The organism is Comamonas piscis (genome assembly GCF_014109725.1).
Classification (GTDB): Bacteria; Pseudomonadota; Gammaproteobacteria; order Burkholderiales; family Burkholderiaceae_C; genus Comamonas; species Comamonas piscis.
Genome location: NZ_CP058554.1, coordinates 1,757,771 through 1,814,497 on the forward strand (window position 1 = coordinate 1,757,771; position 56,727 = coordinate 1,814,497).

Genomic DNA, 56,727 nt, shown 5'->3' on the forward strand with positions numbered 1-56,727 from the left:
CAGCATGCCGGTGTAGAGCAGGTCGCCATCTTCCAGCGTCTTGTCGTTCTGGTAGTCCTCGGCTTCCAAGCCCAGTGCACGCGCCTTGACGCGCATGTTGATGTCCTTGGACACCAGCACCACGGGGCGATCGGGATGGCGTTGGCGCAGGGCCTCGACCACGCCCAGGATCTGGTTGTCGGCCTTGCCCTGGGGCAGGCTTTCGGGCAGTTGGTAGGTCAGCGGCTCGGTTTGGAAGAACAAGCAGCCGCTGGCGCCTTTTTGGCCGGTGGCATCCAGGCGAATGCCCTGGGCCAGATGGGCCTCTTGGCTGGCGACCAGCGCATCGAGCGTGCGGCTGGCCTGGCGGCCATTGCGGGCCACTTCGGTCATGCCCTTCTTGTGGCCGTCCAGCTCTTCGAGCACGATCATCGGCAGGTAGATGTCGTGTTCTTCAAAGCGGAACAGGCTGCTGGGGTCATGCAGCAGCACGTTGGTGTCCAGCACAAACAGCTTGGCTTTGCCACTGCGTGGCTTGGCCGCCTTGGCAGGCTTGTTGTCGGTGGTGGGGATGGCATCGGCAACCACCGGGCTGCGCGCAGGCTGGGCGGGCTGTACAGGTGCCGCTGGCGGCTTGGCGCTGACGGTTGCGGGCGCTGTAGGCTTTTTGCTGCGCGCGGCCTTTGGGGCGGGCGCAGCGGCTTGGGGACGGCGTGGCGCAGGGGCGCTCGCCACTACCGGCTCGAAATCCATGTCGGGGAGGTCGTCGGCTTGTTCATCGCGCGCGTTGCCCGCAGATGCACGGGATTTGGCGCTGGTCTTGGCGGAAAAGTCGCCAGTCGAAAGCTGGCTGCCACGGCGGCTGGGTGCGGGAGGCAAGGGCATGGAGCTCGGGGCCTTTATCTAAACACTCGCCAAGTGGGCGAACGCACTCTGGTGGCCCGCCAGCCCCATGCAAAAAAGGCCATCTCGCAAGCAAGACAGCCTTTTTGGATGGAAGAGGGCGGAACAGTCCAGACTCAAATTCATGGGCCCATTATGCACACTCTAGGCAGCACGAAATCAGCAATCGCCGTCACAGAGCGCTGTGGCGGTTGCGAAAGGTGGAAACGGCAACGGCGCGCATCCGCAGACAGCGCGCCGCCACCAAAAACTGCCGGTCTGGGATCAGGCAGCCTTCTTTTGCGCAGCCTTCATCGACTTGACAGCCTTGAGCACTTCTTCCACATGGCCCAGCACCTTCAGGCCGCGCCATTCCTGGACCAGCATGCCATCGGGGCCCACCAGGAAGGTCGAGCGCTCGATGCCCTTGACCTTCTTGCCGTACATGATCTTGTTCTTGACCACGCCGAACATGTGGCAGAGTTTTTCTTCGGTGTCAGCGATCAGCTCGAACGGGAGTTCGAGCTTTTCCTTGAAGTCGTCGTGCGACTTCATGTTGTCGCGCGACACGCCGAAGACGGCAGCACCAGCCTTAACAAAATCCGCGTACTTGTCGCGGAATTGCATGGCTTCGGTGGTACAACCGGGGGTGTTATCCTTGGGGTAGAAGTACAGCACCAGAATTTGCCCCTGATGCGACGTGTTGGAAACCTTGAGGCCTCCCGTCGCTTGTGCATCAAATTCTGGCAGGGGTTTGTTGACAACAACAGCCATAGCTCTCTATTTTCTCCGGAGTAATCGCAAAAAGGCCGCAGGAATCAAAGTATTCATCTAGTTGTTATTCAGGCCCGCAGCCACAAGCGAGTATTTTAACCCGAATCGAAATATTTATCGAGCCCCTCTGATAAACACAGGCTATCGATTGTGGTTATAGCTCTGCGGGTTCCACTAAAGCGGCAAGTAACACTTTGCGTCCTTCCCCGGCCAAGACGTTGTAGGTACGGCATGCGGCGGGGGTATCCATCGTCTCGAATCCTATGCGTTTGGCGATCAATGGGGCCAACCAGGCTGGCGAAGGAAAACGTAACCGATTGCCACTGCCGAAAATTATCGTTTCCACCTCAGCCTCGGCCAATTGGGCAAAATGGGCAGGTCCCAGGTCTTCGAAACGTGTGCAATCCCACACCTGAAGGCTGCCATTGGAGCCGACCACCAGGCTGGTGCTGTGGCGCTGTTGGTCTACCGCCAACCAGCCCGGTCCGTAGCCGGTGATGGTCAAGGTGTCGGATTTGTCGGGCTGGAACTTCATGGGGCAGGCTTTCAGCAAACGGGGCAAGGGGTGGCGGTGGCAGGCTGCGGCAGCCGCAAGGAGCCACTACAGGGCGATCAACGCGAAGATCTGTGGTCAAATTATAGTTTTCACCTAGTTGGATTGTGGGTTCGAGGTGTTGGCATGGTTGCCTGCCGGCTGCAATTCCCTGTTTTCAGAGGTAGTGGTATCTGTCATGAAGACGATTCAAAAATCCGCCAAGCTGGCCAATGTGTGTTACGACATTCGAGGGCCGATCATGGACGCGGCGAAGCGGATGGAGGACGAAGGACAGAAGATCACCAAGCTCAACATCGGCAACTTGGCGGTGTTTGGCTTTGATGCCCCTGAAGAGGTGCAGCAGGACATGATCCGCAACCTGCCCAACTCGGCAGGCTACTCCGACAGCAAGGGCATTTTTGCGGCGCGCAAAGCGGTGATGCATGAGACCCAGCGCCTGGGCGTCAAGGGCGTGGGCCTCGATGACATCTACCTGGGCAATGGCGCGTCCGAGCTGATCAGCCTGGCTACCAATGCCTTGCTGGACACCGGCGACGAGATGCTGCTGCCCGCACCCGATTACCCGCTGTGGACCGCTGCCACTAGCCTGTCGGGCGGCACGCCAGTGCATTACCTCTGCGACGAGGAAAACGGTTGGATGCCCAATCTGGCCGACATCCGCGCCAAGATCACGCCCCGCACCAAGGCCATTGTGGTCATCAACCCCAACAACCCCACCGGCGCGCTGTACTCCGACGCACTGCTGCACGATATTGTGCAGATCGCCCGGGAGCACGGCCTGGTCATCTTTGCTGACGAGGTCTATGACAAGGTGCTGTATGACGACGCCAAGCACACACCCCTAGCGGCGCTGTCGCAGGATGTGCTGACCATCACCTTCAACTCGCTCTCCAAGGCCTACCGCAGCTGCGGCTACCGCGCCGGCTGGATGGTGATCTCGGGCGACAAGAGCGGTGCGGGCGACTATATCGAAGGCTTGAACATGCTCTCCAACATGCGCCTGTGTGCCAATGTGCCGGGCCAATGGGCCGTGCAGACGGCGCTGGGCGGTCACCAGAGCATCGACGAGTTGGTGCAAGAGGGCGGGCGCCTGCGCAAGCAGCGCGATCTGGCCTGGGAGCTGATCAATGCCATCCCCGGTGTCAGCTGTGTCAAGCCCCAAGGCGCGCTGTACATGTTCCCCAAGCTCGATCCCCAGATCTACCCGATCAAGGACGACCAGGATTTCTTCCTGCAGGTGCTCAAAGAGACCCGCGTGATGCTGGTCCAGGGCACCGGCTTCAACTGGCCCCGTCCAGACCATTTCCGCATTGTGTTCCTGCCCCATGAGGCCGACCTGCGGGACGCCATCAACCGCCTGGCCGCCTTCCTGGCCAGGTACCGCCTTCGCCACGGCACCGACCAGCTTGCACATGCCCACAAGGCGGACATCAAGCTGGTGAAGCCCAAGGCAGAAAAATCTGCTGCCTGAATCGGCACTTTTCCGATCTGACAACACAGGCGTCCGGCTGGACGCCTTGTTAGTTATTAAACGCATTCAAGAGAATTTATGAAACCGATCCAAGTAGGCTTGTTGGGCATCGGCACCGTCGGTAGCGGTGTCTTCAACGTGTTGCAACGTAACCATGACGAAATTCGCCGCCGCGCTGGCCGTGGTATTGCGGTGACCATGGTGGCCGACCTGGACGAAGCCCGAGCCCGTGCCGTGGTGGGCGACCAGGCTAAGGTCGTCAAAGACGCCCGTGAGGTGATTGCCAATCCCGATATCGATGTGGTCATCGAGCTGATCGGCGGTTACGGCATTGCCAAGGCCCTGGTGCTGGAGGCGATTGCCGCCGGCAAGCATGTGGTGACCGCCAACAAGGCGCTGCTCGCCGTGCATGGCTCGGAGATTTTCAAGGCTGCTGCCGACAAGGGCGTGATGGTGGCCTACGAAGCGGCCGTGGCCGGTGGCATCCCCATCATCAAGGCACTGCGCGAAGGCCTGACCGCCAACCAGATCCAGTGGATCGCTGGCATCATCAACGGCACGACCAATTTCATCCTGTCCGAGATGCGTGACAAGGGCCTGGACTTTGACCTGGTGCTGAAAGAGGCACAACGCCTGGGCTATGCCGAAGCCGACCCGACCTTCGACATCGAGGGCGTGGACGCCGCCCATAAGGTCACCTTGATGAGCGCCATCGCCTTTGGCGTGCCGGTGCAGTTCGACAAGGCCTATGTCGAGGGCATCACCAAGCTGTCGTCGGTCGATATTCGCTACGCCGAGCAACTGGGCTACCGCATCAAGCTGCTGGGCATCACCAAGCGCACCGACAAGGGCATTGAGCTGCGGGTACACCCCTCGCTGGTGCCCACCAAGCGCCTGATCGCCAATGTGGAAGGCGCGATGAATGCCGTGGTCGTGCATGGCGATGCCGTGGGCACCACCTTGTACTACGGCAAGGGTGCCGGCTCCGAGCCCACCGCCTCGGCCGTGATTGCCGACCTGGTCGACATTGCCCGCCTGGAGGGCGCTGATGTGGCGCACCGTGTGCCGCCGCTGGCCTTCCAGAGCAGCACCTTGCGCGAAGCCGGCCAGGAACTGCCGGTGCTGCCCATGGCCGACATCACCACCAGCTACTACCTGCGCATGCGCGTGGCCGACGAGGCCGGCGTGCTGGCCAAGGTCACCGGCCTGCTGGCGGGCGCTGGCATCAGCATTGATGCGGTGCTGCAGCGCGAAGCGGACGAAGTCGGTGGCGAAGGCTCGACCCAGACCGATTTGATCATCCTGACCCACGACACGCGTGAAGGTGACATGGACAAGGCGCTGGCCGAAATCCAGGGCCTGCCCACCGTGCTGGCGCCTATCACCCGCATCCGCAAGGAAGAGCTGAACTGAGCATCAGCCACAGCAACGCCAACATCTACCGCCAGCGGCCCAACCGGCCCTGGCGGTTTTTTCATGGCTGCAGAACTCTGTTACTTTTTCGTAATGGCATAGCCAATTATTTTTACCAATAATGGCGCCTGACAAAGGCAGCCCTGCGGACTTCGGTCCGCAGCGTGCTGTCTATCCATAACAAAGTCAGGGAGTTGCACTATGTCGGAAACCGACAAGAAATGGTTGGCGCTGGCCAAGCGCTGGGGGGTGTTGTTTGGTATTCCATTGCTGATGCTGGCCATCGGCATCTGGCAATGGTCGCGGGCGGATACGCCGATCAGCGATGTGGGCGCCAAGATTGCCGAGTACCAGCAGGTGGTGCGCGAGCTCGATGCCATCGAGGCACAAAAGCCCGGGCGCGCCACCGTCAAGGACAGTGAGGGCAAGGAATACCCCGTCCGACTGGTGAAACAAGAATACCTGCTGGCCATCCAGGACCTGCAGACCCAGGGCCTGAACGTCACCACCCGCAACCTGCAGCCGCTGCTGGCGGGCATCACCATGGCCTTCAGCGTGCTGGCGCTGCTCTGGTCGGCGCTGGGCGTGGTCTACCAACGCGGCATGGGTGCCAAGGCCCTGCAGTCGCGAGAGCAGTTGCTGGCCACCTTCCAAAAAGGCCGTAAGCTGCTGCCGACCTATATGGTCGTCATGGTGTTGCTGCTGTTTGGTGCGGCGATACCGCTGCTGGTCTACGAGATGATGCCCATTCTGCGCCACCGCAACTACAGCAAGGGCGACATGAAGCTCATGTTCATCCTCGGCGGCCTGGCGCTGTTTTTGCTGTACTCGGGCTGCAAGGTGCTGATCGATGTCTGGAAGGCGGCGCGCAAGCCGCTGGAGAACGAGCCGATCGAGGTCATGGGCCAGACCGTCAGCCGCCAGCAGGCGCCTGAGCTCTGGGCCTTTGTGGACCGCGTGGCTACCAAGACCGGCGCGGGCATGCCCGACCACCTGGTAGTCGGTCTGAACGAGGGCTTTTTTGTCACCGAACACCCGGTGCAGCTGGCCAATGGCAGCCTGCTGCCGCAAGGCCGGGTGCTCTACCTGCCCTTGCCCTACATGGCCTTTCTCAATGCGGGCGAGGTGGCAGCGGTCATCGGCCACGAGCTGGGCCACTTCATTGGTGAGGACACGCTGTACAGCCAGCGCTTCTCGCCGATCTACAGCGCCACCATCCACCACCTGGTGGCCATCAGCGGCGGCGAGCGGCATGAGGGCTCATGGATGGACATCCTGCGCCGGCCGGCCACCTTGTTTGGCGAGATGTTTCTGGACAGCTTTCACGAGGCGGTGCGCTACTGGAGCCGCAAACGCGAGCTGGCCGCCGACGCGGTGGGCGCCCAGGTGGTGAGCCCGCAGGCCGTCGCGTCGTCGCTGCTGCGCATCAGCGCGCTGGCGCCGCATGTGGATGCAGCGCTGCAGTCCAACTGGGACCGGGGTGAGACGGTGGAGGGCGGTGTGCTGGGCCATGTGCGCCAGCTCGTTGCTACCCAGGGCATGACCGACCCGAGCGAGCACCTGGACCAGCGCCAGGCCCACCCCACCGACACCCACCCAGAGCTGGCCGAGCGCCTGGCGGCGCTGGGCGTCCCGATCAGCCCCGAGCTGCTGGCCCGCGCGATGGACGCGCAGGGCAGCCAATTGCTGCAGGAGTTTGGGCTGGAGCAACGCAGCGCTGCCACGCCTGACCACAACGCAGCCAGCCAGGCCCTGCCCGCTGCCGGGCTGGATATGAATGCCTCCTTGCAGGATGAGCTGAGCAGCGCCGCCGCCGCCAACCGCAGTGCCAAACTGGCAGAGCTGCGCCGCATTGCCGCCCTAGCCAAGGACGAGGTGGTGATTTACGAGCGCTCCGCCTTCATGGTGGGCCTGTTTGTGTTTCTGGCCTTGGCCTGCGCGGTCGGGGGATTCTTTGTGTTCCAGGCTCAGCTGCACCTGGGGGTGGTCGCAGGGTTGTTGGCGGGCGCGGCCGGCTGCGCCTGGTTCGCCAAAGTGTTCTGGCAGGACAGCCAGAGCCCGGCCATGCTGCTGCAATCGGGCGGTGTGCGTTTGTTTAAGGCGCAAGAGCCGCTGCCCTGGTCGGCGATTGACGACTTCCAGTTCAGCCAAAGCAACCATATGCTGACGGTGACCATGGTGCTGGAGGAGGGGGTACAGCCACCGGCGATGGGCGTGGGCAAGCGCCGGGCCCAGTTCCGCAAGAAAAAGCAGCGCCTGGCTGTCAGTTTCAAGGGCATCAAAAAGATGAAGAACCAGGCTTTTGTGGAGCTGCTGGTAGACCATTGGCGCGCCTACCATGCGCGCCAGGAGCTGCAGCGCATGGGCGAGCAGGTCTGATCTGGCCGTCCATCGCTGAGCCCCGGACGGTGTCCGGGGCTTTTTTGTGCCTGGGGCGGTGGGATGTGCGCAATCCTGCGCAAGCTGTGCCAGTACTGGCGGCTGCTGGATAATAGGCAGTTGCCCTTTGCCCCTGCGCGGGCCTTGTCCACTTATTTCGCACCCTCCATGCTGTACCTTTCCACGCGCGGCCATGCCGAACAAAAACGTTTTTGCGACATTTTGCTGGAGGGCCTGGCGCCTGATGGCGGCCTGTACATGCCCGTGCAGTACCCGCAGATCGATGATGCCAAGCTGACCGCGCTGCGCGAAACGCTCAGCAACAAGGGCTATGCAGCGCTGGCGTTCGAGATTCTGTCGCTGTACATCGACGACATTCCCGCCGATGACCTGCGCGCGCTCTGCGACAAGACCTATACCGAAGCCGTGTTCGGCTCGGCCGCCATTGTTCCGCTGCGCCAGCTTGAAGGCCAGCTGATGATCGAGGCGCTGTCCAATGGCCCGACCCTGGCCTTCAAGGACATGGCGATGCAGCTGCTGGGCAACCTGTTCGAGTACGAACTGGCCCGCCGTGGCGAAGAGCTCAACATTCTGGGCGCCACCAGCGGCGACACCGGCAGCGCTGCCGAATACGCCATGCGCGGCAAAAAGGGTGTGCGCGTGTTCATGACCAGCCCGCATGGCCGCATGAGCCCCTTCCAGCAGGCACAGATGTTCAGCCTGCAGGACGAAAACATCCACAACATCGCCATCGAAGGCGTGTTTGACGACTGCCAGGACATCGTCAAGGCGGTCAGCAACGACCATGCCTTCAAGGCGCAGTACAAGATCGGCACGGTCAACTCCATCAACTGGGCACGCTTGCTGGCCCAGGTGGTCTACTACTTTGCCGGCTACCTGCAGGCCACCACGCAGAACAGCGAAAAGGTGAGCTTCACGGTGCCCAGCGGCAACTTTGGCAATGTCTGCGCCGGCCATGTGGCCCGCCAGATGGGCCTGCCGATTGCCAAGCTGGTGGTGGCCACCAATGAGAACGATGTGCTGGACGAATTCTTCCGCACCGGTGTCTACCAGGTGCGCGGCGCGGCCCACACCTTCGAGACCTCCAGCCCCTCGATGGACATCTCCAAGGCCAGCAACTTCGAGCGCTTTGTGTTCGACCTGGTGGGCCGCGATGGCGCCCGCCTGCAGCAGCTGTTCTCGCAAGGTGTGGCCAAAGAGGGCCGCTTTGACCTGCAGGCTGACCCGGCTTTCAAAGATGCTGCCGGACGCTACGGCTTTGTCAGCGGCAAGAGCACCCATGCCGACCGCCTGGCCACCATCCAGGACACCTACCAGCGCTTTGGCCAGATGATCGACACCCACACCGCCGACGGCGTGAAGGTGGCGCGCGAGCACCTGGGTGCCGAGCCGATGATCGTGCTGGAAACCGCCTTGCCGATCAAGTTTGCTGCCACCATCGAAGAGGCGCTGGGCCGCCTGCCCGAGCGCCCCGCCAAGTTTGAAGGCATCGAAGACCTGCCCAAGCGCGTGGTGGTCATGCCGGCTGATGTGGACCAAGTGAAGACCTATATCAAAGACAACTGCCGCTGAGCAGCGTCATCTGCGCCTGCAGCCCATGGGGGCGCAGGTGCGGGCAGGTGGATTATTCAGAAGGGCGGCTTATGCAGGTGGTGTGTTTTGCAGGCTATTCCGGCAGTGGCAAGACGACACTGATCGAGCAGCTCATCCCCGTGCTGATCGCGCAGGGCCAGCGGGTGTCGGTCATCAAGCATGCCCACCACCGCTTTGACATTGACACCCCCGGCAAGGACACCTGGCGCCACCGCCAGGCCGGCGCCTATGAGGTGTTGGCGGCATCCGACCAGCGCGTGGTGCTGATGCGCGAGCTGCAAGAGGTGCAGGAGCCCGATGTGCATGCGCTGATTGCCCAGCTCGACAGTGCGGCCGACTGGGTGCTGGTAGAAGGCTTCAAGGACTGCGATCTGCCCAAGCTGGAAGTGCTGGCGAACGCGCCCGAAGCCAACGGCAAAGCCCCGCTGTACCCACAAGATGCCGCCGTGCAGGCGGTGGTGCTGTCAGCGGCCCGGCAGCTGCTGCCCGCGACGGCCCTGCCGCAGTTGCCCCGCGATGAGCCCGCCGCCGTGGCCCAGTGGCTGCTGGCGCACAGCGCCCGCTTTGCCTACACCCCGCCCTGTGTTTTTGAAAGCGCTACCGCCGGCTGAGGCTGCGGCAGCGATGATCGGCCCGCTTGCATGCGGCCGGCAACCGAAGGAATGATTGCGATGAACAGCCAGCCCCGTCCCCCCCTGAAATCACTCGATGACGCGCTGGCCGAGCTGCTGGCCCATGCCCAGCCGCTGCCGGGCAGCCAGGTGGTGGATACCTTTGAGGCCGATGGCCGCGTGCTGGCCGAGGCCTTGGTGGCCCCGCTGCAGGTGCCTCCTTTTGACAACAGCGCGATGGACGGCTATGCGCTGCGCGCCGCGGATCTGAGCGGGCCCGAGCTGGCCCTGCCGGTGAGCCAGCGCATTGCAGCGGGCAGCATCGGTGCGCCGCTGGTCGCTGGCACTGCCGCGCGCATCTTTACCGGCGCAGCGGTGCCTGCGGGTGCCGATGCGGTGGTGATGCAAGAGGAATGCAGTGTGCTGGAAGATGGCCGGGTGCAAATCAACGCCGCCGTCAAACCGGGGCAAAACATCCGCAAAAGCGGAGAAGACATGCAGCTGGGCAGCACGGTACTGACGGCGGGCACCAGGCTGGGCCCGGCCGAGCTGGGCCTGGCCGCCAGCATTGGCTGCGCCAGCCTGGCGGTGGCCCGCCGCCCGCGCGTGGCCTTGTTCTCTACCGGTGATGAGCTGGTCATGCCCGGCGATGTTGCGCCCCAGGATTTGCCCGCTGGCAGCATCTACAACAGCAACCGCTTCTTTTTGCGCGCCATGCTGCAGCGCCTGGGCTGCGAGGTGCAGGACCTGGGCATCGTGCCCGACAGCTACGAGGCCACCGTGGCCGCGCTGCAGAAGGCGGCGCAGCAGAGCGACCTGGTGCTCACCAGCGGCGGCGTGTCGGTGGGCGAGGAAGACCATATCAAGCCGGCCGTGCAGGCCTTGGGCAGCCTCGATCTGTGGGCGATTGCAGTCAAGCCCGGCAAGCCTTTTGCGTATGGGCGCCTGGGCCAGGCGCATTTCATCGGTCTGCCGGGCAACCCGGTCTCCAGCTTTGTCACCTTTGCGCTGCTGGTGCGGCCCTTTTTGCTGCGTTTGCAAGGCGTGCAAGCGCCCGCTCCCCAGGCCGTCGACATGCGTGCCGATTTTGACTGGCCGCGTGCCGACAAGCGCCGCGAGTTTTTGCGGGTGCGTATCAATGCGCAAGGGGGGCTGGACCGCTTTGCCAACCAGGGATCGGGTGTGCTGACCTCGGCCGTCTGGGCCGATGGCCTCGTGGACAACCCAGAGGGCCAGACCATTGCGCGGGGCGACACGGTGCGCTTTGTGCCATTTGCCCAGTTGCTGGGCTGAGGAGGACGAGGCCATGACGATGAAGACTCTGCAACTGCGCTATTTTGCAAGTATCCGCGAGGCCATTGGCAGCGGCAGCGAAGCCTATGGGACCGATGCCGCCACCGTCGCAGAGCTGCGCGATGCGCTGCTGGCGCGGGGCGAGCCCTATGCCAGCTGCCTGGCCCGGGGGCGGGCGGTACGCACTGCCGTCAACCAGGTGCTGCGTGAAGAGGGCGCCGAGCTGGCGACTGGCGATGAAGTGGCCTTTTTTCCGCCAGTGACGGGCGGTTGAGCGTTTAGAACTTGTTCAAAGTCTCTACGCAGCCGCGTTGGAGTGCAATCGGGATGAGTTCGAAGCGCTGGTCCGCAGCTTGCACCGGGGTGCAAGCAAGGGCCAGCGCGCAGAAATCGCCCGATTTCACTCCAACCCTTCGGGACAGTGGCTTTGCGGCCGCCCGGGCAGGGGCGGTCTGCGTCGTTGCAAATCCTCGCAATAGCATGGCTATTGCTGCGGTATTGCGCGGCTGGGCGCCCCCCTCGCATCCCATCCCGCAAAGACACTGTCGCGGCGCGAGGAGACATTGAACAGGTTCTTAGGCTGCGTCGTCTTCTGCCGGGCTGGGCAGCAAAAGCTCAGGTGCTCGCCATTCCAGCAGCTCCGCCAGGCGCAGCACCACCCAGCGCGCTTCTTCCGGGCTCACGCCCGCGCCTTCGGCCTGCAGGCCGGCATACATGGTCTGCAAAATCGCGCTCTCGGAGGGCGCGCTTTGGTGGTACAGGATCTGCGCCTGCTCGACCAGCATCTGCGCCAAGTCTTCGCAGAGCTCATAGCGTTGGGCAATCTCCGCCAGCGGCAGGCGCAGGCGCTGTTGGCGGCCCTGGAACAGGGCGATGAACGAATCGGGGATAAAAATCTGGCTGCCGTCTTGCATGGGGAATTTTGTAGTGTGATGCGCGTTCAGCGGCAGGCGCTCAAGGCGTGAAGCGCTTCTCAAAGCGGGCCACATCCTCCAGCAGTTCAAAAGTCACCACCTGGCCCATTTTGCGGTCGGTCTCGCGGCAGGCGGCATAGACGCTGGTCTTGCCCACCAGGTCCATCGCGGGGATGTCGATGATCGCGTAAGGGTAGGGCACGAACACATGGTGCTCGAACACAATCCGGTGCAGATTGCGCGGATTGGGGTAGAGCAGGAAGCCGTGGGCATTCAGGGTCTGACTGGGCATGGAAAGCATCCAAAGAGAAAACAGGTCTTGCAAGCGGGTGGGCTGCCGGTGGAATGTGGACATCCCAGTAGCCCGAAGCTTGCAGAGGGCCACCAGTGTGCCGCAATCGCGAAGCTGGGGTGGCCCACCATGGTTTGCGGCGAGGCCCGGCGGGCATGCTAGGCTTGGGTTTTGCTGCCTTTTTTGCCGAGCCCTGCCCATGCTGCACACCCATATCGCCGTACAGACCGCTGACTTTGATGTGAGCGAGGAGCTGCGCCTGCTACGCGCCGCCGATGGCCGCATCGGCGCGGTCTGCAGCTTTGTCGGCACGGTGCGCGACCGCAATGCGGGCAGCGAGGTGGCGACGATGGAGCTGGAGCACTACCCGGGCATGACGGAAAAGTCGATCGCCCTGATGGTCGATGCGGCGAGCCAGCGCTTTGACATCTTTGGCGCCCGCATCATCCACCGCGTGGGTGTCCTGGCGCCGGGCGACCAGATTGTGCTGGTCGCCGTCTCCTCGGCCCACCGGGGCGAGAGTTTTCAGGCCTGCGAGTTCTTGATGGACTACCTCAAGATCGAGGCACCGTTCTGGAAGAAGGAAGAGACACCCGAGGGCGCGCGCTGGGTGGATGCCCGCGTCAGCGATGAGGCGGCGATGGCGCGCTGGGGTCTGCCCAAACGCTGAGCTGACAGCGCCGGGTTTGTTTGGTGCAAGCTTGACCAGGCGCAAGCTTTTTTCGGGCCATTGCTGCTGCAATGAGTCCGAGGAGGAGTGCCTTGGGGCCCTATGTCACCGACCGTAGGAGACGGCGCACAGCGTTTGGCGAAATGGGCTGACAGAGCCTATATGTACGCCCAGGTTCTTGAAAATTCGGCAGCCAGCGCAAAATAATCCTCAGTAACACTTGTTAAGTGGGAGCATTCATGCGAATAGACAAACTGACAACCAAATTTCAAGAAGCCCTGGCCGACGCCCAATCGCTGGCCCTGGGCAATGACAACGCCTACATCGAACCGGTCCATGTGCTGGCGGCCATGCTGCGCCAGCCCGATGGCCCCAAGTCGCTGCTGGCGCGGGCAGGGGCCAATGCTACGGCCATGAGCACCGCGGCAGAGAACGCCATCAAGCGCCTGCCCCAGGTGCAAGGCCAGGACCAGGTGACGGTCGGCCCCGATCTGCAGCGCATGCTGCAGGCCACCGAAAAGGAAGCCATCAAGCGGGGCGACCAGTTCTATGCCGCCGAGCTGTTTTTGCTGGCGCTGACCGATGACAAGGGTGAGGCGGGCCGCATCGTCAAGGAAGGCGGCCTGAGCCGCAAGGCGCTGGAGTCTGCCATCGACGCGGTGCGCGGCGGTCAATCGATGGACAGCGCCGATGGCGAGAGCCAGCGCGAGGCCCTGAAGAAATACACCTTAGACCTGACCGAGCGCGCCAAGCTGGGCAAGCTCGACCCGGTGATCGGCCGCGATGACGAGATCCGCCGCACCATCCAGGTGCTGCAGCGCCGCAGCAAGAACAACCCCGTGCTGATCGGCGAGCCAGGCGTGGGCAAGACAGCCATTGTTGAAGGCCTGGCCCAGCGCATTGTGGCTGGCGAAGTGCCGGACACCTTGCGCGACAAGAAAGTGTTGGTGCTCGATATGGCGGGCCTGCTGGCTGGCGCCAAGTACCGGGGCGATTTTGAGGAGCGCCTCAAATCCGTGCTGAAGGAAGTCGCGCAAGAAGAAGGCCGGGTGATTCTCTTTATCGACGAGATCCACACCATGGTCGGCGCGGGCAAGGCCGAGGGCGCCATGGATGCGGGCAATATGCTAAAGCCTGCGCTGTCGCGCGGCGAGCTGCACTGCATTGGCGCGACGACCCTGGACGAGTACCGCAAGTACATCGAAAAGGATGCGGCGCTGGAGCGGCGCTTCCAGAAGGTGCTCGTCAATGAGCCTTCGGTGGAAGACACCATCGCCATCCTGCGCGGTCTGCAAGAAAAGTACGAGGCCCACCATGGCGTGGACATCACCGACCCGGCCATCGTGGCTGCGGCCGAGCTGTCTGCACGCTATATCACCGACCGCTTCCTGCCCGACAAGGCGATCGACCTGATCGACGAGGCAGCGGCCAAGATCAAGATCGAGATTGACTCCAAGCCCGAGGTCATGGACAAGCTCGAACGCCGCATGATCCAGCTCAAGATCGAGCGTGAGGCGATGAAGAAGGAAAAGGACGAGGCTTCGCAAAAGCGTTTGTCCTTGATCGAAGAGGATCTCGCCAAGATCGAGCGCGAATACGCCGATATGGAAGAGATCTGGAAGGCCGAGAAGGCCGATGCAATGGGCTCGGAGCAGCTGCGCAAGGACCTGGACCAGGTGCGCTTCCAGATTCAGGAAGCGACGCGCAGCGGTGACTTCAACAAAGTGGCTGAGTTGCAGTACGGCAAGCTGCCGGCGCTGGAAAAGCAACTGGCTGAAGTGCAGGCCGACGAGAACAGCGAAGGCGCCAAGACCAAGGGCCACAAGCTGCTGCGCACCCATGTGGGCGCCGAAGAGATTGCCGAGGTGGTCAGCCGTGCCACGGGCATCCCCGTGTCCAAGATGATGCAGGGCGAGCGCGACAAGCTCTTGCGCATGGAGCAGAAGCTGCACGAACGTGTGGTCGGCCAGGACGAGGCCATTGCGGCGGTGTCCAATGCCATACGCCGCTCGCGCTCGGGCCTGTCTGATCCAAACCGGCCCACCGGCTCCTTCCTGTTCCTGGGCCCTACCGGCGTGGGCAAGACCGAGCTGTGCAAGGCGCTGGCAGGCTTTTTGTTTGACAGCGAAGACCACCTGATTCGCATCGACATGAGCGAGTTCATGGAGAAGCATTCGGTGTCGCGCTTGGTGGGTGCGCCCCCAGGCTATGTGGGCTATGACGAAGGCGGTTACCTGACCGAAGCCGTGCGTCGCAAGCCTTACAGCGTGATCTTGTTGGACGAGGTGGAAAAAGCCCACCCCGATGTGTTCAACATCCTGCTGCAGGTGTTGGACGATGGCCGCCTGACCGATGGCCAGGGCCGCACCGTGGACTTCAAGAACACGGTGATCGTGATGACCAGCAATATCGGCTCGCAGCTGATCCAGGCGATGGTCGGTCAATCGTATGAGGATGTAAAAGACGCGGTCTGGGGGGAACTCAAAAACTACTTCCGGCCCGAATTCCTCAACCGCATCGATGAAACCGTGGTCTTCCATGGCCTGGATGCCCAGCACATCGAGTTGATTGCACGCATCCAGCTGCAGCAGTTGGAGGCCCGTCTGGCCAAGATGGATCTGCACCTGCAGGTCTCCGATGCGGCGATGGCCGAGCTGGCCAAGGTGGGCTTCGATCCGGTGTTTGGTGCGCGGCCGCTGAAGCGGGCCATCCAGCAACGTATCGAAAACCCGCTGTCCAGGTTGCTGCTGGAGGGGCAATATCCCCCTAAGAGCCTTATCCCGGTGACGGTGGATCCGGTGCAAGCGCCCGGCGAATTCCACTTCGGGCGGCCGGACATAGCCGCGCAGTAAGGCGCTGCCAGCCATGCATAACCATGCATGGCTGGCCATCTTTACGCTGCGATATGCTTGTTGACACGGCCAGGGCTTGAAAAACCCTGGCATCGGCCTAATATGGCTAGTAAGCGCTGCCCTGCAGCGATGAAAGGAAATGCGTTGAACGAGTTGTTGGCAACCGTAGTGAGCTGGACTTTGCGAATCGCCATGGTGCTGGCGGGTCTGGTGTTTTTTGTCAGTCTGATGGTCGTGGCCGCGATTGCTGCCATGCTGTGGACCGTGCGCCTGCTCTGGGCCAAAGTCACTGGCAAGCCTGTCGCTCCCTTTGCATTCAAGATGAATCCAGCCTCGGGATGGACCACCGTTTACCGCAGCACCGCCCGCTGGTCGGCCAACAAGGGCGCTCGCAGCGCTGAGACGGCTGGCAACCCATCTGGCATGCGCTCGGCCGTGATCGACGTGACCGATGTGGAGCCGCGTGAGATCCGCTCGCAACACTGACTGACCTGACGCAGGCTGCGGCCTGTGGTTCGTGCAAAGCCCGGTTGTGCCTGATGCAGACCGGGTTTTTTTATGGGATCGCGTTTATGGATGTGAGCGAGTTGCACAGCCGGTTTGCAGCCATGCGTGCCGCCACCCGCGCGCAGACAGACACCCCGCTGCTGTTGCGGCGCGAGCGCTTGCTGCGCCTGCAAAAGCTGCTGCAGGACAATGAAGAGCGCCTCTGCGCCAGCGTGCAGGCCGATTTTGGCCAGCGCTCGGCGCGGGTCACCACCTTTACCGAGTTGATGCCCTTGCACAGCCAGCTGCGCCAAGCGCTGCGGCACATGCGGCGCTGGGCGGCCCCACAGCGGGTGGCCACCCCCTTGCAGCTCTGGCCTGCGCGGGCCTGGCTGCAGGCCATGCCGCTGGGCGTAGTTGGGGTGATTGCGCCCTGGAACTATCCCTTGCTGCTGGCCTTGGGGCCCGCCATCAGTGCGCTGGCTGCCGGCAACCGCGTCATCATCAAACCCAGCGAATACACGCCCGAAACCATGGCCTTGCTGGCCGAGCTGGTGCCCAGCTATTTTGCCGATGATGAAGTTGCGGTGCTCGCTGGCGATGCAGGCGCCTCTGCCGAGCTGGCAGCACTACCGTTGGACCACCTGCTGTTTACCGGCTCCACGGCGACGGGGCGCAAGGTTGCCTTGGCCGCTGCCAACCACCTGGTGCCGACCACCCTGGAGCTGGGTGGTAAATCCCCCTGCCTGCTGGAGCAAAGCTGCGACATCCCGGATGCGGCGCGCAAAATTGCCCATGCCAAGCTGTTGAATGCCGGCCAGACCTGTATTGCGCCTGATTATGTGTTGCTGCCGCGGAGCAGCGCGTCGGCCTTTGTTGAGGCCTACAGCCAAGCGGTGCAGGCCATGTACCCGCAGCAGCAAGGCAACCCCGATTACACCTCGGTCATCCATGCGGCCCACGCCAGCCGGGTGCTGGGCATGCTGGCCCAGGCCGAGCAAGCGGGGGCGCAGGTGATTCGCCTGGAAGGCGCTGGGGATGCAGTGTCGCAAAGCCGCATTGGCGACGGCATCAGCCGCCAGTTGGCGCCCGCGCTGGTGCTGGGGGTGACGGCGCAGATGCAGCTGATGCAGGAAGAGATCTTTGGCCCGGTGCTGCCGGTGCTGCAGTATGACGACCGCGAGGAGGCGATTGCGGCGATCAACCAGGGCGACATACCGTTGGCGTTTTACTGGTTTGGCCAAGACCGCCGGCAGGGCCTGGATGCGGCGCAGCGGGTGCGGGCCGCCGGCATGTGCATGAATGACTGCCTGCTGCAGTTCGCTCATGCCGAGCTGCCTTTCGGCGGTTGGGGGCACAGCGGCTGGGGCGCCATGCATGGCCAGTACGGTTTTATGCGCTTCTCGCACGCCAAGCCAGTGCTGCGCCAAGGGGGCTGGTCGGCAGCGGCATGGCTGTATCCGCCTTATGGCCGGCGCTTTGATCTGCTGATGCGGCTAATTTACCGCCGAACCAAGCGCTAACTACTTGATCTTTATGGGGAGGTGGCGCTAGGGTAAACGCCTAGCGCAAATGTCTGCATTTGCAAACCCCTGCACAAATTGACCTACAACGCCATTGTGGGGCTACCCAAATGATGTCAAGAGTGAGACAATGGCCGGCTTTCGCGCACCATATCTCTGCAGCGCGCTGTTCCCGCGCTGACTCTTCCATATGCCCTTAAAAAAGCCATCAGCAATGCACGGTTGCTTGCTGATGCTGCGTGAGCCATGGTGTGTTGCAAGTGGATGGATGTTGAGCCTCAGGGTGCTCCATCAAAAACACTTGACACCCGGCCGGGCGTGATGGTCGCAGTGTACGACGAGATATACGTGCTTTTTGGTTAATTCATTGAATTTTGTTTTCGGTTATCCATGTCTGAAACTATCCAGGTTCGTCCCGCAACTCTCCGTGATGCCAAAGCCATTGCCCAAATCCATGCAGCCGCTTCTGTTGAAAGCTATCGCGGCGTTTTGCCCGATGACCAGTTGAAATCCATCTCTTCTGTTGAGAAGCGCCAGGCTTACTGGCGCGAAGCCATCGAGTACTGCGAGCCCCAGGTTCAGGTCGCCGTTGAGAACGACAAGATTGTCGGTTTCATCGGTTTTGACCGCTCACGCGATGCCAAGACCCGCCCCACCACGGGTGAAATCTGGGCCATCTATGCTGCCCCTACGCACTGGGACCAGGGCGTCGGTGTGGCACTGTGGGATGCGGCGCGTGATGGCCTGTCCGAAGAAGGCTGTACCTCGGTAACGGCATGGGTGCCGCTGCGCAATGAGCGCGCTCTGCGTTTCCATGAATCCGCTGGTTTCAAGCGCGAAATGTCGACGGCCAAGACCGCCACCGTGGGCGCGATCAAGATCGAAGAAGTGCGCATGCAGCGCTCGTTGATGAACCGCTGATCCTTGCAGGCGGGATGCGCTTGGCGTCTGCTGCGGCAGCGCGAGCGGCGTCTTGCTCTCAAGAGGCCGTCTTGGACGGCCTCTTTGTTTTTCCCCCTTTGGCAGCGGCCTGGTGCTGGTCTGCCCCCGAAAGCATTTTTATGACCACTGCCCAGCCAGAGAGTTTCGCCACCATCCAATGGGAAGAGGGCGGCGAGCCGCAAAGCGCACGCTGGCGTTGCGAGCGCGGCACTGCGCCTTCTGCGCGTGTTGTGCTGGCCGATGACACCATGCCGGCCGATGTGGCCTACCGCCTGGCTTGCCAAGGCACGGCGCTGCTGTGGCGCGGCGATTTCCAGAACGCCCGCATGCTGCTCCAGTCGCTGGCACGCCGTCTGGACAAGACGGGCGAGCGCAAGGCCAAGAAAAAGCCGGCGGCCCCTTCCGCCTCCGGCATGCCTACGCCGCAGGTGGCCTTGCCTTTTCACCAGCAACGCCACTTGCAGGCGCAGCGCGCCCGTGTGCTGTCGATGGTGCTGATTGGCATGGATGCGCAGTACGCGATTGCCTTGCGCCGCGCGCCTGAGGTGCAAGCCGCCTGCGCGGATGCCTGGGGTGCGCCCGAGGGCGATCTGGGCCAGGTGGTGTCCCTGCGCGAACTGCAAGCCCTGGTGGGCGCCCATGAGTGGCGCAAGAAGGGTGTGGAGATCCCTGCGCTGGCCAAGCTGGCGCCCAAGGGCTATGACCGCATCCATCCGCACTACGGCGTGTTCTCGCCGGTGCGGGGCGAGTATGTCGACCTGATCGCGCAAGCGCCGCTGCCTACCGCGCTCGCCAAGAAGTCGCTGGCCTACGACATTGGCACGGGTACCGGCGTCATCGCTGCCGTGCTGGCCCGCCGTGGCATCCAGAAGATTGTGGCCACCGATACCGATCCGCGTGCGCTGGCTTGCGCGCGTGAGAACCTGGAGCGCCTGGGCGTGGACCAGAAGGTGGAGCTGGCGCAAACCGATCTGTTCCCCGAGGGCAAGGCCGCGCTGGTGGTGTGCAACCCACCCTGGGTGCCTGCCAAGCCCAGCGCGCCGGTTGAACGTGCCGTGTATGACGAAGGCAGCCGCATGCTGCGTGGTTTTCTGGCCGGCGTCTCTGCCCACCTGGCACCCGGTGGCGAGGCCTGGTTGATCCTGTCCGATTTTGCCGAGCACCTGGGTCTGCGCAGCCGTGAGGAGCTGCTCAGCTGGATCGCCGAGGCCGGCTTGCAGGTGGTGGGCAAGAACCAGATCCGCCCGCGCCATGCCAAGGCGCAAGACTCCGCCAACCCGCTCCACCAGGCCCGCGCGGCCGAGATGACCACCTTGTGGCGTCTGCAGGTGGGTTGGTAATGTCCATCAAGAAGGCCGTGCCGCCGGCTTTGCTGCCGTCCATGATGGGCTGCTGAACGAGGCTAGAGATGCGTTTGCTGCTGGCGCCCATGGAGGGCTTGCTTGATTTTGTGCTGCGTGATGTGCTCACCAGCCTGGGCGGTGCGGACCGCTGCGTGTCGGAGTTCATCCGCATCACCGGCAGCCTGCTGCCCGACAAGGTCTACCTGCGCACCATGCCCGAGTTGCGCAATGGCAGCTGCACCGCTGCAGGCACCCCTGTGCGTGCGCAGCTGCTGGGCAGCGATGCAGCCAGCATGGCGGCCAATGCCGCGCAACTGGCGGCCTTGTCGCCCGAGGGCATCGATCTGAACTTTGGCTGCCCTGCCAAAGTGGTCAACCGCCACGGCGGCGGTGCGGCGCTGCTGCAAGACCCCAGCGCCATCCATGCGGTGGTGGCAGCCGTGCGCGGTGCGGTGCCTGCAGCGATGCCGGTCTCCGCCAAGATGCGTTTGGGCTTTAACGACCGGGCTTTGATGCTGGACTGCGCGTTGGCCATGCAAGAGGCCGGTGCCTGCGAGCTGGTGGTGCATGGGCGCACCAAGCTCGATGGCTACCGCCCACCGGCTTACTGGGACCAGATTGCGCGCATCCGCGAAGCGGTCAGCATCCCCGTGGTTGCCAATGGCGAAATCTGGACCGTGGACGATGCCCTGCGCTGCCAGGCCGAATCGGGCTGCCAGGACCTGATGCTTGGGCGCGGCATTGTCGCCGACCCGGGCCTGGCCTGGCGCATCCGCAAAGCCGTGGCCGAGCGCGATGGCCTGCCGATGCCCGCAGGCATGCGCGATGTGCAATGGCCGGACCTGCTGCCCGCGCTGCTGCGGTTTTGGCAGCTGGTCTGCGCGGACCTGGAGCCACGCCAGCGCGCTGGGCGTTTAAAGCAGTGGCTAAATCTGATGCGCCGGGCCTTCCCCGAGGCCGAGGCCGCTTACCAGCATGTGCGGGTGATGACGGACCAGGCAGCGATCAGCCTGTGGCTGGAAGAGCTGCAGCAGCAGTGCTTGGCTGCCAGTCCGGCCACACTCCCATCACAGCAGTGAATCAGGGGTAAAGGGGCTGATGATCTTGAGCATCAGCCGCAGCGGCAGGCTGGCATCGGGCTCGGTGGTCTGGTCTTTCAAGCGGGTGTTTTGCGGTGCCTGCCAAAGCAGGTCGCCATCCTTCAGCACCACGCGCCAGGCGGCACTCTCCAGCCCTTTTTCAATCATGCCGCCCGCTTGGCCAGAGAGCTTGCGGCTGCGCACCAGCACTGCAATCTCGGTGTTCTGCAGCTTGGAGCGCTGGTCCAGGTTCATCGATCCCACCACCAGCAGCTGGCCATCAAGCACCAGCACCTTGCTGTGCAGCATCACACGGCGCCCTTCGCGAAAACTGTTCTGGCCACTGCCCAGGCCAAAGGCGGCGCGCAAGTCGCTCTCGTCACTGACCAGCTCATACAGCTCAACCCCATCACGCAGTAGTTCTTCGCGGTAGCGCGCATAGCCGATATGGGCAATCGGCGCATCGTTGGACGACAGCGAGTTGGTAAGGACGCGCACACGCACCCCGCGTTGCACAGCCTCTTTGAAAGCCTGGCGCATCGATTCGCCGGGCACGAAGTAGGGCGAGACAATCAGCAAATCCTTTTTGGCGTAGCTGAGCAGCTGCACCAGGCCATCGACCACCGAATCGGCACTGGGGATGTGGCCGGGGTTGCGGGTTTCGGCTAGCGCGCGCAGCTGGCTCAGGCGCTTGTTCTCCAGCATGCCAGGCGCTGCGCTCATCGGAATGGTCTGGCCATCGGAATCCACCGCCGGTATCTTGCTGGGCGAATCCGCCAGCACGACCGAATGGGCCCAGACCAGTGGCACCGAGCGCAAATCCACCGGTTTCATGTCCCAGGCGCGTTCACGCTGCTCGGGCGTGATGTCGCCATCGGGGCGGGGCTCACCATCGGGCGGAGAAGGCCGTGCGCCGCCTGATGCGGCCTGTGCGGTTTGCGCCGCAGGCGCCGCCGAGGTCTCTGACGTGTCTTCGTCATTGCTGCGCAGCGCGCGTTCCCGGAAGGACTTTTGCATGTCCTCCAGCGCCTGCTTGCTGATCAGCGATTGCACCGGGTAGGCGCGCTCGTTGTTCCAGTAGCTGTCAAAGCTGCTGGACAGGTCCTGCACCGAGGGGCCCATGATGAGCACATCGGTGTCCAGAAAGTTGGAGCTTTCGTCGTTGTCGAAATAGGCATCGCCCAGGTTGCGGCCACCCATGATGCCCATCACGTTGTCGGCCAAGAACAGCTTGTTGTGCATGCGCTGCTGCGCGCGCTGAAAGTCGGTGGCCGCATTCCACATGCGGCTGATGGTCGAATCGCGGTCACCCGGCAGCGGGTTGAACATCCGCATCTCTATATTGGGCTCAAACGCCAGGCGCATCACCTGCGCATTGCGGCCGGTGCCGTGGAAATCATCGAGCAGTACACGCACGCGCACCCCTCGGCGCGCGGCATTCACCACCCCTTCCAGCAAACGCGCGGTGCTGGCATCGGCATGGATGGCGTAATACTGCACATCCAGGGTGTGCTTGGCGCCTTGCACCAGCGCCAGGCGAGCGCCATAGGCCGCTTGCGCGCCTGCCAGTATCTCGAAGCCCGAAACACCCGATCCCGCCTTGTTTTCGGCCTTTTGGCGCTGTTGGCTGATCTGCACCAACGGGCTGCTGGCCGCAGGTGGCTGGGCGGATGAGACGGGCCTGTCGACTTGGGCGGGCAGCTTGCTGGCGCAGCCTGCGAGCACGCAGGTTGCCACTACCAGCGCCAGTTGGTGGCGCAGTCGCTTTAGCGGTGAGGCCGCAGGGGCAGCGAACGGGGACGAGGCGGGTTTTAGCGGGGCAGTCGGCATGGCAGCGGGGCAGTCAGGGGGCTGCCGCTATTGTGCGGGAGTGCGGGCCGTCACGGTGGATGCGCGCCTGCTTTAGCGGCGCTGTCGTACAAATGCGGGCACGGCATACGTCGTGGTTTCGCAACGCCATCACAGCTGGGCTGCGGCTGCTGTGCGGCAAGCCCCGGGTTTGTGCGCGCAGCGGTTGGCGAACTGCCTCTGTACGATAGAAATAACCATTGGATAGTCATTCATTGATAGAGAGGAAAAGCAGCCATGCACCGATCACTGGGTTTTTATATGCTGGCCTTGGCGCTGCTAGCCATCGCGTTGCCACCGGGCGACGCCTGGGCCGCACGCAAAAAGAAGAAGACCGAGGCCAGCCAGACGACGAGCAAGCCCGCCAAGGTCAAGATCAAACGCCAGCGCAGCAGCAGTGCGGAAACCAAGGCCGAACGCGATCGGCGTCTGCTGCGGGAATGCAAGGGCCTGCCCAATGCCGGTGCTTGCCTGGGCTACGCCAGCTAGCCATCCAACAGTCAAAACGATCCATGTCCTTGCACGCGTGCGAGGATGCGCAGGTCAGCGCCCAGCGGTTCAATGGAGCGGATGTCCAGCGCGGTGGCCTCGTCGAGCCCTTGCAGTGCCATGCCACCAAAGGCGCCCAGCCCCTGGCCCAACAGCTTGGGCGCCAGGTACAGCAGGCATTCGTCAACCAGGCCCGCCTGCAGCAGCGCGCCGTTCAGAATGCCGCCGGCCTCTACATGCAGCTCGTTGACTTCTCTGGCGCCCAGGTCTTGCATCAGAGCGGCTAGGTCGATACGGGAGTCTGAACCTGCGGCTTGGGGCGCTACAGCGGGCAGTTGGACAATGGTGGCGCCAGCGGCCTCCAGCGCCGCTTGGCGAGCGCTGTCATTGCTGCGGGTGTAGACCAAGACCTCGCGTTCGGCGGCAAATATGCGGGCCCGGGGAGGGGTGCGCAATTGGCTGTCCAGAACCACCAGGCGCGGCTGGCGCGGGGTCTGCACATAGCGCACATCCAGCGCCGGGTCATCGGCCAGCACGGTGCCCACCCCGGTCAAGATGGCACAGGCCCTGGCCCGCCAGTGGTGGCCATCGGCACGGGCAGCCTCGCCGGTGATCCATTGGCTGCTGCCATCGGGCAAGGCGGTGGCGCCATCGAGTGACATGGCGGCCTTCAGCCGCACCCAGGGCTGTTTGCGCACCATGCGGCTGAAAAAGCCGATATTGAGTTCGCGCGAGGCCTCACCGCCATCCTCAGGCGTGCAGACCACTACCTCCACCCCGGCGGCACGCAGACGGCCAAAACCATTGCCAGCCACCAGCGGGTTCGGGTCAGTGATGGCGCCCACCACTTTGGCAATGCCGGCCGCGGCTAGCGCATCGCAGCAGGGGCCTGTGCGGCCATGGTGTGCGCAGGGCTCCAGGGTGACATAGGCGGTCGCGCCCACCGTGCTGTGGCCCCGGGCTGCGGCGTCGCGCAAGGCCATGATTTCCGCATGCGGCCCGCCCGCACGCTGGGTGTGGCCCTGGCCGATGACCTGGCCATCTGCAGCCACCAGCAGGCAACCGACACGGGGATTGGGAGAGGTAATAAACAGGGCGCTGGCAGCCAGGTCCAGCGCGGTTTGCATCGGTAGATCAGTCATGGAGCTTTGTCGCAATAGGGCCGGCACCTAGGCAGCTTGCAGTCAGTCGCCGGCCAGCTTGCCGATTATCGGCCCAACACCGCGCCCTCTCTATGCACCGGCATTTGTGGGCTGTTGGCATTTAATTTTTAAATGGTCTAACGCTTTACGCCGAGGGTTGAAAAACAAATAATCAAAAATATGAATCCAATAGTTTTATTTTATTTATTGAGCTATAGAAAGCGCTTGTGCTGCCAGCGAGGGCTGACTGCCGTGGAGCTGCTGGTCACCATCAGCATCCTGGCCATCATCGCGAGCCTGGCCGCGCACAGTTTCAGCGGGCTTTTGCAACGCTGGCGGGTGCGGCAATCGCTGGAGGCCATGCATTCGGCCATTTTCTTGGCGCGCTCCGAGGCCATCAAGCGCAGTGGACGGGTGGCCTTGCAGCGAATCACCGACAGCATGCATTGCCAGCCCGCCGCCACCAGCCATGACTGGAGCTGCGGCTGGCAGGTTTGTGTGCATGCGCTGGGTGACCAGGCATGCGCCGATGGTGCGCCGGTATTGCAGCGGTTTGAAACCCTTCGAGGCCTGCAGGTGCAGCGCAGCAGCCTGGGCGAATCCATCCGCTTTGACCGCTGGGGCATGCCGTTGGCGGGTTTCAGCTTTGCACTGGCGCCTAAGGGCAAGTCCTGGGAGGATGCCGCGGCCCGAAGCCTGTGCACCAGCCGAGGTGGCCGCGTGCGAATGGGCGATGCCGCATCGTGCACGTCCAGGAACTGAGCCATGCGCATGCCCTCCCACCCCCAGGCCTGCTTCTCGCGAGGCATCAGCTTGCTGGAGTCGCTGATTGCCATGCTGCTGCTGGTCATCGCCGTGCTGGCGATGCTCGCCATCCAACTGCGCACCCTCGCCGATACGCAGACCAGTACCCGGCGTGTGCAGGCCATACGCCTGATCGAAGACCTGGCTGAGCGCATGCGCGCCAACCCGCATGCCTGGGACCAGCTGGAGCGCTATGTGAGCGACTGGCAGCCAGCAACGGCTGCACCCTCGGCGAAGGCTTGCAGCGCCCAGCCCTGCAGCGCCGCTGAGCTGGCATCCCATGAGCTGGCGCAGTGGCGCTTGCAGGTGGAGCGCAGCTTGCCGCTGGGGCAGTCCAGGATTTTTTTGGCGCCTGGCGAGAACATAGCGGCCAACCGGCGCCAACTGGGGGTGATGCTGCGCTGGCGCGAAAGTGCGCATGCCCCTGCGGGCCGCAGCGCCCTGGCGCGGTACCGGAATCCGGTCGATGCCACCAAGAGCCCGGGCGAAGGGGAGCGCGGCGGCGAGGTCGTCTGCCAGGATGATGACGGCGATCAGCGCTACACCTGCCATCTGCAGTACCTGGCATTGAACGCACGCTGTACCGCAGAGCGCATGGGCAGCGCCGTGCATTACCACTGCGGGGGGACTTGATATGCCGGGCCGCAGGCGTCCTGCATGTCGCCCTGGAGGGCGGTCTGTCCATGCGCGCCAGGCCGGCCGCTTGCAGCGGGGCTTTAGCCTGATCGAACTGCTGGTAGGCATGGCGCTGGGCCTGGCCGTCATGGGCGCCGCCAGCGTGGCTTTGCTGGCATCGCGCAGTGTGGCGGGCACCGTCAGCGATGCCAGCCATTTGCAGCAACAGGCCAGCTACGCTTTGCGCACCATTGGCCTGCAATTGCGGCAGTCGGGCAGCCTGTATTTGAACCTGCAACTGCCTGTGGCCGCCGATGGATCCGCCAGCGCCGCCTTGACGCCCGTGGCCTTCGAGACGGCCGCCCCCGCCGCCGGAGGCGCACGCGGCTATGTGCCCCAAACCGATGCGCTGCGGGGCGGCAACAACAGCCTGGTGACCGGCTCCCGGCGTTACAAAGAGCCCGTTTTCGCCCAATCGGGCCTGGCTGCGCAGGCCCGCAACTGCCTGGGCGGGCCGGTGGATGCCAATCCCGATCTGCGCCTGGAATCGCTCTTTCGCCTGCGTGGCCATGTGCTGCGCTGTGGCGGCAACGACACTGCAGCTTCACTCCAACCGCTGGTAGACAACGTGGCGGCTTTTCGCCTGCGCTATCTGCGCATGCAAGCGGAGGGCGCAGCCGCTCCGCAGCTGCAGTATGTGACTGCGCAGCAGGCGGGCCGCGATTGGTCCCAGGTGGTGGCGGTGGAGGTGTGCCTGGTGCTTTTTGGCAATCCCTCTGCCGCGCTGCCCGCCGGCAGTGGCTATACCGACTGCGACGGCACATGGGTGGCAGTGGCAGATCTGCCCGCAGCGCGTAAAGGGCGCATGCACCGCGTCTTCCGCAACCTGTTCCAGTTGCGCAGCCAGGGCAGCCGATGAGCATCGCAGCCCGCTTGCACCATCGCGGTGGTCTGCCACGCACAAGAGGGGCGGCTTTGCTGACGGTGCTGGTGTTCAGCATGCTGTCGATACTGCTGGCCTTATGGGCCGCACGCACAGCCTGGTATGGCGAGCGGGTGGTCGGCAATGATGCCGATTACCAACGGGCGTTTGAGGCCGCCGAAGCCCTGCTGCTGGATGCCGAGCTGGACATCCGAGGGGAACGCGCCGATGGCCGTCCCTGCGCTTATGGCGGCCTGCCGCGCGGTGCTGCAGCCGGCGTCTGCCGCAGCGGTGGCGCTACCAAGCTGCCACTGGAGAACGCCGATGTGCCGGCCTTTTTGGCGGCGCTCAGCGCCCAGCCGCAGCGCTGCATCGATGCGCTTTGTGCCAAGCGTGTGGGTCGCCAGGATATCTGGAACGCGCCAGCAGCTGGCACTGCGCCTCGGCGCCCCGGCGAGCAAGACCTGTTTGCGCTGATGCGGGGCGGCAGCGGTGCGCGCTATGGCCAGTACACCGGTGCGCAACTGGGCGATGCGGCCCAACCCGCCCACCCCATCCTGGCCGACCGCGCCGAGGCTGAAGCGGGCGGCTGGTACTGGATCGAGGTCATTCCCTATATCGACAGCAAGCCCGGCTTGATCAGCAATGCGCCAAGCCATCAGCTGGAGCTGGTGGGTCTGCTGCCGCATGTGGTGTACCGCATCACCGCAGTGGCCTTTGGCAGAAAGCCGGACACCTTGGTGGTGGTGGAGCAGAGCTACGCCCGCCCCCGGCGTAAAGACTGAGAGGCAGACATGAATGGAAAAAGAACAGGCATGGTTTCACGCCACCACCCCCCAACAGCTGGCCAGATGGCCCTGGCCTGCATCGCTCTGCTGCCCGCTGCCGCCTGGCCCCTGGAGCTGGCCACCGAGCCTACCGGCGGTGCCCGCACGGTGGTAACGCCCAATGTTATCGTCTCCGTTGATGACTCGGCAGCGATGCAGCGCCGCATGGGCAGCACCGAGCCCGGTTTGGCCCGCATCACCGCGCCGGATGGCGATGGCAGCTGGGATGCGCGGGCGCAGCGCATGGCCGTGCTGCGCCATACGCTGAAGGCCGTATTGGGCGACGGACAGCAACTGCCCGATGGTGCGATCCGCCTGGCCTGGCAAGCGATGTGGAACCATGGCGCCGCACCCGGCGGCGGGCAGGGTGGGATGGTGCAAGGCCAGCGTCGCAGGCCCGGGGCCAGCACGGTGAATAGCCCGCGCCTGGCGAGCAACGGCATGCAGGCCCTGCAAGGCCGCCACCGCCAGCAATTTCTGGCCTTTGCCGACTCGCTCAGCACCGGCCACAGCAGTGATCTGCACCATTTGTTCGACCAGGCCGATGCTTACCTGCGCCGGCCCCTGAGTCCGCAAGGGCCCTGGTCCAGCCAACCGGGTGCGGCCACTGCGGCCAGCAGTAGCTACTTGGGTTGCCGCCGCAACTACCACATTGTGCTGGCCGGCAGCCGCTGGGATGGCCCAGCAACGGGTGGTGCGCAAGACGACCACACACGCGGCAAAACCTTGCCCGATGGCCAGGTCTACGGCGGTGGCAGCGCCGCGCAAAGGGCCGCCACCGCGCTCTACAGCGATACGGTGTCCAGTACCCTGGCCGACTGGGCTTTTCGCAGCTGGGCCGATCCTTTGCAGCGTGCAGGCCTGATCGGCAGTCTGGCGCCTGAAGCGGACTACCGCCATGCACCGCCCCGCGAGCGTTTTGCAGATGGCCTCGGCCAGTCTGCCGTGCTGGAGCGCTACTGGAACCCCCGCTACAACCCTGCCAGCTGGCCGCATCTGCAAACCTATACGGTAGGCATTGGGCGGGATGCCAGCACCTGGCCCGGGGCGGCACAGATCCTGGCACCTACGCAGCAACTGCCATTCGGTTATGACGGCAGCTTTGCAGCGCTGGCCAAAGGGGATGCCGTTTGGCCCGATATGCAGGCGCAAGGCGAGGGCGTGCGTGCGCTGGACCTGTGGCATGCGGCGATCAATGGGCGGGGTCGCTTCTATGCCGCGACAGATGCTAGCGATGTGGCGGCGGCACTGCGCAGTATCTTGGCCGATATACAGGCCCAGCATGCAGGCGGCACGCTGGGCGCAGCCAAAGCCAGCACCGGTGCCGCCAGCGCCAGCCAGGCCATTGCGCAGGATGCCTTGCTGTTTACCGCCAGCTACGACCCGGGCCGGGCCTGGTCGGGCGCAATCCAGGCCCAGGCCATGGGCAGCGATGGCCGCTTGCAGCCTGCGCCGGGATGGGGTGGGCAAACCACAGCGGACAAGCTCGATGCCATAGCCTGGCAGCAGCGCCTGGTGCTCAGCTGGGGCGATGCGCAGCAGCGCGGGGTGCCCTTTCGCTGGGCTGCAGATGAGAGTTATTTGAGCGCGGCGCACAAGCAGGCCCTGCAAGGACATACCGATGGGGACCAGGGCAAGGTGGGTGCTGCGCAGCGCCTTGATTACCTGCGCGGCGAGCGCCGCCATGAAGCACAGCATGGCGGCAGCCTGCGCAACCGGCAGTCACGCCAGGGCGATATTGTTCACTCGCAGATCTGGTACCTGGGCAAGCCTTCTGCACGCTACAGCGATGCAGGCTATATCGACTTTGTGCTGCGCCACCAAAACCGCTTGCCGATGCTCTATGTCGGCGGCAATGCCGGCATGCTGCACGGCTTTTCTGCGCTGACCGGCGAAGAGAAAATAGCCTATGTGCCCCGGGGCGTGATCCCCAGTCTGCGTGCGTTGACCAGCACGGCCTATGATGCCCAGCATCGCTATTTTGTCGATGGCTCTCCGCTGGCAGGTGATGCCAACCTGGGCAGCGCCAGCAATCCGCACTGGCGCAGCTTGCTGGCGGGCACCTTGGGTGCCGGTGGCAAGGGCTATTTTGTGCTGGATGTGACCGAGCCCGAGACGATGTTTGCCGAGGCGCAGGCAGCAGAGCTGGTGCTGATGGACCGCAGCTGGCATGCGCAGGAATCCGCACCCCGCTGCGATGCCGAGTCGGGCCTGGCCCAGCAAGCCTGCGTGCGCCTGGCCGACGCCTTTGCCGATATTGGCCATATCACCGCCAGCCCCGCCAGAGACGATATCGACCCGCAGCGCAGCACGCAGATCGCCCAGCTCAACAACGGCCGCTGGGCGCTGGTGCTGGGCAATGGCTACAACAGCGCCAATGGGCGGCCGGTGCTGCTGATCCAGTACCTGGATGGCGCGCAAGAGCTGCTGCGCCTGGTGGCGAACGGCGCAAGCGCAGCACAGGACAACGGCCTGTCAGCCGCGCGTCTGGTCGATATCAATGGCGATGGCCGCCCCGATGTGGTCTATGCCGGCGACAACCAGGGCAATCTCTGGAAGTTCCTGATCAGCGCCGACAACGACCAGGCTTGGGGCGTGGCGCAGTGGGGGGCGCTGGCGGCCACCACCAGCAACCATGCAACCGCCGGCGTGCCGCTCTACCAGGCGAGGGGCGGCCAGCGCAGCAACCCCGCGCAGCGCAGCCAGCCCCAGCCCATCAGCACGGCGCCCTTGGTGCGCAGCAATGACCGGCTGCGTTCGCTGCAGCAAGCGGGCGCCCAGCGCCAGGTGCCCGTTGGCGGCCTGATGGTAGCGTTTGGCACCGGCCGCAATATCACCCGGCAGGATCCGCAGGACGACCGTGTGCAAAGCCTGTATGCCGTGCTCGATAACAGCCGCTACAAACGGGTGGGCGAGCGCGGCGAGCGGGTGGAGGTATGTGCCTCGGCGGCCGACGCCGAATGCCAGTCGGCGCTGGGCAGCGATGCCGATCTGCCCACGCCGGTGGCGCAAAGCCAGCTGCTGCAGCGCCGCGTTAACCCCCAAGCCCTGCCCGCACGCAGCAGCGATAGCCGCAGGTTCTGGACCATGGACGAAAGCGAAGGCGCCGATGCGCTGGATTGGAACCAGCACCGAGGCTGGTACCTGGACCTGCCCGAGGCCGGAGAACGCCTGCTGCAGCCGTTGGGCTTCTACAGCGGCAGCAACCTGCTGGCAGTGATCAGCGAGGTGCCTGTGCATGCCCGCGATGGCGTACCTGGCCAGGAGCGTTGCGAGCCCGTGGAAGGCGCGGCAGCACGCCAGTATTTCAGCCTGCTCAACATCATCGATGGCCTGCGACCACGCTTGCAGCTGCTGGATGCCGATGGCGATGCCCTGTATGACGGGCAGTCTGATGGCCAGGCATCGCGCATGTCGTTGGGCGCAGGCCCGCATGCGATGCTCCGCGTGCGCGACGATGAGGGCCAGCAGCGCATCCGCATCGATGGCGAAGCGCTGCGCGATCTGCCTGAGGTGCCGATACGGCCTAGCTGGCGCCACGCCCGATGAAAGCTGCAACCATGCCCGCCAACCCAGTCGGCCGAAGCGCCGGTTTCACACTGATCGAGCTGATGATGGTGCTGGCCATCATTGGCATTTTGAGTGCCGTGGCGCTGCCCAGTTACAGCGAATACCTGCGCCGCGGCCACCGCACGGAGGCCCGAACGGGGCTATTTGATGCAGCGCAATGGCTGGAGCGCGCCGCCACAGCCAATGGCGTCTATCCGCTGGAGCTGCCGGCTGCGCTGACTTGGCAGGACTTGCCGGACAAGCGCTACACCATTGGTTTTGCCGCCGGCAATAGCCCTGCACGCTATACCTTGGTGGCCACACGCCGGGCGGGCGCGCAGGGCCAGGACCGTTGTGGCAACTACACCCTCATGCACGATGGGCAGTTGGGCAATCTGCAGCTGGCGGAGGGCAGCAGTACGGCGGATTGCTGGCGCTGATCTTCAGGCGGCGTGGTCACCACTCACCACCGGCCGCATGCGCAGAGGCCTACTGTGCGCTCCAGCGGTCGTTCCAGCTGCGCAGGTTTTGCATGTCGCGCCGGTCTCTTTTGGTGGGGCGGCCGGCTTGCAGGCTGTTGGCAGGCTCGGGCGCCAGGCGGCGCTGCTCGGCCAGCAGCTCGCGCTGGCGGATGCTGTCGGGGGTCTCTTCGTACATCTGCTGGGCGGCGGGCGCCGGACCGCGGGTAGCGGCCATACCCAGCACGGCGACGGTGCGCGGTGTCTGGGCCTGCAGCAGCTCGACGGTGTCTTGGGCGCGCACTTCCTTGGAGGGCTTGGCCACTGTGCCATTGACCTTCACATGGCCCTTGTGGATGGCTTCCACCGCAATGGCGCGGGTTTTGTAAAAGCGGGCGCACCACAGCCATTTGTCGATACGCATGGACGGGGACGAATCAGTCTCAGTGTGGGGCATCTTCTGCAAGGGGTAAGGCATTCGGCTTGAACTCTACTACAGCATCGAAACCTTGGACAAGCCCATGGTGCAGCCGGTTGTGCAGCGACAGCTGGGCGCCCAGCGCGGTGACGATGGAGTGGCAGATGGCGAGGCCCAGGCCCGAGCCATCGCGCAGGTTGCCGCTGACAAAGGGCTCGGTCAGCCGCGCCTGCATCTCGGCGCTGACACCAGGGCCCCAATCGCTGATGCGCAGGGTGGCCGATGGGCCTTGCTGTGCCAGTTGCAGCAGCAAGGGGGCGTTGGGCGGCGAATGCTGGATGGCGTTGTGCAGCAGGTTGCGCACCAGCTCGCGCAGCATCCAGGGGTGCGAAGGCAGTAGCACTTCCTCGCTTTGCAGCTCGAACTGGAGGTTTTTGTCAGCCAACAGCGGTGACAGCTCGATCACCATGTCGCGCACAATGGCCGTCAGGCTGACGGTCTGGATGTGCTCGGACTGGTGCAGCTGCTCGACCTTGGCCAGCGACAGCATCTGGTTGGCCAGCAAGGTGGCCCGGTTCACGGTGGCCGCAATCTCGCTCAGCGCCTGTTCGGGCTCCACATCGCCGCGCTGGGCCGATTGCACCTGCACCTTGAGCACGGCGAGCGGCGTGCGCAGCTGGTGCGAGGCATCGCGCACAAAGCGTTTTTGGTGTTGCACCAGGTGCGCGAGCCTGGCCATCACGCGGTTGGTGGCATCGACCAGTGGCAGCATCTCCGACGGGGTGTCGAGCGGGGTTTTAAGGGGTTCGAGCGCATGGTCGCTGCGGGCATTGAGCTGCTCGCTCAGCTGCAGGATCGGCAAGGTGGCGCGCCGCACCACCACTACCACCACCAAGGCAATGCAGCAAAACAGCAAAGCTTGCTGCACCAAGGTGCCCCAGAGCACATCGCGGGCGAGCGACTCGCGGATTTCCAAGGTCTCTGCCACCTGGATCAGCGCCATGCCGCGTCCGGTGGCGCTGGCCACCGGTTGCAGCAACGCGGCCATGCGCACCGGCATGCCCCGGAACTCCGCATTGTAGAAATCCACCAGCGCCGCATACGGTGGCTGCTGGGCAATGCGGCCGCGCCAAATGGGCAGCTCGGCAAAGCCGCCAATCAGCTCGCCGCTCATGTTGGAGACCCGGTAGAACAGCCGCGACTGGTTGTCCGCCTCAAAGGCCTCCAGCGCCGAGTAGGGTACGGCCGAATCAACAATCGCCAGCTCGTCGTAGCCCGACACCGTCAGCTGCTCGCCAATCACCTTGGCCGATGCCAGCAGGCTGCGGTCATAGGCGGTGTTGACGGCCTGCAGCGACTGGCGGTAGAGGCTGCTGGTGTTGTAGATGATGAAGACCACCACCGGCAGCAAAATGCCCAGCAGCAGACTGCGCCGCAGCGAGCGGATACGCGGTGCCTGCGATGGCGCGCGGCTGGGCGCCTTGGCCGATTTACGCCACATCGGCAGCGCCGGGCTTGAGCAGGTAGCCCAGGCCGCGCAAGGTCATCAGCTGCATGTGGGTGGGAGCCAGTTTTTTGCGCAACCGGTAGGCCACCACCTCGACCGCTTCAAGCTGCACATCGCTCTCCTCAGCGAAGACGGCGCCAAACAGGCGCTCCTTGGTCACCGCCTGGCCCATGGACTGGCTGAGCACGCGCAGGAACGCGACCTCGCGCGGCGTCAGCTCAAATAAGCGGCCTTGCCAGTAAAAGGATTCGGAGGCCTTGTCATAGCGCAGTGCCATGCCGGCGTTGGCAGCCGGGACTGCGGCCTCAGTCACCTGCGGCTGCGCGCGCCGCACCAGCGCACGGATGCGCGCTTCGAGTTCATCCAGGTCAAAGGGCTTGGCCAGGTAGTCATCGGCGCCGGAGTTCAGGCCCAGAATGCGGTCGCCGACGGTGCCCCGCGCAGTCAGGATCAGGGTAGGGGTGCTGAGGCCCTCGCTGCGTGCCTTGGCGATGATCTCCAGCCCGTCCATCGTCGGCAGGCTCAGGTCCAGCACCACCGCATCGGGTGCCAGCCGGCGCCAGGCCGGCAGCGCTGCACCTCCATCGGTGATGGGAGTGACCTCCATGCCGCGCCGGCGCAAGGTGCGCTGCAAGGTGGTCTGCATGGTGGGGTCGTCTTCGATCAGCAAGAGGTGCATGGCGGGAGTTTGCACCAATTCGCGCCTGGCCCCGGGCTCAGTGTTTTCCCTAGGAATAGCAGGCCTGGCTGACAGCCATTTGACAGCTAGGGTCGCGATGATTCAAGCACTAACAACACCAAACTGGAGACAAGCATGCGCCGTGATGCGTTCCTCAAATCTTTGCTGGCCATGGCCGCTGCCGGCACCCTGCCGATGGTTGCCCAGGCGGCCACCAACGTCAAAATGATGCTGCCCGCCAACCCGGGTGGCGGCTGGGACACGACCGGCCGCGCGCTGGGCAAGGCCCTGCAGGATGCCGGTGCTGCCAGCGCCGTGACCTACGACAACAAGGGCGGCGCAGCGGGTGCCATTGGCCTGGCGCAGTTCGTCAACGGCAGCAAGGGCGATGCCAACGCGATGATGGTCATGGGCGCCGTCATGCTGGGCGGCATCATCACTGGCAAGCCACCGGTCGATCTGAACCAGGCCACGCCGCTGGCGCGCCTGACCAGCGAATACAACGTGTTTGTGCTGCCTGCCAACTCTCCGTTCAAGAGCATGGCCGAGGTGGTGGCCCAGCTCAAGAAAGACCCGGGCTCCGTCAAATGGGGTGGTGGCTCGCGCGGCTCCACTGAGCACATTGCCGCTGCGATGATTGCCCGCGCCGTCGGCGTGGACCCGGCCAAGATCAACTATGTCGCCTTCCGGGGCGGCGGCGAGGCGATTGCGGCGGTGCTGGGTGGCAATGTCACCGTGGGCGGCAGCGGCTTCAGCGAGTTTGCCGAGTACATCGCCACCGGCAAGATGCGCCCGATTGCAGTCACCTCGGCCCAGCGCCTGGAAGGCTCGACCGTGCCCACGCTCAAGGAGCAGGGCATTGATGTGGAAATCGGCAACTGGCGCGGCGTGTATGGCGCGCCGGGTATCTCGGCCGACCAGCGCGCACAGCTGATCAGCATGCTGGAGAAAGCCACCAAGAGCGCCAGCTGGGCAGAGTCGATGAAGAAGAACGACTGGACCTCGGCCTGGTTGGCGGGTGATGCGTTCAGCCAGTTTGTCACCGCTGAGTTCGCCAATCTCAAAGACACCATGACCCGCGCAGGCATGGTCTAAGCGCAGCTGGCATGGCCCTTGGCGGCCATGCCCCGCGCATTGCTCTCCCTTTGTCCCCGTCTGAGGTACCGGCTTGGCCCGGTCCCTGGCTGGGCTGTTGCCGCCTGCTGGGTGGCGAGGGCGAGGCAGGCTGATTTTTTCAGGAGTTTCATGATGAGCAACACCGCAGATTCTTCGCGCCCCGACGCCCCTGGCGCAGCCGCGCCTGCGCCGGAGGCTTTTGAGCATGCGCACGCGCCGCGCACCACTTCGCAGCTGCTGGTCGGCATAGCCGTATTGGTGATCGCCGGCCTGCTGTCCTGGGGGGCATTGCACATCCCATCGCAGGCGGGTTACAGCGGCGTGGGGCCAGATTTTCTGCCCTGGCTGTCGGCCAGCGTGCTGGGCCTGTGCGGCATCTGGCTGTGCTGGGAGGCGCTGACCGGTGGCTATCGCCACCTGGATGCACCCGATGGCGCCCAGCATGGCGACTGGGGTGCGCTCACCTGGGTCTGCGCAGGGCTGATCAGCAGCGCGGCGCTGATCACCACCTTGGGCTTCATCCTCAGCTGCAGCCTGTGCTATGTGCTGGCCACGCAAGGGCTGCGCCGGGCCACCGGCCAAACCCAGGCGGGCTCGTTCAAGACCATGGGCAAGGACCTGGTCACGGGTCTGCTGATTTCTGCGCCCGTGTTCTGGGCCTTTACCCAATTCCTGGCGATCAACTTGCCCGGACTGACTGAGACAGGGTGGCTGTGATGGAAATTTTCAATGCACTGATTCAAGGCTTCATGACGGCGGCGACGCCAGTGAACCTGCTCTGGGCGCTGGTGGGCTGTGCCTTGGGCACGGCAGTCGGCGTGCTGCCCGGCATTGGGCCCGCCGTGGCCGTGGCCATGCTGCTGCCGATCACCGCCAAGGTCGAGGTTACCGCGTCAATGATCTTCTTTGCCGGCATTTACTACGGCGCCATGTATGGCGGCTCCACCACCTCGATCCTGCTCAACACCCCAGGGGAGACGGCGAGCATGGTGACGGCGATGGAGGGCAACAAGATGGCCAAGAGCGGGCGCGCCGGTGCTGCGCTGGCCACCTCGGCCATTGGCTCCTTTGTGGCCGGCACGATTGCAACCGTGGTGGTGACCCTGTTTGCGCCCACGGTGGCCGAGTTTGCGGTGCGCCTGGGCCCGCCCGAGTACTTCATGCTGATGGTGCTGGCCTTTACCACCGTGAGCGCGGTGCTGGGCAAAAGCAGCCTGCGGGGTTTGACGGCCTTGTTCCTGGGCCTGGCCGTGGGTTGCATCGGCATGGACCAGATCACCGGCGCAGCGCGCTACACCATGGGCAAGCCCGAGCTGCTCGATGGCATCGACATCGTGCTGGTCGCAGTGGGCCTGTTTGCGGTGGCCGAGGTGCTGTACTTTGCGCTGTATGAGGCCAAGACCCGCGACACGCAGAACACCATGGGCCGCGTACACATGACGCGCCGCGACTGGAAGCGCTCGGTGCCCGCCTGGATACGTGGCACGATCATTGGAACGCCCTTTGGCTGCATCCCGGCGGGCGGCACGGAGATACCGACCTTTCTGAGCTATGCGGCCGAGAAAAAGCTGGCCAAGGGCGAGGACAAGGCCGAGTTCGGCACCAATGGCGCCATCGAAGGTGTGGCCGGCCCCGAGGCCGCCAACAATGCCACGGTGACGGCGGCGCTGATTCCGCTGCTGACCCTGGGCATTCCTACCAGCAACACCACCGCCGTTTTGCTTGGCGCGTTCCAGAACTACGGCATCAACCCCGGTCCCCAGCTCTTCACCAGCTCGGCGGCGCTGGTCTGGGCGCTGATTGCCTCGCTCTACATCGGCAATGTGATGCTGCTGGTGCTGAACCTGCCGATGGTGGGCATCTGGGTCAAGCTGCTGAAGATCCCCAAGCCGCAGCTCTATGCCGGCATCCTGATTTTTGCCACCGTCGGCGCCTATGGCATGCGCCAAAGCACCTTTGATCTGTTCCTGCTGCTGGGCATTGGCGTGCTGGGTGTGGTGATGCGGCGCTTTGACTTCCCCACCGCACCTGTCGTGGTCGGCATGATCCTGGGCCCGCTGGCCGAGGCACAAATGCGCAACGCGGTTGCCATTGGCGAGGGCAGCTGGACCATCTTCCTGCAGCGCCCCATGTCGCTGACCCTGATCATCATTGTGCTGGCGGTGCTGATTGTCCCCCGCGTCCTCAAGTGGATGGGCAAGCGCAAGGCGCTGCAAACTGCAGCGGCTTGATCCCCGGCACTTTTCACCGGTCCTTCTCTTGGCACCCTGCGGGGTGCCTTTTTTATGCCAAGGCCTTGTTGGGCGTTCCGGTGCTGCAACACTGTATTGCCCATTTGCGAGCTAGGCAGTGCCTGTGCCATGGCCTACCATTCACAGATTACAAACTGGTGCTGCCAAGGCAGCGTGGAAACGGCCTGCATTCATGGATTTCATTGTTGCCCTGGTGCGCGAATACGGTGTTGGCATCGTATTTCTCAATGTGCTGATCGAGCAGCTGGGCGCGCCCATTCCCGCCTATCCGGTGCTGATGGTTACCGGCGCCATCCACGGCGATTCGCTGTCGCAGCAGTTGCTGCTGATCGCGGTGGCGGTGCTGGCGGCATTGATAGCAGATGGCGTTTGGTATGCGATGGGCCGGCGGTACGGCCGGCGGGTGCTGGCCAGGGTATGCAAGGTGTCGCTGTCGCCCGATTCCTGCGTGCAGAACACCGAATCGCTCTACAGCCGCTGGGGCGCCAAGTCGCTGCTGATTGCCAAGTTTGTGCCCGGCTTTGCATCGATTGCCAGCGCGCTGGCCGGCGCAGTCGGCACCTCGCCAACCCGCTTTGTGCTGTTCGATGGCCTGGGCGCCTTGCTCTGGGTGGGTTCGGCCGTGTTGCTGGGAGGGCTGTTCAGCTCCACGGTCGAGGACCTGCTGGCCGTGCTGGCGCAGCTCGGCCAGTGGGGCCTGTTGTTGCTGGGCATTGCATTTGCGGTGTTTATTGCACGCCGTTGGTGGAGCCGCCGCCAGGTGATCCGCTCGCTGCGCATGGAGCGGCTGACGGTCGATGAGCTCAATGGCATGCTCAGCGGTGGCGATCTGCCCGTCATCTTGGATGTGCGGGCAGGCACGGCGTTCGAGGCATCCCACATTCCCGGCGCGCATTCCTATGATCCGCATCTGCGCGGTGCGCGGCTGCCGGCCATCGATCCCGAGGCTTCGGTGATCGTTTACTGCGCCTGCCCTAACGAGGTATCTGCCGCGCGCATCGCCCAGCTGCTGCGCCGCGCGGGGGTTGCCCGCGTGCGGCCGCTGTTGGGCGGTATCGATGCCTGGGTGGATGCGGGCTACCAGGTGCATGGCGGCGCCGCAACCAGCCCCGCTTTATAGGCAGAGGAAGGCCAGCGCCGCAATGGCGGTGGGCAGCAAGGCGCCCAGCAGCAAGCCGCCAATGCTGATGGAGGCATTGCTGAACCCTTGCTTGAGCAAGGCCACGCCAGCGGGGTTGGGTGCATTGGCGATCACCGTCAAACCGCCACCGGCAACGGCACCGGCCATCAGCATGTACTTGGCGGCATCGCTCATGCCCTCGATCTGCGCGCCCAGGTAGGTGAGTGCGGCATTGTCGGTAATAGCTGTCAGGCCCAGCGCGCCAAAGAAAAGCACCAGCGGCGCCATGCTGGCCACCAGCGGCTGCAGCCACCAGCTTTGCAGGCCGCCCAGGACGACGAGGCCGGCGAGAAAGAACCCCACCAGCAGCGCTTCTTTCAGGATGAGCGGGCTTTGGTGCTGGGCGTAGGCATGCGTGTAGCCCAGGAACAGCAGAAACACCGCGAGGAACAGCACCGGATGGTGGGCCAGCACAACCACGGCCGCCAGCAAGGCCGCATGCACCGCCAGCACGGTGAAGGGCACGGAGGCCTGCGCTTGTTCCGTCTGCGGCATCTCCAGAAAATGGCGGCGCATGTACCAGGTGGCGATGCTGGCATTGACCAGCACTGCGATCACAGCCTTCCAGCCAAAGTGGCTGAGCATAAAGGCGCTGTCCCAGCCCCAGGTTGCTGCCACCATCAGCACCGGGGGTGCCGCGTAAGAGGTGAGGGTGCCGCCAATGGAGATATTGACAAAGAGCACGCCCAAGGCCAGGTACTTGATGCGGGTGGGCATTTGCGGGGTAAACACCAGCGGCGCCAGGGTCAGTGCGGCAATCGTCATCGCTGCCGGCTCGGTGATCAGCGAGCCCATCAAGGGCACGGCGGCCAGTCCCAGCCAAGCCAGGCTAAGGGCAGTGGGCAGCGGCGTGGCGGCCGCCATGCGGGCCAGCAGGCGCTGCACCGTCAGCACAATCGGCCGCGATGCCGCCATGACCATGACCACAAACACAAACAGGGGCTCGGTGTAGTTGCGCGATTCGGCATAGTCAATCGCCTCTGCGGGGCTGCTGGCCAGGGCCATGACCACAATCAGCACCATGGCCCAGAAACCAAAGACGATCTCGACTTCGCCCAGCAGATGGAAAACACCCGCATGGCGCGGGTAGCGGTGCGACAGGCGCTCGAATTGCTTGGCGAGAAAGGTGTGGAGCAGCGCGATGGCAAAAATGCCGGCCGCCAGATACTCAATGGACAACATGGTGTGCTTTGGGCAGAAGCATGCAGCGGTTGGCAAGCAGCCTTGCACAGACAGGATGTCAGTGCGCGGCGGGCAAACCGGTACAGGCAACAGGGTTCCAGCGAGGCGGCCCGACCTTCGCTAACAACCTGCCGCTACACCCTATGTGACGACACCCAAGCCCGCTATTTTACAAAAAAATAATCAAATATAGGTTTTCAATGTCTTTATGCGGATTCATAGCCCACTCAAGAGGGTGGGTTGCGCCGCTTGTTGCGCAGCCACAGCGCCGCGATCAGCGAAAACACCACGATCACGCCCAGCAGCAGCCAAAAGCCCAGCGGGTCCTGGCTGAGCGGAATGCCGCCGACATTCATGCCAAACAGGCCGGCCATCATGTTCACCGGCAGGGCCAGCACAGTGATCATTGTCAGGGTGTAGAGCGAGCGGTTGGTGTCCTCGTTGGTGCCGGCGGCAATCTCTTCCTGCAGCAGCTTGATGCGCTCTTCGAGCGACTGCATATCGCGCAGAAACACGGAAAACTCCTCGCTGGCTGCGCGCAGCGCATGCAGGTCGTCGTCGCGCATCCACTGTGGCGGCGTCTGCAGCAGGCGGAACATCGCAGAGGGCTCCGGTGCCAGCAGGCGCTTCAGGCGCACCAGCAACCGGCGCAATACGCCCAGCTGGCGCGGCCGCATATGGGTGCGGCCGCTCAGCATGGTGTCTTCGATCTGGTCCACGCGCTGGGTCACATCGCGCACGATGCGCACCAGCACATCGGCTTGGGCGCGCAGCAAGCGCTCCAGCAACTGCGGGCTGGATTCGGGCGTGTCACCCTGGCGGATCTGCTGGCGCAGCGCATCGACCGAGCGCAGCGGGTGGGCGCGCGCCGAGATCACCCACTGCGGCGAGGCCTGGATCCACATCGTATGGATGTCGCTGGATTCGAAATGGAAGTCGAAGTCGATATCGTTGATGACGGCCAGCAGCGCATCGTCCATGCGCTCGATACGGGTGGAGGCCAGGCCATCGCGCATGGCCTCGAAGTACTGCTCATCGAGCGCCGCATACTGCTGCAGCCAGCGCAGACAGTGGGCATGGGAGAGGTTGAAATGCAGCCAGATAAAGCCGCTGCTGCTGGGCGGCGCGGCCAGCCAAGCCTGCGCCTGCTCGGCATTCAGCGCGGTGGCCGGGCCTGTGCCATCAAAGGCATAGCCCCAGATCAGGCCGCTGTTGTCATGGGGGGAGACCAGCGGAGCCGTATCGGGCTCGCGCGGCAAGGGTTCAGTCAAGATAGCACTCCGGGAACGGGCGATAGCCCCTCGCCAAACCCCTTATTTTTGGCGGCTACCGTGACTGTTTCATGACAAAACCATGACGCGCAAGGTCGCCGGTGAAGCGCCCGCGCTGCACCCGCGCCGCGCCTGCGCTCAGTCAGGCATCGAGCAGTGGCCGCCGCTGGCATGCTGGCCCGAGCCGGCCGCGATCAGCGGCGCCTCGTAGCGCAGATCGACCGGCTTGCTGTGGCTGTAGTCCCAGGCGATGAAGGCGACCAGCAGCACCCAGAAGATGCTGCGCAAAATGGTGGTGTTCATGGGTGGCTCCTGGCGCTTAAAAACCAAAATGGCGGCGAATGCGCAGCCCGTAAATGGTGCCGACAAAGGCGAGCGGCACCCAGATCCAGCCGTGGATGCTGCCGGTGCTGATGCCCGAGAGCATCGCGCCCACATTGCAGCCAAAAGCCAGGCGCGAGCTGTAGCCCAGCACCAGTCCTGCCACCAGGGCCACCAGCCACTGCGTGCCCGTCAGCGCTTTGGCGGCGGCGGGCTTGCCAGCAGCAATCCACAGCGCACCGGCCAGAATGCCGATATTGGTGATGCTGGTGATGTCCAGCAGCACGGTCTCTTGCAAGCGCTGGGCATTGCCCGGCTGGCTCCAGAACCAGTTGCCCGCCAGATCCACCATGCCGGTGCCATTCGCTACCTTGGCGGCCCAGAGGCCAAAGCCATAGACGACGCCCCAAGGCTGGCCGGCGATCACCAGGTTCAAGGTCGCAAAAATCGCTAGGCCAATCGCGCCCATCACCCATTTGCGCTGCCACAGGCCCGGCATGCTGCGCTGCTGCGCGCCGTTGGCCTTGGCGCAATAGGCCTTGACCGCAAATCCGATGACGGCCAGCGCCGCCAAGGTGGCGAGCAAGGCCGGCAGCCAGCCCCAGGTGCTGACCAAGCCTACGGCCGGCATGCGGCCCAGGTCCAGCCACCAGCCCAGGTGCAGCGATCCCAGAAAGCTGCCAATCGCAAACATCGGCAGGATGGCCGTGTTCATCGGGATACCCATGCCCGCCTTGTACAAGGTGCCGCTGCCGCAGCCATCGGCAATCTGCATGCACAGGCCAAACACAAAGGCCCCCACCAGCAGGCTGATGCTGGGTGGGCCCAGGGCTGCTGTCAGCTCAGGGTAGTGGCCCAGCAGCGGCATGGCCATGGCGGCGGCCAGTGCCAGCAGCAGCAACTGGCCAAACACGCCGCGCGGGTCCTTGTCTTCGACCAGCATGCGCCAGCCGGTGGTAAAGCCAAAGCGCTGGCCGGCCAGGATGGCACCCAGACCGATACCCACCAGGAACAGCGCCGCCTGGCGCAGTGATACCGACCACAGCAGCCAGCCAAAAAAGGCCGCCATCAGGATCGACAAGGGAAGTCGTTTCATCACGATCACCGTAGAGAGTCAATACAACAAAAAGCTGCCAGCGCTTCTGCAGAAGTGCTGGCAGCCAAGGATTCGGTTCAGGCTTACTTGAACTTGCGCTGCCACCATTGCTTGGCGTCATAGGCCAGAGCCTCGGCGCGGCTGGGTTGGTTTTCCATCGCTGGCGCATCGGCCTGCTGGGTCCAGTCCACCATCGAGCCAGCATAGAGCTTGACGTTGGGCAGGCCGGCCATCTCGCTCAGGCCAAACCAGTCGGTGGCCGCCCAGTGGCCGGTGTTGCAGAAGGCGACGGTGTCCTGGCCATCCTTGCGGCTCACCTTCTGGGCAATTTGCTGGGCGCTGGCCTTGTCCACAAACTGGGCCGTGCCCTTGACAAACCACTGGTTGAAATCCAGCTGCTGCGCGCCGGGCAGGGTGCCGGAGAGCTTGGCCGCTGGCGCCCGCGTCTGGCCTTGGTAGAAGGCGTCGGGGCGGGAATCGACCAGCGCGGCATTGCTCAGGTCCACATGGGAGCGCACTTGGTCGCGGGTCGCTATCAGGCTCTCATCCAGCACGGGCTGGTAGTTGCTGGCCTGTACTTGGGGCGCCTCGGTGCTGACGGGCTTGCCCTCGGCCATCCAGGTCTTCATGCCGCCGTTGACGATGGAAAGCTCCTTCAGACCCAGCACCTTCAGGCTCCAGTAGACACGCGCCATAGCGCCAAAATCGGTGGCATCGGCACCGGTTGACACCACCACGGCATGCGTGGCCGGGGTCAAACCCAGCGACTGCACCAGCGCCGTCAGTTTGGGCAGATCGGGCAGCTCACCGGGGTTGGTGGCCGGGCCGCGCCATTTCCCATAAGGCGCATTGCGCGCGCCGGGGATATGGCCTTCGGCATAGAGCTTGGGGTCGCGGATATCGATGACGACGGGCGCTGCAGCGCTTTGCTGGGCAGTCGCCAGTTCGGCGGGGCTGAGCAGCGGCTGCGCGGCATGGGCTACTGTCAGCCAGCTGCTGGCAAACAGGGCGCTGGCGACAGCCAGATGGCGAAGAGTTGTCATGGCAATAGCTGGTAGAGGCAAATCAATGGGCTCTATTGTCCTGCGATTGGGGCCGGCAAGCAGGCTATACGGCAGATTGAATATATGGCGGTAAGGTTATATACCCTGAGGGAATAAGGGCGACGCTGCCTGCATGGCCCGCCTATACCCAAAGCCCCGCGCGAAAGCCCCGTGCTGCGTAATAAGACTGCACGCCATTGTGATAGCTGAACACGCGCCCATAGCGCCGGTCGCCAAACAGCGCGCCGCCCAAGTGGCGCATCTCGTCAGGCGTAGCCAGCCAGCTGGAGGTTTTGCAGTCAAACGCGCCCAGGGTCTGCAGATGGCGGTACTGCTCCTCGTCAAGCAGCTGCACGCCCATGGCAGCGGCCATGCCCTGCGCGCTGCCGGCGGGCTTGTTTTCCTTGCGTGCGGCCAATGCCTGCTCGTCAAAGCAGAGGCTGCGCCGGCCCGTGGGGCTTTCTGCGGCGCAATCGGCAAACAAGAGCTGGCCGCTGGCGCTGTCGTGCTGAATGACATCGGGCTCGCCGCCGCTGGCTTCCATCTGCGCCAGCGCCTTTTGGGCGGCGGGGCTTTGGTCGATGCGTTGCTGCACCAGAGCCCAGTCCAGCGCCGGGTGGCGTGCGGGGTGGGCCTCAAAGCGCGCTTTCAGCGTGGCCATCAATGCCTGCAGTTCGGTCTTGTTCATGGCTGTCAAATCCTTGTCAAGCGGTTGCCACTTTTGCGCACTTCTACAATCGGTGCAAGCTTTTTTAAGGATTACCCAACGGCGGCACCCAGCCGCCGTCACGCATTATGGATATTGTTGTCAACGAAGAACTCAAGGCCTATATCGACCCGCTGACCCCTGACGAGCATGCCTCGCTGGAGCGCAGCATCCTGGCCGAAGGCTGCCGCGATGCGCTGGTGCTCTGGGGCGATGTGCTGGTCGATGGGCACAACCGCTACGGCATCTGCCAAAAGCATGGCCTGCCTTTCAACACCGTGCAGAACACCCAGTTCCAGTCGATGCAGGATGTGTACCTGTGGATGATCGACCAGCACCTGGGGCGCCGCAGTGTCTCGGATTTCCAGCGCGGCGTGCTGGCGCTGCGCAAGCGCGAGATTCTGGAGCACCGCAAGCTGGAGAAGGCCCACCCGGTGGCTGCGCAGGCGGACGAAGGCGAAGCGCCTGCCGTCAGCAATGCCGACGAGGCTTTCTCGCCCGTCGATGCCGCCGAGCTGGAAAAAGTGGCCACCCGCGAGGCGATTGCCAAGGCCGCACGCTTGTCGAGCAGCCAGGTGGCACAGATCGAGAAGATCCAGAAAAGCGCGGCACCTGCGCTGGTCGAGGCCTTGAAGGCCGGCGATATCTCCATCAATGCCGCTGCCGTGGTGGCCACCCTGCCGCATGAAGAGCAGCATGCCGCTGCCCAAGGCGGCAAGGATGGCTTGAAGCAGGTGGTCAAGCAGGTGCGCGATGCCAAGCGCAAGCCCAAGGACGAGGCGCCCGAGGCAGAAGCCCCACAACCTGCGCCATCAGCCGCGCACGGTGCCGAGGCGGTGGATGCTGCGCTGGACAAGGCCCAGCAGCAGATCCGCGACTTGCGCGCCCGCGTGCAGGAGCTGGAGCTGGAAAACGCCCAGCTGCGCCTGCAGCTGGCGGCAGCAGCCTCGCAAGACCTGCCGGTGCCTGACGAGGCCTGAGCCTCACCTCGCTCTTAGTCCAGCGGTGGGCGTTTGGCCGGCTTGCGCAGCTGGCGCTGGCTGGCCCGCTGGGCGCGGGGGCGCGCCATATCGGCGCGCTGGCAGGCCAGGCGGTACTGCAGCAAGGTCGCCTCGGCCGCCTGCAAGACCGCCAACGGCAAGCGCTGCGCTTCTTCTGCCGGGTGTGCGGCGCTGGCGGGCAGGTCGCAGTGGCCCGTCAGCAAGGCCAGGCCCTGGCCCACATGCTCGGCGGTGTAGACATGGAACTGCCCGGCCTCCACCGCTTGCACCACGCGCTCGGCCAGCATCAAATGGCGCTGGTTGCGCGCGGGGATCAGCACGCCATGGCTGCCGTCCAGCCCCTGCTCGGCGCAAAGGTCAAACCAGCCTTCGATCTTTTCGTTGAGGCCGCCCACGGGCAGCACCTCGCCATGCTGGTTGAGCGCGCCGGTAACGGCAATGCTCTGGCGCAGCGGCATGCCCGACAGCGATGACAGCAGCGCATACAGCTCGGCGCAGCTGGCCGAATCGCCTTCGACACCGCTGTACTCTTGCTCAAACACTACCGAGGCATTGAGCGCCAGGGGGGCCAGGTGGCCAAACAAGGCCGTCAGATAACCCTGCAAAATCAGCACGCCCTTGTCGTGGATGGGGCCGGACATGGCCACCTCGCGCTCGATGTTCATCACCCCTTCCTGGCCGGCATGGGTGCGCGCAGTAATGCGCGCTGGCAGGCCAAAGCGGTGGTCACCGGTGTCGATCTGCGAGAGCCCGTTAATCTGGCCGACCTGGCTGCCGGCAAAGGCGATCACATGCTCGCCCTCGCTGATGGCAGCATGCAGGTCTTGCTCCATCGCGTTGTGGCGCAGGCGCTGCGCGGCCAGGGCGGCCTCCACATCGGCGGCCTGCACCAGGCGTTCCTGGCCAGATTGCAGACTGGACTGCCGGGCACGCTGGGTGCTTTCGAGCAGCAAGGCTTCGAGCTGGTTCAAGCGGCCGCTTTGGCGCTGCTGGTCGTCCGCCTCGCGGTGGGATTGCTCCAGCAGTCGGGCAACGGCACTGGCGTCGCAGTGCGGCATCTGGTAGAGCTTGCAGCGCTGCGCCATCAGCGCTGCGGTGGCGCGGTAGGTGGCGGTCGACGCCTTGAACTGCTCGGCAAAATCCACCTTCACGCGAAAGCGCCGGGCCATGTCCGGGTCGCTTTCCTGCAGCTGGTAGTAGGCCTCTTCGGAGCCCACCAGCACCAGCTTGAAGTTCAGCGGCAGCAGCTCGGGCAGCATCGCGCCGCTGCTGCTGGGGCCTTGCGAGGCATGCACATCTTCAATGCGCAGCTGGCGCGTGCGCAGCACCCGGCGCAGCGCCTGCCAGCTCGCCTCGTCGCCCAGCAGGTCGCGCAGGTGCAGCATCAAAAAGCCGCCATCGGCACGCAGCACGCTGCCGGCACGGATGCAGGAGAAATCGCTGCGGCGCTCGTCGTCTTCCGGCGGGTCGATGGTGCCAAACAGGTTGCGCAGGCTGGGCTGGTCCTCCAGCACCACGGGGGCATGGGCCTCGCCATGGTGGTCCACGATCAGGTTGAGCTGGCTGAGCGCGCGCAGCGTCTTGCGCTTGGCCTCCAGCATGGCGCGGGCATCGTCGCGTGCATCCTGGCTTTCGCCTTCGCCCTCGATGCTGTCGGTCTGGTCGAGCAGCGCATCGGCATCCTGCGCAATGCTGCCCGGCACCCACAGCGCCATGTTCTTGAGCCATTCGGCCTGCATTTGCGACAGCCAGCGCTGCAGGGTCGCCGCATGCTCGGCGCTGGGCGTCAGGCCGTCGAGCACCTGGGCCGATGCGGCCTGCCACAGCGGTGTGGCCAGCGATTGGTAGAACAGGTTCAGCGCCGCATCGCGCGCTATCTGCGCCTGCCGCACCTGGCCGCGGAACTGCGCCAGCTGCAGGCGCAGCTGGTATTCCAGGTCTTCGGCGGTGGCTGGGGTGGCTGCGCTGTCTGCGCCTTCAACGTCCAAGTCGTCGCCGGGGTGCGGTAGCGATTCTTCATCCATGGGCAACAGCAGGGCCGGGTCTGCCTCAGCGGAATCGTTTGGCGCTGGCATTGCACCATCCAGATCAGCGGCTGCGGGGCTGCCGGGCAGCGCAGCGGGCGCCAAGGCCGCAGCACCGTCGTCTGCAGGGTCGGTCTGGCCCTGGCTGCTGGCGGCGGGGCCGCTGTCCTGGCTGTCCACCACCAGTTGGCCTTCTTCGCGGCGTATGCGCAGGCCAGCGCTCTGCGCCCAGTCGTGCAAGCTGCCAAAGGCGGCTTCTTCGGCCTGCCGGGCCTGGTTGTAGAGCTGCTCGATCTGGCTGCGGTGCTGCGCTTGCTGCACAGCCTTGTCCAGCTGTTCGGGCAGCTTGTCGATCATCGCCTCGGTGCGGCGGCGCAGGCTGCGGCCTTGGCCAGCGGGCAGGCGCACCGCTAGCGGCCGCTCGGGCACGGCGAAGTTGTGTACAAAGGCGATATCTTGCGCAGCGGGGCGGCGCAGGGCCTCGGCCTGCATGGCCTGGCGCAGCAGCGAGGTGCGGCCGCTGCCTTCTTCGCCCAGCACAAACAGGTGGTAGTCGGGCGGGTCCATCGCCAGGCCAAACTCGGCCGCCTCCTGGGCGCGCTGCTGGCCGATCCAGGAGAAGGGCTCTTGCACCAGCTCAGCCGTGCTGGCAAAGTCCAGCTGGGCCGGGTCAATGCGCAGGCGCAGCTGCCATGCGTGCAGCAGTTCGGCACAGAGCAGGGAGGGACGAGGTTCGGAAGAAGTCAGGGGCATGTCGGACAAGGGAATCTTTTTTTTTCGGTCGGGCTGCTGGCGCGGCGGGGGCGCCCGCAGCCTGGTTGTTGTTTCTGCGAAAGCTGGGCGTTGGGCCCGCTATAGCGCCAGCCGCATGATGTGCTGCGGCCCGTAGCCGCCATCCAGGTACAGCGCGCCCGTGTCTTCAAACCCGCATTGGCGGTAGAGCGGAATGGCGGCGGCGTTCTTGCAGTTCACGGTCAAAAACACGGCAGCAGCGGCCAGGCCTTGCGCCTGCAAGTACGCGGGCAGAGCCTGCAAGCTGCGCTTGGCCAGGCCCAGGCCCTGAAAGCGCTGGTCGATAAAGAAGCTGCGCAGGCCCACGCTGTCCGCCGAGGCAAACGGGTAGTGCTCTGCGTAATCCTGGTCGATCAGAAAAAAGCCGGCAATCTGGTCGCCATGGCCAATCAAGTGGGCGCTGAGCCGGGGCTGGAGCTCGGCCAGGGTCTGTGCAATCGGGGCCACAAAAGGTTGCTGCGCCTCGTGCAAGGACAGGGCCAGCACGCGGTCTTGCTGCTCGGGCCGGTAAGGGGAGAGTAGGGGCATGGTGTGGCGGTGGGTCAGGGTCTAGCGGGGCTCGGAGGGCTGGCTATGCGTGTCCCAGCCCTGCATATGCTGCAATGCCAGCTCCCGCAGGGCGCCAATCCAGGCGGGCTGGTCGTTGAGGCAGGCAATGTAGTCAAACTGCTGGCCGCCCGCATGCACAAAGGCTTCGCGCACTTCCTGGTTGATCTCTTCCAGGGTCTCCAGGCAATCAGCCGGAAAGCCCGGGCACATCACCTGCACATGGCGCAGGCCTTGCTGGGCCAGCGCGATCAGGCTGGGCTCGGTATAGGGCTCCAGCCATTTGGCCTTGCCAAAGCGCGACTGGAAGGTCAGCAGGTATTCGCTCTCGGCCAGCCCCAGCTCGGCAGCCAGCAGCTGCGCCGTCTCCTGCGACTGCTGTTGGTAGGGATCGCCCAGGCGCACATTGCGCTCGGGGATGCCATGGAAGCTCATCACCAGCTTGGGCGCCCGGCCATCCACCTGCCACTGCTTGCGCACGGTCTGGGCCAAGGCCTTGATATAGCCAGGGTCGCGGTGGTAGCTGCGCACAAAGCGGATTTCGGGAATATCACGCGTGCGGCTGCACCAGGCGTTGACGGCATCGACCACGCTGGCGGTGGTCGTCGCCGAATATTGGGGGTACAGCGGCAGCACCAGCACGCGGCGAACGCCATCGGCCTTGAAGGCATCGAGCTGGCTGGCGATGGACGGGTTGCCATAGCGCATCGCCGGCCGCACCAGGACTTGGTGGCCGGCTTCGCCCAAAGTGCCGCGCAGCAGCTTGGCCTGCTTGTCGGTCCAGACGGCCAGCGGCGATCCCTCGGGCATCCACACGCTGCGGTACTTGGCCGCCGACTTGGCCGGGCGGGTGCGCAGAATGATGCCGTGCAGCAGTGGCTTCCAGACCAGCGGGGGGATCTCGACGACGCGCTGGTCGCTCAGAAACTCGGCCAGGTATCGACGGGTGGCCGCTGTGGTGGGGGCATCCGGTGTGCCCAGGTTGCACAGCAGGATGCCGGTTCTGTCGGGAAGGGGTTGGCCAAGGGGCTCGGGTCGGAAGCGTGAAACCATGGCCGAGATTGTCGCAGCTTGCTTGCCGGCTTGCGCCGATACCCCTGGCTGCAGCGGGCTCCTGCGCCGCTGTCAGCCATTGGACGGCGCTGGCGCGCCCAGCGGCAGCGATCCGCTATGCTGGGCGCCATGCTTGATCTCTCCCGAATCCGTGCCATCAGCCTTGACTTGGATGACACCCTCTGGCCGGTGCTGCCGACCTTGAAAGCGGCCGAAGCCGCGCAGCACGCGTTTTTGCTGACCAACGCGCCCGCCACCGCTGCATTGCTGCAAGACGCAGACCATGCGCAGCGCATACGCCAGTCGGTGCGCGATGACTTTGTACACCTGTCGCATGACATGACGCATTTCCGCCAGCAGTTCATCCGCCGCGCGCTGCAGCAAAGCGGCGGGGATGAGGCGCTGGTGGACGCAGTTTTTGCCCAGTTCTTTGCCGCCCGCAACCGGGTGACCTGGTTTGCCGAGGTCGAAGATGCGCTGGCCTGGCTGTCATCGCGCTACCCGCTGGTAGCCGTATCCAACGGCAATGCGCAGCTGGATCTGGTGGGACTGTCGCCCTGGTTTGTGGCCAGCACCAGCGCCCGCGAGGTGGGGGTGGCCAAGCCGGACCGGCGCATTTTTGTGGCCGCCTCGGAGCGCGCCGGCATCGAGCTGCCCGCCTTCTTGCATGTGGGCGATGACGCGGAGCTGGATGTGCAAGGCGCCTTGGCCTGTGGCATGCAGGCCGCCTGGGTGCAGCGCCAAGTGCTGGACCACCACCAGCGCATCGAAGAAGGCTTGGCCTTGCGCTGGCCGCTGAGCAGCCCGCCGCCCCAGGCGCTGGTACGCAATCTGACCGAGCTGTGTGATTTGCTGGGCCGGCCTGCCGCGTGACCGTAGGCTGGCGCCACTATAGTTAGTGCCCTCATTGCTGCATGCACTGCAGCTAATAACTGTACCGCGCGCTATTTATCGATTCCTGTGCAGAGCCTATGCTGGCGCCATCAATAGCAACCGCAAGGAGTGACGCATGGCAAAAGTGATTCGTTTGACAGCTGCTGGTGGCCCAGAATGCATGCAGATGCAGCAGCTGGACTTGGCCCCACCTGGCCCGGGTGAGGTTTTGCTGGCGCAGGAGGCCGTAGGCGTGAACCCGCTCGATGTGCTGCAGCGCAAGGGCATTGCGCCCATTCCGCTGCCCTCCGGCCTGGGGCTGGAAGGGGCCGGCGAGGTGCTGGCGCTGGGCGCAGGAGTAGAGCAGTTTGCGGTGGGCGACCGGGTGGCCTATGCCACTGGCCCCTTGGGCGCCTATGCCAGTGAACGCCTCTACCCGGCCGAGCGCCTCGTCAAGCTGCCGGACAGCATCAGCGCCGAGCAGGCAGCCGCCGTGCTGTTCAAAGGCATTACCGCGCAGTACCTGCTGACAAGTACCTATGCGGTCGGTCCCAGCACCGTCGTGCTGCTCTATGGCGCATCGGGCGGCGTGGGCCAACTGATGGCAGCTTGGGCCAAGCACCTGGGCGCCACCGTTATCGGCGTGGTCTCCAAACCCCAAAGCCAGGCCCGGGCGCTGGCCGCCGGCTGCGCCCATGCCTTGGTGTTCGATCCTCAGACCTTGGCCGCCGATGTGCGCGCCATCACCGGCGGGCGCATGGCCGATGTGGTGTACGACGGCCTGGGCAAGCTGTCCTTTGCCGCATCGCTGGACTGCCTGCGCCCCCGTGGCCTGATGGTCTCCTTTGGCGCCACCACCGGCGCGCCACCAGCGGTAGAGATGGCCACACTCAACGCCAAGGGCTCCATCTACATCACCCGCCCCTCGCTGGCCGCGCACACCGCCACGGCAGCGGAGTACCAAGGCCGCGCGACTGCTGTGCTGCAGGCGGTGGCGCAGGGCGTCATCCAAGCTGCTATCGGCCGGCGCTATGCGCTGGAGGATGTGGCTGCTGCCCATACTGACTTGGAGGCGGGGCAGACGCAGGGGGCTGTTGTGCTGCTGCCTTGATTGTCGTCCGTCCACGTCAGTGCGTTCATCGCCTATAGTCCCGCCACCACCCACTCTGCCCCGCCACCATGCCCCTGCTCGATAGCCAACACGCCGATGAACTCAGCACCTTGCTGGCGGTGTTCGATGCCGGGTCGTTCGCGGCGGCGGCTGTGCGATTGCAGCGCCACCCGACGGTGCTGTCCAAAAGGTTGACGGCGCTGGAGGCACGGCTGGGTATTCGGCTGCTGGAGCGGTCGACCCGCAAGCTGCGGTTTACCAGCGAGGGCCAGCATTTTGTGGCCCGGGTGCGCGAGGCGCTGGCCTTGCTCGACCAGGCCCAGCGCCAGGCCAGTGAGGCAGCGGTGGTCGTGCGCGGATCGCTGCGGCTGTCGCTGCCGGCGAGCATGGGGCGGCGCTGGCTCAGCCCCATGGTGGCGGGGTTTGCTGAAGCCCATCCGCAGGTGGTGCTGGATGTGGAATATGCCGAGCGCTTTGTCGACATCATTGGCGAGCGTTTTGATGCCGCTATCCGCATCGGATCGCTGGCCGACAGCAGTCTGGTGGCGACCCGGCTGTGTGACCACCGGCGCCTGGTCTGTGCGGCGCCCAGCTACTTGGCCGCGCAGGGCTGGCCGCACACACCGCAGGATTTGGCCCAGCACCGCTGCCTGGGCTTTACGGGGCTGCGCAGCTACCCGCAGTGGCAGTTCTCGTGCGGGGGCGAATCCTGCACGGTCAGCATCCGGGCCAGCATGGTCAGCAATGACAACGAGGCCTTGCTGGTGGCGGCGCGCCAGGGCCTGGGCATCATTGCGGGCGGTGATTGGCTGCTGGGCCCCGAGGTGGCAGCGGGCCATCTGCAGGAAGTATTGCCGCAGTGGCAGCTGCAGGCCGATGCCGGCATCTACCTGGTGCGGCCCTCCAGCCAATGGAGCAGTGCGGCATCCAGCGCTTGGCGCGATTGGGTGATGGCGCATTTTGCGCAGGGCGCCCCTTGGCGCCAGCCCGCGGCCAACGCCTGAGGCCTGGTCAGGCCAGCGCGTGGGCGGCTGCGATGCCGCTGCGCACGGCGCCTTCCAGGGTCGCCGGGTAGGGGCCGTCGATATAGTCGCCGCAGGCGATCAGGCCGGGGGCGATGGTCATGCCCGGGCGCTGCAGCCCAGGGGTGCAGGCAAAGGTGGCGCGTTTTTCCACAATGGTTTTGAGCGGCTGCAAGGCCAGGCCCAATTGCGCCTGCGCCTGGGCGATGACTTGCTGCTCGATATCGGCCCGGTCGCCATCGCTGGTGCTGATGACAAAGGCCAGCAGGCCGGGTGGGTCGCCCAATTGGGCGCGGTCAAACACAAACTGCGCGGGCTGCGTGGGGCTGCTCTCCAGCGCCAGCCAGGGCGCTGGCAGGCTGTGGCCCTGGTCGCCTGGCTCGGGGTTCCAGGCATAGACGGTGGCGATGGCGGTATGCGTCAGGCGCTGGGCGCTGTCGGCCCAGGCGCGGGCTTCAGCATGCGAAGGGGCCGATGCATCGTCGAAGGTGGATTGCACCAAGCGCGCGGCCTCCCAAGCTGGGCAAGCCAGCAGGACCTGGTCGTAGCGCTGGCCCTGGATTTGCCAGCCGTGGCCCGCCAACCCCAGCTGCTGCACCCGACCGCCCAGGTGGCAGTCGTGGCCGCGCGCCTGCAGCCACGTGGCAGCGGCGCTGGGGAAGAGCTGGCCCAGGTCTACCAACGGCAGCCAGAAGTGCGAGCCCTTGTTGACGGCAAACAGGCTGTCTTGCAGCACGCGCAAAAACACCTGGCCGCTGGCCTGATGCAAGGGGGTGTTGAGCGCGGAGATGCACAGCGGGTCAAAAAACTCGGTGAGCAGGCGCTTGGGCAGGCCGGCACACAAATCGGCCACGCTGGCCTGCGGTGCGCAACGGAACCCCTGGCGTTGCCAGGCAGCGGCCCGGCGCAGCAGCTGCAGCCGCTCCAGCAGCGACCAGCCCTTGGCGCTGGCGATGCCGACCAGCGCATCCCAGGGCGGTGCGGAATCGGGAAACTGTATGCCCCGGCCATCGGGGTAGCGCATGGCCAGCGGCCGCTTGATAAAGGACGCATCGGTGCTGACACCCACCCGCTCCATCAGCGCGCGGCAGGCGGTGTAGGCGCCAATCAGTATGTGCTGGCCGTTGTCGACGGTGATCTCGTCGCCACCAGGCAAGGTCAAGGCCAGCCCGCGCGCACGACCGCCCCAGTGGGCCGAGGATTCCCAGACGGTGACCTGGTGGGCGCTGTTCGCGGCCAGCTCCACGGCCGCGGCCATACCGGCCCAGCCGCCGCCAACCACGGCGATACGTTGGCTGCGGGCCACTTACATGCGGCCCAGGGCTTGCATGCGCCAGGCCAGCCAGAGCTTGCGCAGGGGAGTCAGGCTCACCCGCTGGTGCAGCACCTGGAACTTGTCTTGCTCAATCTCGCGCAGCAGGGTGCGGTAGATGCTGGCCATCATCAGGCCGGGCTTTTGCGCGCGGTAATCGGCTTTGGGCAGCAAGGCCAGGGCCTCGTCATAGAGCTGGTGGGCGCGCTGGGCCTGGAAGCGCATCAGCGCCTCGAACCGGTCGGAGTACTTGCGGTTGAGCACCTCATGCGCTTTGACATCGAACTGCTGCAGCTCGTTGACGGGCAGGTAGATGCGGCCGCGCATCGCGTCCTCCCCCACATCGCGAATGATGTTGGTGAGCTGGAACGCCAACCCCAGCTTGTGGGCGTACTGCGTGGTTTGTGCACTGGTCTGGCCAAAGATGTTGGCGGCCACTTCGCCCACAATGCCGGCCACCAAATGGCAATAGCGCTGCAGGCCGGGGAAATCCAGGTACCGTGTTTGGTCCAGGTCCATCTGGCAGCCTTCGATCACCGCCAGCAGGTGTTCTGCCTGGATGGAGAAGGTGCTGGCATGGGGCATCAGCGCCAGCATGACCGGGTGGCTGGGCTGGCCGGCAAAGCTCTTGCGCACTTCGCTCTGCCACCAGGCCAGCTTGGTCGCTGCCACGCCCGGGTCCATTACCTCATCGACGACATCGTCGACCTCTCTGCAAAAGGCGTAAAAGGCGGTGATGGCCGCGCGCCTGTCTTTGGGCAGGAAGAGGAAGGCATAGTAAAAGCTGCTGCCTGATGCTGCGGCTTTGTCTTGAACATACTGCTGGGGCGTGGTCATAAGCGCCGTATTGTCCCATGGGCCAGAGGCCCGGGGGCATTACCCCAGCGACAGATGCGCAAGTCATCGCGGCGACTTGCTGAATGCCTGTTGCGGCCCTGAACGTATCGGACAGCGCCTGACTGTCTGCGATCGCGATCGAGGTAAGTGCTCGCGCATCTTTGTTGACATTGGCTGTAATCGGCGTGATCCAACAACGAAAAGATGTTTTTATTATTAGATATCAACGTTCTGTATGTTTCAGATGAAGATGCACAAGCCTGCCGCAACCGAGGCAGAAGTCTTTTGTTGCAATAGTGGTAGATTATTGACATGTCGCCGTCCATATAATCGCGGTCGCTATGGAGCAGGGGACAGACATCCCGCCAGGGCGCCAGGACCAAAGCCAACTACAAGTCCAAGCGTTCCTTCACAAGGCAGTATGCGCGAAGGCAGGTAGCGCACAGTGCGATTGACGCCCTGTGCGCCGCTTATTTTTCTGCCACACATCATGCGGGTACGGGCTGAACACCATTGAGGGGTTCAGCCCGTTTTCCTTGCCAGCAGTTGCCCGTCGCTTTATTGGCCGCTTGCATAATGCTGGCATGCGCATACTCCTGGTAGAAGATGATCAGATGATTGGCGAAGTGGTGCTCGATGCACTGCGTGCCGAATCCTGGGCGGTGGACTGGGTCAAGGACGGGGCGATGGCGCAGACGGCGCTGGCCAGCTCCACGTATGACCTGGTATTGCTCGACCTGGGCCTGCCCAAGGTCGATGGGCTGCAGGTGCTGCGCGAGATGCGCGCGCGCCAGGTCCGTATCCCCGTGCTGGTGGCGACGGCGCGCGATGCGATTGCCGAACGCGTTGCGGGGCTCGATGCGGGCGCCGATGACTACATCATCAAACCCTATGACCTCGATGAGTTGCTGGCACGCATCCGTGCGTTGCTGCGCCGTGCCAGCGGCCGGGCCGAGCCGGAATACTGCTGGGGCCAGGTGCGCCTGGTGCTCGCCTCGCGCGAGGCCTTTGTGGCCGGGCAACCGGTGCTGCTGTCGGCCCGCGAGTGGGCGGTGCTTGAACCGCTGATCGCCCGGCCGGGCCGGGTGCTGTCGCGCGCGCAGCTGGAGGAAAAGCTCTACTCCTGGCGCAATGACATCAGCAGCAATGCGGTCGAGGTCTATATCCACGGTGTGCGCAAAAAGCTGGGAGCAGACCTGATCCAGAATGTGCGCGGCCTGGGCTATTTGGTGCCGGTCGAGCCTGTCCAGGCAGGGGGCGGATCTTGAGCCGCAGCCTCTGGACGACGCGGCCTTTTTCGCTGCGTGCGCGGCTGATCTGGGCGCTGCTGGCTGTCGTAGCGGTGGCCGCCGGGCTGCAGGCTTTCAGCATTTACCGCACGGCACGGGCTGAGACCGAGGCGCTGTTTGATGTGCAGATGCAGCGCATTGCGCTGGCGCTGTCGGCCGGGCTGGCCTCCGAGGTGGCGTCGGATGCGCTGGCCGACCCGCAGGCCAAGGCCCAGGACATGATCGTGCAGATCTGGCGGGCGGACGGCATCATGCTTTACCGCTCCAGCAATTCGCGGCTGCTGCCCCAGGTCGCCGTGCTGGGTTTTAGCGATGCGCGGGCGCACGGCGTGGCGTTTCGTATTTATGCGCTGCAAACACCGACCCAGG

52 protein-coding genes (2 of these 52 only partly in view) are annotated in these 56,727 nt (G+C 64.4%); 31 read left to right on the plus strand and 21 right to left on the minus strand.

The features are described 5' to 3' along the window. From HS961_RS07885 to HS961_RS07895, 3 genes are all read right to left on the minus strand, one after another. On the minus strand, positions 1-864 hold the beginning of the coding sequence (locus HS961_RS07885) for a PhoH family protein (RefSeq protein WP_182327178.1). The gene continues 888 nt to the left of window position 1, outside the view; only the first 864 of its 1,752 coding nucleotides appear in the window; it begins with the start codon at positions 862-864; its stop codon lies off the left edge, out of view. A 282-nt stretch (positions 865-1,146) separates the two neighbouring features. Continuing rightward, positions 1,147-1,635, minus strand: a complete 489-nt coding sequence (locus HS961_RS07890) for a peroxiredoxin (RefSeq protein WP_182327179.1) — start codon at positions 1,633-1,635, stop codon at positions 1,147-1,149. A 154-nt stretch (positions 1,636-1,789) separates the two neighbouring features. Further along, a complete protein-coding gene (locus HS961_RS07895) occupies positions 1,790-2,170 on the minus strand; it encodes an Mth938-like domain-containing protein (RefSeq protein WP_182327180.1) in 381 nt (126 codons plus the stop codon). A 196-nt stretch (positions 2,171-2,366) separates the two neighbouring features. On the opposite strand from HS961_RS07895, the gene HS961_RS07900 reads away from it, so the two are divergent. The 7 genes from HS961_RS07900 (at position 2,367) to HS961_RS07930 (ending at position 11,246) form a co-directional block, all read left to right on the plus strand. Next, positions 2,367-3,662, plus strand: a complete 1,296-nt coding sequence (locus HS961_RS07900) for a pyridoxal phosphate-dependent aminotransferase (protein ID WP_182327181.1) — start codon at positions 2,367-2,369, stop codon at positions 3,660-3,662. 78 nt (positions 3,663-3,740) lie between these two features. Continuing rightward, positions 3,741-5,075 (plus strand): homoserine dehydrogenase, encoded by a 1,335-nt coding sequence (locus tag HS961_RS07905; RefSeq protein WP_182327182.1) that lies wholly within the window; start codon positions 3,741-3,743, stop codon positions 5,073-5,075. A gap of 201 nt (positions 5,076-5,276) precedes the next feature. Next, positions 5,277-7,454 (plus strand): M48 family metallopeptidase, encoded by a 2,178-nt coding sequence (locus HS961_RS07910; protein ID WP_182327183.1) that lies wholly within the window; start codon positions 5,277-5,279, stop codon positions 7,452-7,454. Positions 7,455-7,622: 168 nt separating this feature from the next. After that, complete coding sequence (gene thrC / locus HS961_RS07915; RefSeq protein ID WP_182327184.1) at positions 7,623-9,047, plus strand: threonine synthase; 1,425 nt, start codon at positions 7,623-7,625, stop codon at positions 9,045-9,047. Between the two features lie 71 nt (positions 9,048-9,118). After that, positions 9,119-9,679: a molybdopterin-guanine dinucleotide biosynthesis protein B gene (gene mobB / locus HS961_RS07920; RefSeq protein WP_182328174.1), complete on the plus strand. Its 561-nt coding sequence runs from the start codon at positions 9,119-9,121 to the stop codon at positions 9,677-9,679. 60 nt (positions 9,680-9,739) lie between these two features. Beyond that, the gene (gene glp / locus HS961_RS07925; RefSeq protein ID WP_182327185.1) at positions 9,740-10,972 is read left to right on the plus strand and encodes a gephyrin-like molybdotransferase Glp; all 1,233 of its coding nucleotides are present in this window, start codon (positions 9,740-9,742) and stop codon (positions 10,970-10,972) included. A gap of 13 nt (positions 10,973-10,985) precedes the next feature. Continuing rightward, on the plus strand, positions 10,986-11,246 hold the full coding sequence (locus HS961_RS07930) for a MoaD/ThiS family protein (RefSeq protein WP_412101638.1): 261 nt from the start codon (positions 10,986-10,988) through the stop codon (positions 11,244-11,246). Positions 11,247-11,547: 301 nt separating this feature from the next. Here the strand turns inward: HS961_RS07930 and HS961_RS07935 are convergent, their stop codons facing one another. Together HS961_RS07935 and HS961_RS07940 are read right to left on the minus strand one after the other, a co-directional pair. After that, on the minus strand, positions 11,548-11,886 hold the full coding sequence (locus tag HS961_RS07935; RefSeq protein ID WP_182327186.1) for a hypothetical protein: 339 nt from the start codon (positions 11,884-11,886) through the stop codon (positions 11,548-11,550). Positions 11,887-11,926: 40 nt separating this feature from the next. After that, complete coding sequence (locus HS961_RS07940) at positions 11,927-12,178, minus strand: hypothetical protein (protein ID WP_182327187.1); 252 nt, start codon at positions 12,176-12,178, stop codon at positions 11,927-11,929. Between the two features lie 199 nt (positions 12,179-12,377). On the opposite strand from HS961_RS07940, the gene moaE reads away from it, so the two are divergent. The 7 genes from moaE (at position 12,378) to HS961_RS07975 (ending at position 21,073) form a co-directional block, all read left to right on the plus strand. Beyond that, positions 12,378-12,848 (plus strand): molybdopterin synthase catalytic subunit MoaE, encoded by a 471-nt coding sequence (moaE, locus tag HS961_RS07945; RefSeq protein WP_182327188.1) that lies wholly within the window; start codon positions 12,378-12,380, stop codon positions 12,846-12,848. A 239-nt stretch (positions 12,849-13,087) separates the two neighbouring features. Next, a complete protein-coding gene (gene clpB / locus HS961_RS07950) occupies positions 13,088-15,700 on the plus strand; it encodes an ATP-dependent chaperone ClpB (protein WP_182327189.1) in 2,613 nt (870 codons plus the stop codon). Between the two features lie 144 nt (positions 15,701-15,844). Then, the gene (locus HS961_RS07955) at positions 15,845-16,186 is read left to right on the plus strand and encodes a hypothetical protein (protein ID WP_182327190.1); all 342 of its coding nucleotides are present in this window, start codon (positions 15,845-15,847) and stop codon (positions 16,184-16,186) included. Between the two features lie 86 nt (positions 16,187-16,272). Next, a complete protein-coding gene (locus tag HS961_RS07960; RefSeq protein WP_182327191.1) occupies positions 16,273-17,709 on the plus strand; it encodes an aldehyde dehydrogenase family protein in 1,437 nt (478 codons plus the stop codon). Between the two features lie 390 nt (positions 17,710-18,099). Continuing rightward, positions 18,100-18,630, plus strand: coding sequence for a GNAT family N-acetyltransferase (locus HS961_RS07965; protein WP_021025922.1), 531 nt, complete (start codon positions 18,100-18,102; stop codon positions 18,628-18,630). 140 nt (positions 18,631-18,770) lie between these two features. After that, positions 18,771-19,991: a methyltransferase gene (locus tag HS961_RS07970; protein ID WP_182327192.1), complete on the plus strand. Its 1,221-nt coding sequence runs from the start codon at positions 18,771-18,773 to the stop codon at positions 19,989-19,991. A 68-nt stretch (positions 19,992-20,059) separates the two neighbouring features. After that, on the plus strand, positions 20,060-21,073 hold the full coding sequence (locus HS961_RS07975) for a tRNA dihydrouridine synthase (RefSeq protein WP_182327193.1): 1,014 nt from the start codon (positions 20,060-20,062) through the stop codon (positions 21,071-21,073). Here HS961_RS07975 and HS961_RS07980 read toward each other — a convergent pair. Then, positions 21,062-22,903: a phospholipase D-like domain-containing protein gene (locus HS961_RS07980; protein ID WP_182327194.1), complete on the minus strand. Its 1,842-nt coding sequence runs from the start codon at positions 22,901-22,903 to the stop codon at positions 21,062-21,064. The genes HS961_RS07975 and HS961_RS07980 overlap by 12 nt on opposite strands. A 255-nt stretch (positions 22,904-23,158) precedes the next feature. Between HS961_RS07980 and HS961_RS07985 the strand changes: the two genes are divergently transcribed. Continuing rightward, entirely contained in the window at positions 23,159-23,410 is a 252-nt protein-coding gene (locus HS961_RS07985; RefSeq protein WP_238347831.1) for a hypothetical protein, read from the plus strand. Between the two features lie 11 nt (positions 23,411-23,421). On the opposite strand, the gene ribD is transcribed toward HS961_RS07985, so the two are convergent. After that, entirely contained in the window at positions 23,422-24,552 is a 1,131-nt protein-coding gene (gene ribD, locus HS961_RS07990; RefSeq protein ID WP_182327195.1) for a bifunctional diaminohydroxyphosphoribosylaminopyrimidine deaminase/5-amino-6-(5-phosphoribosylamino)uracil reductase RibD, read from the minus strand. A gap of 180 nt (positions 24,553-24,732) precedes the next feature. On the opposite strand from ribD, the gene HS961_RS07995 reads away from it, so the two are divergent. The 6 genes from HS961_RS07995 to HS961_RS08020 all read left to right on the plus strand — a co-directional run bounded on the left by HS961_RS07995 (position 24,733) and on the right by HS961_RS08020 (position 31,709). Continuing rightward, entirely contained in the window at positions 24,733-25,314 is a 582-nt protein-coding gene (locus HS961_RS07995) for a GspH/FimT family pseudopilin (RefSeq protein ID WP_272956292.1), read from the plus strand. Positions 25,315-25,317: 3 nt separating this feature from the next. After that, positions 25,318-25,989 (plus strand): type IV pilus modification protein PilV, encoded by a 672-nt coding sequence (gene pilV, locus HS961_RS08000; protein WP_182327197.1) that lies wholly within the window; start codon positions 25,318-25,320, stop codon positions 25,987-25,989. A gap of 70 nt (positions 25,990-26,059) precedes the next feature. Beyond that, positions 26,060-26,890 (plus strand): PilW family protein, encoded by an 831-nt coding sequence (locus tag HS961_RS08005; RefSeq protein WP_238347832.1) that lies wholly within the window; start codon positions 26,060-26,062, stop codon positions 26,888-26,890. Then, positions 26,887-27,678: a pilus assembly PilX family protein gene (locus HS961_RS08010; RefSeq protein WP_182327199.1), complete on the plus strand. Its 792-nt coding sequence runs from the start codon at positions 26,887-26,889 to the stop codon at positions 27,676-27,678. Before HS961_RS08005 ends, HS961_RS08010 begins: the two co-directional genes overlap by 4 nt. A gap of 30 nt (positions 27,679-27,708) precedes the next feature. Continuing rightward, positions 27,709-31,269, plus strand: coding sequence for a pilus assembly protein (locus HS961_RS08015; RefSeq protein ID WP_182327200.1), 3,561 nt, complete (start codon positions 27,709-27,711; stop codon positions 31,267-31,269). Positions 31,270-31,280: 11 nt separating this feature from the next. Continuing rightward, complete coding sequence (locus HS961_RS08020; protein ID WP_182327201.1) at positions 31,281-31,709, plus strand: type IV pilin protein; 429 nt, start codon at positions 31,281-31,283, stop codon at positions 31,707-31,709. 49 nt (positions 31,710-31,758) lie between these two features. Here the strand turns inward: HS961_RS08020 and HS961_RS08025 are convergent, their stop codons facing one another. The 3 genes from HS961_RS08025 to HS961_RS08035 are packed head-to-tail and all read right to left on the minus strand — an operon-like array spanning position 31,759 to position 34,331. Beyond that, complete coding sequence (locus HS961_RS08025; RefSeq protein WP_182327202.1) at positions 31,759-32,151, minus strand: RNA-binding S4 domain-containing protein; 393 nt, start codon at positions 32,149-32,151, stop codon at positions 31,759-31,761. Between the two features lie 19 nt (positions 32,152-32,170). Continuing rightward, the gene (locus HS961_RS08030) at positions 32,171-33,646 is read right to left on the minus strand and encodes a sensor histidine kinase (RefSeq protein ID WP_182327203.1); all 1,476 of its coding nucleotides are present in this window, start codon (positions 33,644-33,646) and stop codon (positions 32,171-32,173) included. Beyond that, complete coding sequence (locus HS961_RS08035; RefSeq protein WP_182328177.1) at positions 33,636-34,331, minus strand: response regulator transcription factor; 696 nt, start codon at positions 34,329-34,331, stop codon at positions 33,636-33,638. Before HS961_RS08035 ends, HS961_RS08030 begins: the two co-directional genes overlap by 11 nt. Positions 34,332-34,466: 135 nt before the next feature. Here HS961_RS08035 and HS961_RS08040 point away from each other — a divergent pair, with 135 nt between their 5' ends. From HS961_RS08040 to HS961_RS08055, 4 genes are all read left to right on the plus strand, one after another. Beyond that, entirely contained in the window at positions 34,467-35,426 is a 960-nt protein-coding gene (locus HS961_RS08040) for a Bug family tripartite tricarboxylate transporter substrate binding protein (protein ID WP_182327204.1), read from the plus strand. A gap of 153 nt (positions 35,427-35,579) precedes the next feature. Continuing rightward, complete coding sequence (locus HS961_RS08045) at positions 35,580-36,164, plus strand: tripartite tricarboxylate transporter TctB family protein (protein ID WP_182327205.1); 585 nt, start codon at positions 35,580-35,582, stop codon at positions 36,162-36,164. Beyond that, complete coding sequence (locus tag HS961_RS08050) at positions 36,164-37,678, plus strand: tripartite tricarboxylate transporter permease (RefSeq protein WP_182327206.1); 1,515 nt, start codon at positions 36,164-36,166, stop codon at positions 37,676-37,678. Before HS961_RS08045 ends, HS961_RS08050 begins: the two co-directional genes overlap by 1 nt. A gap of 193 nt (positions 37,679-37,871) precedes the next feature. Then, entirely contained in the window at positions 37,872-38,819 is a 948-nt protein-coding gene (locus tag HS961_RS08055) for a rhodanese-like domain-containing protein (protein WP_182327207.1), read from the plus strand. On the opposite strand, the gene HS961_RS08060 is transcribed toward HS961_RS08055, so the two are convergent. From HS961_RS08060 to HS961_RS08085, 6 genes are all read right to left on the minus strand, one after another. Next, positions 38,814-40,061 carry a putative Na+/H+ antiporter gene (locus tag HS961_RS08060; protein ID WP_182327208.1) on the minus strand — a complete coding sequence of 416 codons (1,248 nt, stop codon included), beginning with the start codon at positions 40,059-40,061 and terminating at the stop codon, positions 38,814-38,816. The two genes, HS961_RS08055 and HS961_RS08060, sit on opposite strands and share 6 nt — an antisense overlap. Positions 40,062-40,288: 227 nt before the next feature. Further along, positions 40,289-41,332: a transporter gene (locus HS961_RS08065; RefSeq protein WP_238347834.1), complete on the minus strand. Its 1,044-nt coding sequence runs from the start codon at positions 41,330-41,332 to the stop codon at positions 40,289-40,291. Positions 41,333-41,470: 138 nt separating this feature from the next. Further along, on the minus strand, positions 41,471-41,635 hold the full coding sequence (locus HS961_RS08070; RefSeq protein WP_182327209.1) for a hypothetical protein: 165 nt from the start codon (positions 41,633-41,635) through the stop codon (positions 41,471-41,473). A 16-nt stretch (positions 41,636-41,651) separates the two neighbouring features. After that, positions 41,652-42,749: a YeeE/YedE thiosulfate transporter family protein gene (locus tag HS961_RS08075; protein WP_182327210.1), complete on the minus strand. Its 1,098-nt coding sequence runs from the start codon at positions 42,747-42,749 to the stop codon at positions 41,652-41,654. 83 nt (positions 42,750-42,832) lie between these two features. Next, on the minus strand, positions 42,833-43,792 hold the full coding sequence (locus HS961_RS08080) for a sulfurtransferase (RefSeq protein ID WP_182327211.1): 960 nt from the start codon (positions 43,790-43,792) through the stop codon (positions 42,833-42,835). Positions 43,793-43,934: 142 nt separating this feature from the next. Then, complete coding sequence (locus HS961_RS08085) at positions 43,935-44,480, minus strand: DUF4256 domain-containing protein (protein WP_182327212.1); 546 nt, start codon at positions 44,478-44,480, stop codon at positions 43,935-43,937. 107 nt (positions 44,481-44,587) lie between these two features. On the opposite strand from HS961_RS08085, the gene HS961_RS08090 reads away from it, so the two are divergent. Next, the gene (locus HS961_RS08090) at positions 44,588-45,478 is read left to right on the plus strand and encodes a plasmid replication/partition related protein (RefSeq protein ID WP_182327213.1); all 891 of its coding nucleotides are present in this window, start codon (positions 44,588-44,590) and stop codon (positions 45,476-45,478) included. Positions 45,479-45,492: 14 nt separating this feature from the next. Here the strand turns inward: HS961_RS08090 and HS961_RS08095 are convergent, their stop codons facing one another. From HS961_RS08095 to hemH, 3 genes are all read right to left on the minus strand, one after another. Then, positions 45,493-48,276: an ATP-binding protein gene (locus HS961_RS08095; RefSeq protein ID WP_238347923.1), complete on the minus strand. Its 2,784-nt coding sequence runs from the start codon at positions 48,274-48,276 to the stop codon at positions 45,493-45,495. A 99-nt stretch (positions 48,277-48,375) separates the two neighbouring features. Next, positions 48,376-48,843 carry a GNAT family N-acetyltransferase gene (locus HS961_RS08100; RefSeq protein ID WP_182327215.1) on the minus strand — a complete coding sequence of 156 codons (468 nt, stop codon included), beginning with the start codon at positions 48,841-48,843 and terminating at the stop codon, positions 48,376-48,378. Positions 48,844-48,864: 21 nt separating this feature from the next. Further along, positions 48,865-49,914 carry a ferrochelatase gene (hemH, locus tag HS961_RS08105; RefSeq protein WP_182327216.1) on the minus strand — a complete coding sequence of 350 codons (1,050 nt, stop codon included), beginning with the start codon at positions 49,912-49,914 and terminating at the stop codon, positions 48,865-48,867. Between the two features lie 129 nt (positions 49,915-50,043). On the opposite strand from hemH, the gene HS961_RS08110 reads away from it, so the two are divergent. The 3 genes from HS961_RS08110 to HS961_RS08120 all read left to right on the plus strand — a co-directional run bounded on the left by HS961_RS08110 (position 50,044) and on the right by HS961_RS08120 (position 52,902). Continuing rightward, positions 50,044-50,787: an HAD-IA family hydrolase gene (locus HS961_RS08110; protein WP_182327217.1), complete on the plus strand. Its 744-nt coding sequence runs from the start codon at positions 50,044-50,046 to the stop codon at positions 50,785-50,787. 136 nt (positions 50,788-50,923) lie between these two features. Continuing rightward, entirely contained in the window at positions 50,924-51,898 is a 975-nt protein-coding gene (locus tag HS961_RS08115) for a quinone oxidoreductase family protein (RefSeq protein ID WP_182327218.1), read from the plus strand. Positions 51,899-51,966: 68 nt separating this feature from the next. Then, entirely contained in the window at positions 51,967-52,902 is a 936-nt protein-coding gene (locus tag HS961_RS08120) for a LysR family transcriptional regulator (protein WP_182327219.1), read from the plus strand. Between the two features lie 7 nt (positions 52,903-52,909). Here HS961_RS08120 and hpnE read toward each other — a convergent pair whose 3' ends face one another. Then, positions 52,910-54,226 (minus strand): hydroxysqualene dehydroxylase HpnE, encoded by a 1,317-nt coding sequence (gene hpnE, locus HS961_RS08125; RefSeq protein WP_272956293.1) that lies wholly within the window; start codon positions 54,224-54,226, stop codon positions 52,910-52,912. Continuing rightward, the gene (hpnD, locus tag HS961_RS08130; RefSeq protein ID WP_182327220.1) at positions 54,227-55,069 is read right to left on the minus strand and encodes a presqualene diphosphate synthase HpnD; all 843 of its coding nucleotides are present in this window, start codon (positions 55,067-55,069) and stop codon (positions 54,227-54,229) included. Between the two features lie 584 nt (positions 55,070-55,653). Between hpnD and HS961_RS08135 the strand changes: the two genes are divergently transcribed. Further along, positions 55,654-56,337: a response regulator gene (locus HS961_RS08135; RefSeq protein WP_182327221.1), complete on the plus strand. Its 684-nt coding sequence runs from the start codon at positions 55,654-55,656 to the stop codon at positions 56,335-56,337. Continuing rightward, positions 56,334-56,727: the start of an ATP-binding protein gene (locus HS961_RS08140; protein ID WP_182327222.1), read on the plus strand. The gene runs 944 nt beyond the window's last position; only the first 394 of its 1,338 coding nucleotides appear in the window; it begins with the start codon at positions 56,334-56,336; its stop codon lies beyond the right edge, outside the window. Before HS961_RS08135 ends, HS961_RS08140 begins: the two co-directional genes overlap by 4 nt.

Coding starts and splice junctions, on each gene's coding strand:
- HS961_RS07890 (WP_182327179.1), bottom strand. CDS start 1,635: ATGGCTGTTGTTGTCAACAAACCCCTGCCAGAATTTGATGCACAAGCG.
- HS961_RS07895 (WP_182327180.1), bottom strand. CDS start 2,170: ATGAAGTTCCAGCCCGACAAATCCGACACCTTGACCATCACCGGCTAC.
- HS961_RS07900 (WP_182327181.1), top strand. CDS start 2,367: ATGAAGACGATTCAAAAATCCGCCAAGCTGGCCAATGTGTGTTACGAC.
- HS961_RS07905 (WP_182327182.1), top strand. CDS start 3,741: ATGAAACCGATCCAAGTAGGCTTGTTGGGCATCGGCACCGTCGGTAGC.
- HS961_RS07910 (WP_182327183.1), top strand. CDS start 5,277: ATGTCGGAAACCGACAAGAAATGGTTGGCGCTGGCCAAGCGCTGGGGG.
- thrC (WP_182327184.1), top strand. CDS start 7,623: ATGCTGTACCTTTCCACGCGCGGCCATGCCGAACAAAAACGTTTTTGC.
- mobB (WP_182328174.1), top strand. CDS start 9,119: ATGCAGGTGGTGTGTTTTGCAGGCTATTCCGGCAGTGGCAAGACGACA.
- glp (WP_182327185.1), top strand. CDS start 9,740: ATGAACAGCCAGCCCCGTCCCCCCCTGAAATCACTCGATGACGCGCTG.
- HS961_RS07930 (WP_412101638.1), top strand. CDS start 10,986: ATGACGATGAAGACTCTGCAACTGCGCTATTTTGCAAGTATCCGCGAG.
- HS961_RS07935 (WP_182327186.1), bottom strand. CDS start 11,886: ATGCAAGACGGCAGCCAGATTTTTATCCCCGATTCGTTCATCGCCCTG.
- HS961_RS07940 (WP_182327187.1), bottom strand. CDS start 12,178: ATGCCCAGTCAGACCCTGAATGCCCACGGCTTCCTGCTCTACCCCAAT.
- moaE (WP_182327188.1), top strand. CDS start 12,378: ATGCTGCACACCCATATCGCCGTACAGACCGCTGACTTTGATGTGAGC.
- clpB (WP_182327189.1), top strand. CDS start 13,088: ATGCGAATAGACAAACTGACAACCAAATTTCAAGAAGCCCTGGCCGAC.
- HS961_RS07960 (WP_182327191.1), top strand. CDS start 16,273: ATGGATGTGAGCGAGTTGCACAGCCGGTTTGCAGCCATGCGTGCCGCC.
- HS961_RS07965 (WP_021025922.1), top strand. CDS start 18,100: ATGTCTGAAACTATCCAGGTTCGTCCCGCAACTCTCCGTGATGCCAAA.
- HS961_RS07970 (WP_182327192.1), top strand. CDS start 18,771: ATGACCACTGCCCAGCCAGAGAGTTTCGCCACCATCCAATGGGAAGAG.
- HS961_RS07975 (WP_182327193.1), top strand. CDS start 20,060: ATGCGTTTGCTGCTGGCGCCCATGGAGGGCTTGCTTGATTTTGTGCTG.
- HS961_RS07980 (WP_182327194.1), bottom strand. CDS start 22,903: ATGCCGACTGCCCCGCTAAAACCCGCCTCGTCCCCGTTCGCTGCCCCT.
- HS961_RS07985 (WP_238347831.1), top strand. CDS start 23,159: ATGCACCGATCACTGGGTTTTTATATGCTGGCCTTGGCGCTGCTAGCC.
- ribD (WP_182327195.1), bottom strand. CDS start 24,552: ATGACTGATCTACCGATGCAAACCGCGCTGGACCTGGCTGCCAGCGCC.
- HS961_RS07995 (WP_272956292.1), top strand. CDS start 24,733: ATGAATCCAATAGTTTTATTTTATTTATTGAGCTATAGAAAGCGCTTG.
- pilV (WP_182327197.1), top strand. CDS start 25,318: ATGCGCATGCCCTCCCACCCCCAGGCCTGCTTCTCGCGAGGCATCAGC.
- HS961_RS08010 (WP_182327199.1), top strand. CDS start 26,887: ATGAGCATCGCAGCCCGCTTGCACCATCGCGGTGGTCTGCCACGCACA.
- HS961_RS08015 (WP_182327200.1), top strand. CDS start 27,709: ATGGTTTCACGCCACCACCCCCCAACAGCTGGCCAGATGGCCCTGGCC.
- HS961_RS08020 (WP_182327201.1), top strand. CDS start 31,281: ATGCCCGCCAACCCAGTCGGCCGAAGCGCCGGTTTCACACTGATCGAG.
- HS961_RS08025 (WP_182327202.1), bottom strand. CDS start 32,151: ATGCGTATCGACAAATGGCTGTGGTGCGCCCGCTTTTACAAAACCCGC.
- HS961_RS08030 (WP_182327203.1), bottom strand. CDS start 33,646: ATGTGGCGTAAATCGGCCAAGGCGCCCAGCCGCGCGCCATCGCAGGCA.
- HS961_RS08035 (WP_182328177.1), bottom strand. CDS start 34,331: ATGCACCTCTTGCTGATCGAAGACGACCCCACCATGCAGACCACCTTG.
- HS961_RS08040 (WP_182327204.1), top strand. CDS start 34,467: ATGCGCCGTGATGCGTTCCTCAAATCTTTGCTGGCCATGGCCGCTGCC.
- HS961_RS08045 (WP_182327205.1), top strand. CDS start 35,580: ATGAGCAACACCGCAGATTCTTCGCGCCCCGACGCCCCTGGCGCAGCC.
- HS961_RS08050 (WP_182327206.1), top strand. CDS start 36,164: ATGGAAATTTTCAATGCACTGATTCAAGGCTTCATGACGGCGGCGACG.
- HS961_RS08055 (WP_182327207.1), top strand. CDS start 37,872: ATGGATTTCATTGTTGCCCTGGTGCGCGAATACGGTGTTGGCATCGTA.
- HS961_RS08060 (WP_182327208.1), bottom strand. CDS start 40,061: ATGTTGTCCATTGAGTATCTGGCGGCCGGCATTTTTGCCATCGCGCTG.
- HS961_RS08070 (WP_182327209.1), bottom strand. CDS start 41,635: ATGAACACCACCATTTTGCGCAGCATCTTCTGGGTGCTGCTGGTCGCC.
- HS961_RS08075 (WP_182327210.1), bottom strand. CDS start 42,749: ATGAAACGACTTCCCTTGTCGATCCTGATGGCGGCCTTTTTTGGCTGG.
- HS961_RS08080 (WP_182327211.1), bottom strand. CDS start 43,792: ATGACAACTCTTCGCCATCTGGCTGTCGCCAGCGCCCTGTTTGCCAGC.
- HS961_RS08085 (WP_182327212.1), bottom strand. CDS start 44,480: ATGAACAAGACCGAACTGCAGGCATTGATGGCCACGCTGAAAGCGCGC.
- HS961_RS08090 (WP_182327213.1), top strand. CDS start 44,588: ATGGATATTGTTGTCAACGAAGAACTCAAGGCCTATATCGACCCGCTG.
- HS961_RS08095 (WP_238347923.1), bottom strand. CDS start 48,276: ATGCCCCTGACTTCTTCCGAACCTCGTCCCTCCCTGCTCTGTGCCGAA.
- HS961_RS08100 (WP_182327215.1), bottom strand. CDS start 48,843: ATGCCCCTACTCTCCCCTTACCGGCCCGAGCAGCAAGACCGCGTGCTG.
- hemH (WP_182327216.1), bottom strand. CDS start 49,914: ATGGTTTCACGCTTCCGACCCGAGCCCCTTGGCCAACCCCTTCCCGAC.
- HS961_RS08110 (WP_182327217.1), top strand. CDS start 50,044: ATGCTTGATCTCTCCCGAATCCGTGCCATCAGCCTTGACTTGGATGAC.
- HS961_RS08115 (WP_182327218.1), top strand. CDS start 50,924: ATGGCAAAAGTGATTCGTTTGACAGCTGCTGGTGGCCCAGAATGCATG.
- HS961_RS08120 (WP_182327219.1), top strand. CDS start 51,967: ATGCCCCTGCTCGATAGCCAACACGCCGATGAACTCAGCACCTTGCTG.
- hpnD (WP_182327220.1), bottom strand. CDS start 55,069: ATGACCACGCCCCAGCAGTATGTTCAAGACAAAGCCGCAGCATCAGGC.
- HS961_RS08135 (WP_182327221.1), top strand. CDS start 55,654: ATGCGCATACTCCTGGTAGAAGATGATCAGATGATTGGCGAAGTGGTG.